The organism is Ectothiorhodospira shaposhnikovii, from assembly GCF_016584105.1.
In the GTDB taxonomy this organism is placed as follows: domain Bacteria; phylum Pseudomonadota; class Gammaproteobacteria; order Ectothiorhodospirales; family Ectothiorhodospiraceae; genus Ectothiorhodospira; species Ectothiorhodospira shaposhnikovii.
The window spans coordinates 1-43385 of record NZ_NRSM01000029.1 but is presented as its reverse complement, the minus strand read 5'-3'; the positions used below and the strand labels follow the sequence as shown (position 1 = coordinate 43385).

53 protein-coding genes and 4 tRNA genes are annotated in these 43385 nt (G+C 61.4%); 5 read left to right on the top strand and 52 right to left on the bottom strand.

All coding sequences use genetic code 11. From position 1 onward, the window contains the following. Nucleotides 1-318: 318 nt before the first annotated feature. The 47 genes from CKO35_RS14335 to CKO35_RS14105 all read right to left on the bottom strand — a co-directional run bounded on the left by CKO35_RS14335 (nt 319) and on the right by CKO35_RS14105 (nt 33949). Entirely contained in the window at nt 319-1212 is an 894-nt protein-coding gene (locus CKO35_RS14335) for a prenyltransferase (RefSeq protein ID WP_200176800.1), read from the bottom strand. A 93-nt stretch (nt 1213-1305) separates the two neighbouring features. Next, complete coding sequence (locus CKO35_RS14330) at nt 1306-2064, bottom strand: SAM hydrolase/SAM-dependent halogenase family protein (protein WP_207143796.1); 759 nt, start codon at nt 2062-2064, stop codon at nt 1306-1308. A gap of 87 nt (nt 2065-2151) precedes the next feature. Further along, the gene (rplQ, locus tag CKO35_RS14325; RefSeq protein ID WP_200176799.1) at nt 2152-2538 is read right to left on the bottom strand and encodes a 50S ribosomal protein L17; all 387 of its coding nucleotides are present in this window, start codon (nt 2536-2538) and stop codon (nt 2152-2154) included. Between the two features lie 41 nt (nt 2539-2579). Further along, a complete protein-coding gene (locus tag CKO35_RS14320; RefSeq protein ID WP_200176798.1) occupies nt 2580-3584 on the bottom strand; it encodes a DNA-directed RNA polymerase subunit alpha in 1005 nt (334 codons plus the stop codon). Nucleotides 3585-3602: 18 nt separating this feature from the next. After that, the gene (rpsD, locus tag CKO35_RS14315; RefSeq protein ID WP_008933185.1) at nt 3603-4223 is read right to left on the bottom strand and encodes a 30S ribosomal protein S4; all 621 of its coding nucleotides are present in this window, start codon (nt 4221-4223) and stop codon (nt 3603-3605) included. A 15-nt stretch (nt 4224-4238) separates the two neighbouring features. Continuing rightward, nucleotides 4239-4628: a 30S ribosomal protein S11 gene (gene rpsK / locus CKO35_RS14310; protein WP_008933184.1), complete on the bottom strand. Its 390-nt coding sequence runs from the start codon at nt 4626-4628 to the stop codon at nt 4239-4241. 24 nt (nt 4629-4652) lie between these two features. Then, complete coding sequence (gene rpsM, locus CKO35_RS14305; RefSeq protein WP_008933183.1) at nt 4653-5009, bottom strand: 30S ribosomal protein S13; 357 nt, start codon at nt 5007-5009, stop codon at nt 4653-4655. Between the two features lie 67 nt (nt 5010-5076). Continuing rightward, complete coding sequence (gene rpmJ, locus CKO35_RS14300; RefSeq protein ID WP_008933182.1) at nt 5077-5190, bottom strand: 50S ribosomal protein L36; 114 nt, start codon at nt 5188-5190, stop codon at nt 5077-5079. A gap of 24 nt (nt 5191-5214) precedes the next feature. Then, nucleotides 5215-6570, bottom strand: coding sequence for a preprotein translocase subunit SecY (secY, locus tag CKO35_RS14295; RefSeq protein ID WP_200176797.1), 1356 nt, complete (start codon nt 6568-6570; stop codon nt 5215-5217). Then, nucleotides 6571-7002, bottom strand: a complete 432-nt coding sequence (gene rplO / locus CKO35_RS14290) for a 50S ribosomal protein L15 (protein WP_200176796.1) — start codon at nt 7000-7002, stop codon at nt 6571-6573. A 1-nt stretch (nt 7003) separates the two neighbouring features. Next, nucleotides 7004-7192 (bottom strand): 50S ribosomal protein L30, encoded by a 189-nt coding sequence (rpmD, locus tag CKO35_RS14285; RefSeq protein WP_008933179.1) that lies wholly within the window; start codon nt 7190-7192, stop codon nt 7004-7006. Nucleotides 7193-7194: 2 nt separating this feature from the next. Then, on the bottom strand, nt 7195-7698 hold the full coding sequence (gene rpsE / locus CKO35_RS14280) for a 30S ribosomal protein S5 (RefSeq protein ID WP_200176795.1): 504 nt from the start codon (nt 7696-7698) through the stop codon (nt 7195-7197). Between the two features lie 13 nt (nt 7699-7711). After that, on the bottom strand, nt 7712-8065 hold the full coding sequence (gene rplR / locus CKO35_RS14275) for a 50S ribosomal protein L18 (RefSeq protein ID WP_008933177.1): 354 nt from the start codon (nt 8063-8065) through the stop codon (nt 7712-7714). Between the two features lie 14 nt (nt 8066-8079). Further along, entirely contained in the window at nt 8080-8613 is a 534-nt protein-coding gene (gene rplF / locus CKO35_RS14270; protein ID WP_200176794.1) for a 50S ribosomal protein L6, read from the bottom strand. Between the two features lie 13 nt (nt 8614-8626). Continuing rightward, nucleotides 8627-9022 carry a 30S ribosomal protein S8 gene (rpsH, locus tag CKO35_RS14265; RefSeq protein WP_200176793.1) on the bottom strand — a complete coding sequence of 132 codons (396 nt, stop codon included), beginning with the start codon at nt 9020-9022 and terminating at the stop codon, nt 8627-8629. Between the two features lie 16 nt (nt 9023-9038). Next, a complete protein-coding gene (gene rpsN / locus CKO35_RS14260) occupies nt 9039-9344 on the bottom strand; it encodes a 30S ribosomal protein S14 (RefSeq protein ID WP_200176792.1) in 306 nt (101 codons plus the stop codon). A 15-nt stretch (nt 9345-9359) separates the two neighbouring features. Next, nucleotides 9360-9899, bottom strand: a complete 540-nt coding sequence (gene rplE, locus CKO35_RS14255; RefSeq protein ID WP_200176791.1) for a 50S ribosomal protein L5 — start codon at nt 9897-9899, stop codon at nt 9360-9362. A gap of 10 nt (nt 9900-9909) precedes the next feature. Next, nucleotides 9910-10230, bottom strand: coding sequence for a 50S ribosomal protein L24 (gene rplX, locus CKO35_RS14250; RefSeq protein ID WP_008933172.1), 321 nt, complete (start codon nt 10228-10230; stop codon nt 9910-9912). Nucleotides 10231-10247: 17 nt separating this feature from the next. Further along, complete coding sequence (gene rplN / locus CKO35_RS14245) at nt 10248-10616, bottom strand: 50S ribosomal protein L14 (protein WP_200176790.1); 369 nt, start codon at nt 10614-10616, stop codon at nt 10248-10250. Nucleotides 10617-10656: 40 nt separating this feature from the next. Beyond that, a complete protein-coding gene (rpsQ, locus tag CKO35_RS14240) occupies nt 10657-10923 on the bottom strand; it encodes a 30S ribosomal protein S17 (protein ID WP_008933170.1) in 267 nt (88 codons plus the stop codon). A gap of 4 nt (nt 10924-10927) precedes the next feature. Continuing rightward, nucleotides 10928-11125, bottom strand: a complete 198-nt coding sequence (gene rpmC, locus CKO35_RS14235) for a 50S ribosomal protein L29 (protein ID WP_200176789.1) — start codon at nt 11123-11125, stop codon at nt 10928-10930. Next, entirely contained in the window at nt 11125-11538 is a 414-nt protein-coding gene (gene rplP, locus CKO35_RS14230) for a 50S ribosomal protein L16 (RefSeq protein ID WP_200176788.1), read from the bottom strand. The genes rpmC and rplP overlap by 1 nt, the downstream gene beginning before the upstream one ends. An 11-nt stretch (nt 11539-11549) precedes the next feature. Then, complete coding sequence (gene rpsC, locus CKO35_RS14225) at nt 11550-12236, bottom strand: 30S ribosomal protein S3 (protein WP_008933167.1); 687 nt, start codon at nt 12234-12236, stop codon at nt 11550-11552. Nucleotides 12237-12251: 15 nt separating this feature from the next. After that, complete coding sequence (gene rplV, locus CKO35_RS14220; RefSeq protein WP_207143794.1) at nt 12252-12584, bottom strand: 50S ribosomal protein L22; 333 nt, start codon at nt 12582-12584, stop codon at nt 12252-12254. Between the two features lie 9 nt (nt 12585-12593). Continuing rightward, the gene (gene rpsS, locus CKO35_RS14215; RefSeq protein ID WP_008933165.1) at nt 12594-12866 is read right to left on the bottom strand and encodes a 30S ribosomal protein S19; all 273 of its coding nucleotides are present in this window, start codon (nt 12864-12866) and stop codon (nt 12594-12596) included. A gap of 14 nt (nt 12867-12880) precedes the next feature. Then, a complete protein-coding gene (rplB, locus tag CKO35_RS14210; protein WP_008933164.1) occupies nt 12881-13705 on the bottom strand; it encodes a 50S ribosomal protein L2 in 825 nt (274 codons plus the stop codon). 18 nt (nt 13706-13723) lie between these two features. Beyond that, nucleotides 13724-14020: a 50S ribosomal protein L23 gene (gene rplW, locus CKO35_RS14205; protein WP_200176787.1), complete on the bottom strand. Its 297-nt coding sequence runs from the start codon at nt 14018-14020 to the stop codon at nt 13724-13726. After that, complete coding sequence (gene rplD, locus CKO35_RS14200) at nt 14017-14622, bottom strand: 50S ribosomal protein L4 (protein ID WP_200176786.1); 606 nt, start codon at nt 14620-14622, stop codon at nt 14017-14019. The genes rplW and rplD overlap by 4 nt, the downstream gene beginning before the upstream one ends. Nucleotides 14623-14627: 5 nt before the next feature. Next, a complete protein-coding gene (rplC, locus tag CKO35_RS14195) occupies nt 14628-15272 on the bottom strand; it encodes a 50S ribosomal protein L3 (protein WP_008933161.1) in 645 nt (214 codons plus the stop codon). A gap of 132 nt (nt 15273-15404) precedes the next feature. After that, the gene (gene rpsJ, locus CKO35_RS14190; RefSeq protein ID WP_008933160.1) at nt 15405-15719 is read right to left on the bottom strand and encodes a 30S ribosomal protein S10; all 315 of its coding nucleotides are present in this window, start codon (nt 15717-15719) and stop codon (nt 15405-15407) included. A 5-nt stretch (nt 15720-15724) separates the two neighbouring features. After that, nucleotides 15725-16915 (bottom strand): elongation factor Tu, encoded by a 1191-nt coding sequence (tuf, locus tag CKO35_RS14185; protein WP_200176785.1) that lies wholly within the window; start codon nt 16913-16915, stop codon nt 15725-15727. A 54-nt stretch (nt 16916-16969) separates the two neighbouring features. Next, entirely contained in the window at nt 16970-19069 is a 2100-nt protein-coding gene (fusA, locus tag CKO35_RS14180) for an elongation factor G (RefSeq protein ID WP_200176784.1), read from the bottom strand. 42 nt (nt 19070-19111) lie between these two features. Further along, the gene (gene rpsG / locus CKO35_RS14175) at nt 19112-19579 is read right to left on the bottom strand and encodes a 30S ribosomal protein S7 (RefSeq protein ID WP_090202982.1); all 468 of its coding nucleotides are present in this window, start codon (nt 19577-19579) and stop codon (nt 19112-19114) included. Between the two features lie 20 nt (nt 19580-19599). Continuing rightward, complete coding sequence (rpsL, locus tag CKO35_RS14170; RefSeq protein ID WP_008933192.1) at nt 19600-19977, bottom strand: 30S ribosomal protein S12; 378 nt, start codon at nt 19975-19977, stop codon at nt 19600-19602. 132 nt (nt 19978-20109) lie between these two features. Further along, nucleotides 20110-24336: a DNA-directed RNA polymerase subunit beta' gene (gene rpoC, locus CKO35_RS14165; protein ID WP_200176783.1), complete on the bottom strand. Its 4227-nt coding sequence runs from the start codon at nt 24334-24336 to the stop codon at nt 20110-20112. 87 nt (nt 24337-24423) lie between these two features. Further along, complete coding sequence (rpoB, locus tag CKO35_RS14160) at nt 24424-28506, bottom strand: DNA-directed RNA polymerase subunit beta (RefSeq protein ID WP_200176782.1); 4083 nt, start codon at nt 28504-28506, stop codon at nt 24424-24426. 141 nt (nt 28507-28647) lie between these two features. Further along, the gene (gene rplL, locus CKO35_RS14155) at nt 28648-29025 is read right to left on the bottom strand and encodes a 50S ribosomal protein L7/L12 (RefSeq protein ID WP_008933195.1); all 378 of its coding nucleotides are present in this window, start codon (nt 29023-29025) and stop codon (nt 28648-28650) included. A 48-nt stretch (nt 29026-29073) separates the two neighbouring features. Beyond that, entirely contained in the window at nt 29074-29598 is a 525-nt protein-coding gene (rplJ, locus tag CKO35_RS14150; protein WP_200176802.1) for a 50S ribosomal protein L10, read from the bottom strand. A 285-nt stretch (nt 29599-29883) separates the two neighbouring features. After that, nucleotides 29884-30579: a 50S ribosomal protein L1 gene (gene rplA, locus CKO35_RS14145; RefSeq protein WP_200176781.1), complete on the bottom strand. Its 696-nt coding sequence runs from the start codon at nt 30577-30579 to the stop codon at nt 29884-29886. A 1-nt stretch (nt 30580) separates the two neighbouring features. Further along, on the bottom strand, nt 30581-31012 hold the full coding sequence (gene rplK, locus CKO35_RS14140; RefSeq protein WP_200176780.1) for a 50S ribosomal protein L11: 432 nt from the start codon (nt 31010-31012) through the stop codon (nt 30581-30583). Nucleotides 31013-31119: 107 nt separating this feature from the next. Continuing rightward, nucleotides 31120-31653: a transcription termination/antitermination protein NusG gene (gene nusG / locus CKO35_RS14135; protein ID WP_200176779.1), complete on the bottom strand. Its 534-nt coding sequence runs from the start codon at nt 31651-31653 to the stop codon at nt 31120-31122. A 17-nt stretch (nt 31654-31670) separates the two neighbouring features. Beyond that, on the bottom strand, nt 31671-32039 hold the full coding sequence (gene secE, locus CKO35_RS14130; RefSeq protein ID WP_200176778.1) for a preprotein translocase subunit SecE: 369 nt from the start codon (nt 32037-32039) through the stop codon (nt 31671-31673). A gap of 45 nt (nt 32040-32084) precedes the next feature. Continuing rightward, nucleotides 32085-32160 (bottom strand) — tRNA-Trp (locus tag CKO35_RS14125). Between the two features lie 130 nt (nt 32161-32290). Continuing rightward, nucleotides 32291-33481 carry an elongation factor Tu gene (gene tuf, locus CKO35_RS14120; protein ID WP_200176777.1) on the bottom strand — a complete coding sequence of 397 codons (1191 nt, stop codon included), beginning with the start codon at nt 33479-33481 and terminating at the stop codon, nt 32291-32293. Between the two features lie 46 nt (nt 33482-33527). Next, nucleotides 33528-33603: transfer RNA gene (locus CKO35_RS14115), tRNA-Thr, on the bottom strand. A gap of 21 nt (nt 33604-33624) precedes the next feature. After that, nucleotides 33625-33698, bottom strand: a tRNA-Gly gene (locus CKO35_RS14110). Nucleotides 33699-33864: 166 nt separating this feature from the next. After that, nucleotides 33865-33949 (bottom strand) — tRNA-Tyr (locus CKO35_RS14105). A gap of 319 nt (nt 33950-34268) precedes the next feature. Between CKO35_RS14105 and CKO35_RS14100 the strand changes: the two genes are divergently transcribed. Continuing rightward, the gene (locus tag CKO35_RS14100) at nt 34269-35606 is read left to right on the top strand and encodes a UDP-glucose dehydrogenase family protein (RefSeq protein WP_200176776.1); all 1338 of its coding nucleotides are present in this window, start codon (nt 34269-34271) and stop codon (nt 35604-35606) included. Nucleotides 35607-35754: 148 nt separating this feature from the next. Continuing rightward, complete coding sequence (gene galE, locus CKO35_RS14095; protein WP_200176775.1) at nt 35755-36738, top strand: UDP-glucose 4-epimerase GalE; 984 nt, start codon at nt 35755-35757, stop codon at nt 36736-36738. Between the two features lie 30 nt (nt 36739-36768). Here galE and CKO35_RS14090 read toward each other — a convergent pair whose 3' ends face one another. The 4 genes from CKO35_RS14090 to CKO35_RS14075 are packed head-to-tail and all read right to left on the bottom strand — an operon-like array spanning nt 36769 to nt 39809. Further along, nucleotides 36769-37857 (bottom strand): nucleotidyltransferase domain-containing protein, encoded by a 1089-nt coding sequence (locus CKO35_RS14090; RefSeq protein WP_200176774.1) that lies wholly within the window; start codon nt 37855-37857, stop codon nt 36769-36771. Then, nucleotides 37844-38746, bottom strand: coding sequence for an HprK-related kinase A (locus CKO35_RS14085; RefSeq protein WP_200176773.1), 903 nt, complete (start codon nt 38744-38746; stop codon nt 37844-37846). Before CKO35_RS14085 ends, CKO35_RS14090 begins: the two co-directional genes overlap by 14 nt. A 23-nt stretch (nt 38747-38769) precedes the next feature. Next, complete coding sequence (locus CKO35_RS14080; RefSeq protein WP_200176772.1) at nt 38770-39027, bottom strand: HPr-rel-A system PqqD family peptide chaperone; 258 nt, start codon at nt 39025-39027, stop codon at nt 38770-38772. 53 nt (nt 39028-39080) lie between these two features. After that, complete coding sequence (locus tag CKO35_RS14075; RefSeq protein WP_200176771.1) at nt 39081-39809, bottom strand: hypothetical protein; 729 nt, start codon at nt 39807-39809, stop codon at nt 39081-39083. Between the two features lie 341 nt (nt 39810-40150). Between CKO35_RS14075 and CKO35_RS14070 the strand changes: the two genes are divergently transcribed. Both CKO35_RS14070 and CKO35_RS14065 read left to right on the top strand, forming a co-directional pair. Further along, nucleotides 40151-40372: a hypothetical protein gene (locus tag CKO35_RS14070; RefSeq protein ID WP_207143791.1), complete on the top strand. Its 222-nt coding sequence runs from the start codon at nt 40151-40153 to the stop codon at nt 40370-40372. Between the two features lie 112 nt (nt 40373-40484). Further along, nucleotides 40485-40685 (top strand): hypothetical protein, encoded by a 201-nt coding sequence (locus tag CKO35_RS14065; RefSeq protein WP_200176769.1) that lies wholly within the window; start codon nt 40485-40487, stop codon nt 40683-40685. A gap of 187 nt (nt 40686-40872) precedes the next feature. On the opposite strand, the gene CKO35_RS14060 is transcribed toward CKO35_RS14065, so the two are convergent. Continuing rightward, the gene (locus CKO35_RS14060; RefSeq protein WP_200176768.1) at nt 40873-41604 is read right to left on the bottom strand and encodes a S1C family serine protease; all 732 of its coding nucleotides are present in this window, start codon (nt 41602-41604) and stop codon (nt 40873-40875) included. A 155-nt stretch (nt 41605-41759) separates the two neighbouring features. Here CKO35_RS14060 and CKO35_RS14055 point away from each other — a divergent pair, with 155 nt between their 5' ends. Further along, nucleotides 41760-43367: an acyl-CoA ligase (AMP-forming), exosortase A system-associated gene (locus CKO35_RS14055; RefSeq protein WP_200176801.1), complete on the top strand. Its 1608-nt coding sequence runs from the start codon at nt 41760-41762 to the stop codon at nt 43365-43367. Nucleotides 43368-43385 lie beyond the last annotated feature (18 nt).

Genomic DNA, 43385 nt, shown 5'->3' with positions numbered 1-43385 from the left:
GAAGAGGACAATTCTGAAGATCTCGAAACCGTTTGTCAACTCCCCGATCTCTTAATCTTGCCAACCGCGTTTCGGTTCAGACCGTCTCGCCGTTGGAGAGCGCGCATTATAGGCCCCTCAGTTTTCCCGTCAACTCCCTTTTTGAATCTTTTTTGAAATTTCTTGAAAAGACAAATACTTTCAATCACTTAAAATCACAACCAACAGCAGACAAACCCTGGCACACTCTTCCCTTCCCCCCTCTCCCGCAAGGAGAGCGTTTTTTGCTGCCTCCACAATTTCGTGGAGAGCGACTGTTCTCGCCTCTCCGACAAGCCGCTAGAGCACGACATCCAGCACGAAGGCACACAGAAACAGCAGGGCAAATACCGCAAACAGCCTTCCGGTCAACGGAGGCAAATCGCCGCGGTCCGCTTGCCGGTCGATGACCTTCATCAACGGCACAAAAGCCAGAGGCAACGAAAAAAGAAGCTGCCACACCCAGGGTAGCAAACCTGCCAGCCACAACCCCAGGCTCACCAAGTAAGCACCTACCAACATGGCCACATAGAGGTACCGCCCGGCGTCGAGCCCGATTCTCACCGTCAATGTCCCCAGACCATGGCGGCGATCTTCTTCATGATCCCGAATCTCGTTCGCCAACAGCAGCAAGGATGTAAGCAGACTGAACGGGATACTTACCGCCAACATGGACAGACTCAGCGGCGCCCCCATGGCCATGGCCGACCCGCCCACCAACAGGACACCCATGAACCAGAACACCAGCACCACACCAAGCCCCCGGCGCTTGTAGTGGATAGGCTCTGCGGAATAGAAATAACCACCCAGCAAGCCCAGAACAATAATCACCAGCAAAGGCCATCCCTGCATCAGAACAAGCCCCAACCCGATCAACACCGAAAAGCCAAAGAACATCAATCCCAGGGCGTGGTAGCGCCGAACATGACGGATAGCCTCGGCCCACTCCTGTCGCGCTTCCCCTTCACCGGCCTGGAACCGGGATTCCAGCACCGGCAGGTCGGCATGATCATTGATCAGGTTCACCGCCGCCTGAATGAGCACCCCGGCCCCGATGATCAGCAGCGCCAGCCAGAGATTGCCGTATCCCTGCTGCAGTGCCAGCACCGTGCCTAGACCACAGGCGGCAATTGCCACGGTGTAGGAAAAGGGCCGGATAGCTCGTCTGAATCGATACGCGCCCGCAGGCTTCATGAATCTCTCCCGGAAATGACCAAACGGGTCAGGATATATGCCTTCCAGGGCAAGACGAAAGCACGCCCGCCCCCACCTGCGGGCAGAATAGCCTCATCCCGCGCACCCAACGGGGCTGCCGACTTCAAGCCCCAGTCGCTCGGCGGCGCTACCCTGATTCACGGCAATCTCCACCAGACCGATGGAATTGCGGTACCAGAACGGGACTCCCGGACCCACCTCCCCAAAGACCCGCCGATAGGGAATATGCTCATCCGCCAGGTTGAGCACCACCGCATCACTCAGCGAATTAGCAGGAATCCCGGTCATTGCATTGCCATAGGCATCCACATAGATCACCTCCCATAAGGCGGCGGGCCAGTCCCAGCCTTGCAACGCATCCGGCTGGACCGGATCACCCGGAACGGATTCCCCATTGGCCAGCATGGCCGCCACCGGCGCAAACAGATCCCGGCCATGAAAACTTTGGGAAAGGAACGGAGGCTCCCAGCGGAGTACCCGTGCCTCCATCGCACCCTGGCTACAGGCCGCCGGCAGCAGCAAGCCGTTGTCGGGCCCAACAAACCAGTGCGCGCCGGCACGCAGCATCAGGGGGCGGCGGGCCGTCCCCACCCCTGGATCCACCACGCACAGAAACACGCACCCCGGCGGAAAAGGCGCCAACAGTGCCTGCAGCAGATAGGCGGCGGCCCGGGGGCGAAAGGCCGGCGCATCGCTCTGCAGGTGAATCACCCGGGAAAGCGGCGCCCGATGAGCCAGCACTGCCTCCATCTGCCCCAGATAGGGCCCCTCCCTGCCAAAATCGGTAAAGGTCACGATCACGAAACCGCCCTCCCTTTCAGAGTCATGCATGGCATCCGACACCACACGGACACGAAAAAGCCGGCACAAGGCCGGCTTTTTCAAAACAGCATGAACAGCAGATGATGCCGAAAAAGATTACTCGGCGGCCTCTGCAGCCGCAAGCTCCGGACGGTCCACCAGCTCCACGTAGGCCATCGGTGCGTTGTCTCCCTTACGGAAACCACACTTCAGGATACGCAGGTACCCACCCGGACGCGCCTGGTAGCGGGGCCCCAGTTCATTGAACAGCTTGCCCACGATCTCGTCGTCCCGCAGACGTGCAAAGGCGAGACGGCGGGTATGGACGCTATCTTCCTTTGCCAGAGTGATCAAGGGCTCAGCCACCCGGCGCAGTTCCTTCGCCTTGGGCAGCGTCGTCTTGATCGCTTCGTGGCGGAACAGCGACAGCGCCAGGCTCTGCATGGTGGCCTTGCGGTGTGAACTGTTGCGATTAAGTTGCCTACCCGAGTGACGGTGACGCATGGCTTATATTCCTTAAGTCAAAATCTGCGAGACGACCGGGGTTAACCGGCGCTCTTCTTTTCGTGTTCTTTAAGGCCCGGCGGCGGCCAATTCTCAAGACGCATGCCCATGGACAGGCCATGAGATGCCAGCACGTCCTTGATCTCGGTCAGGGACTTCTTGCCCAGGTTCGGGGTCTTGAGCAACTCCACTTCGGTTCTCTGAATCAGATCACCGATGTAGTAGATGTTCTCCGCCTTCAGGCAGTTGGCCGAACGCACCGTCAGCTCCAGGTCATCCACCGGCCGCAGCAGGATCGGATCGATGTCCATGGACTTGCTTTCCTGGGTCACGGTCTCGTCACCCCGCAGTTCCACGAATGCCATCAACTGACTCTGCAGGATGGTGGCCGCCTGACGAATGGCGTCGTCCGGTGACACAGTGCCGTTGGTCTCCAGTTCGATGACCAGGCGATCCATGTCGGTGCGCTGTTCCACACGGGCACTTTCCACGTTGTAGGCCACACGACGGATCGGGCTGAAGCTGGCATCCAGCATCAGGCGACCGATCGGGCGATCCTCGCCATCGGCCTGACGACGGGCGGACACCGGCTGATAGCCGCGACCCTTGCCCACCTTCAGGGTCATGTTCAGCTCACCACTCTTGGTGAGATGCGCAATGACATGCTCCGGATTCACCACTTCCACGTCATGATCCAGGGCGATGTCACCCGCCGTGACCACACCCGGCCCCTTCTTCTTCAGGACCAGGGTGGCTTCGTCCCGGGCAGTCATGCGCAGTGCGATACCCTTCAGGTTCAGCAGGACATCGACGACATCCTCCTGAACCCCTTCGAGGGTGGTGTACTCATGCAACACACCTTCGATCTCTGCCTCCACCACGGCGGCGCCGGGGATGGAGGACAGCAGAATACGGCGAAGTGCATTGCCGAGCGTATGACCGAAACCCCGCTCAAGCGGCTCCAGCACCACCTTGGACACATTGTCCGTGATGGACTGGACCTCGATATGCCGAGGCTTGAGGAGTTCGTTGACCTTGGTCTGCATCAAAGACCTCGTAACTGATTACTTGGAGTAGAGCTCGACCACCAGGGATTCGTTGATATCCGCCGGCAGGTCGCTGCGCTCAGGAGCGTTCTTGAACACGCCTTCCATTTTCTTGGTGTCCACGTCCACCCACTCGGGGAAGCCGAACTGCTCGGCCAGCGCCAGGGAATCCTGGATGCGGACCTGCTTGCGGGACTTCTCGCGAATGGAGATCACGTCCGTGGGCTTGACCTGATAGGAAGGGATGTTCACGGTGCGACCGTTCACCTGGATGGCCTTGTGGCTCACCAGCTGACGGGCTTCCGCGCGGGTGCTGCCGAAACCCATCCGGTACACCACATTGTCCAGCCGGCATTCCAGCAGACGAAGCAGATTGTCACCGGTGGAGCCCTTCAGGCGGCTCGCTTCCTTATAGTAGTTGCGGAACTGACGCTCCAGCACTCCATAGATACGGCGCAGCTTCTGCTTTTCACGCAGCTGCACACCGTAGTCGGACAGGCGGGTACGGCGATCGCCGTGCTGCCCGGGAGCCTTGTCCAGCTTGCACTTGGAATCCAGTGCGCGGACGCGGCTCTTCAGGGACAAGTCGGTGCCTTCGCGGCGACTCAGCTTGCACTTGGGACCAATATAACGTGCCATGGTGCTCCTCCGGGACTATACGCGCCGCTTCTTCGGCGGACGGCAACCATTGTGGGGAATCGGCGTGATGTCGCTGATGTTCGTGATCTTGAAGCCCACGTTATTCAGGGCGCGAACCGCCGACTCCCGCCCCGGGCCAGGACCCTTGACGAGCACTTCCAGATTCTTGAGACCATATTCCTGAGCAGCCGTACCGGCACGCTCGGCAGCCACCTGGGCGGCGAACGGCGTGCTCTTGCGGGAGCCGCGGAACCCGGAACCACCGGCCGTGGCCCAGGACAGGGTATTGCCCTGGCGGTCGGTGATCGTCACGATCGTGTTGTTGAAGGACGCATAGACATGCGCCACACCGTCGGAGACGGACTTCTTGACCTTCTTACGGGTCCGGGTGGGGGCCTGTGCCATACCTGTTTCCTGTAATCCTGATAATTACTTGCGGATGGGGCGACGCGGTCCCTTGCGGGTGCGCGCATTCGTGCGGGTACGCTGACCGCGCAGAGGCAGGCCGCGACGGTGGCGCAAGCCCCGGTAGCAACCCAGATCCATCAAGCGCTTGATGTTCATGGAAGTCTCACGACGAAGATCACCCTCGACCGTAAAACGACCCACTTCCGTACGCACCTTCTCCACTTCGTCTTCGGAGAGTTCGCGGATCTTGATGTCCGGACGAATCCCAGCTGCCTCACAGATCTTCTGGGCACGGGTTTTGCCAACACCGTAGATTGCCTGAAGGGCAATCACGGCATGTTTGTGGTCCGGAATATTGACACCTGCTACACGAGCCATCCAGCTATCTCCAAGCACCGGCGGAAAAGCCGGGTATTCTAACCAGTGAACGCCGCCGAATCAACGGTTAACCCTGCCGCTGTTTGTGACGGGGATCCGAGCAGATCACACGCACCACGCCATTGCGGCGAATGATCTTGCAGTTGCGGCAAATCTTTTTTACAGACGCACGTACTTTCATCTCAATTTCCTCTAGCTGGGCCTGCTATCGCAGCATGCCCGACTTGCCATAGCCTTTCAGGTTGGCCTTGCGCATCAATCCCTCGTACTGATGGGACACCAGGTGCGCCTGCAACTGCGCCATAAAATCCATCACCACGATCACGATGATCAGCAGGGACGCACCACCGAAGTAGAAGGGCACGTTCCAGTACAGGATCAGGAACTCGGGCATCAGACACACTGCGGTGATGTAGATGGCACCCACCGCCGTCAGACGGGTCATGACACTATCAATGTACCGCTCGGTCTGGGCCCCCGGCCGGATACCTGGAATGAAGGCACCTGACTTTTTCAGGTTTTCCGCCGTCTCCCGGGCATTGAACACCAACGCCGTATAGAAGAAGCAGAAAAACACGATCGCCGCACCATAGAGCATCACGTAGAGCGGCTGTCCAGGGCCCAGGGCCGTCGACAGATCCCGCAACCAGGTCATGCCCTCTGCCTGCCCGAACCAGGTTCCCAGAGTTGCGGGGAACAGGATGATACTGGAGGCGAAAATGGCCGGAATCACACCCGCCATGTTCAGCTTCAGGGGCAGATGACTGCTCTGGCCACCGAAGACCTTGCGCCCTACCTGGCGCTTGGCATAGTTGACCGTAATGCGGCGCTGACCACGTTCCACGAAGACGATGAAACCGATCACCGCCATGCCCATGGTCATGAGCAGGATCACGAAGGCCGGGGACAGCTCACCGGTGCTGGCCAATTCCAGGGTGCCGCCCAGGGCGCCCGGCAGACCAGCAACGATACCGGCGAAGATGATGATGGAGATGCCGTTGCCGATACCGCGCTCTGTCACCTGCTCGCCCAGCCACATCAGGAACACCGTGCCGGTCACCAGGGAAACCACCGTGGTGAAGATAAAGCCGACACCCGGATTCACCGCCACCGTGGTGTCGCCGATCACCTGTTGATTCAGGGCAATGGCGATACCGATACTCTGGAACAGGGCCAGAAACACCGTACCGTAGCGAGTGTACTGGGTGATCTTGCGCCTGCCCGGCTCCCCTTCCTTCTTGATCTGCTGCAGGGCCGGCACCGTTGCAGCCAGAAGCTGCATGATGATGGCCGCCGAGATGTACGGCATCACCCCGAGGGCAAACAGACTCAGACGCTCAAGGGCACCCCCCGCGAACATGTTGAACATGTCCAGGATGGTTCCCGACTGAGCGTCGTAGAACTGCGCCATTGCAATGGGATCGATCCCCGGCACCGGGATAAAGGTTCCGATGCGGTAGACCACCAACGCCATCAGCACAAACAAAAGGCGCTGGCGAAGTTCAGTGAACCTCCCCAGCCCGCCCAATGTTGCGCCCCCTGCTGTATTGGAAGCGGCCACTTAGTCCTCGATCTGCCCGCCGGCGGCCTCAATGGCAGCCCGCGCGCCCTTGGTTACGGCCACGCCCTTGAGGCTCACGGCCTTATCAATGGAACCCGAAGCAATCACCTTGGCCTTGACGGTCTGTTCCGGCACGATGCCGGCAGCCTTCAGGGCGGCCAGATCGATCACGCCTTCCAGACCGGCCAGCTCGTGCAGACGCACCTCGGCACTGCCGGCGCTGGTACGGGAACGGAAACCCACCTTGGGCAGGCGGCGCTGCAGGGGCATCTGACCGCCCTCGAAGCCCACCTTGTGGTAACCGCCGGCGCGGGACTTCTGACCCTTGTGACCACGGCCACCGGTCTTGCCCAGACCGGAACCGATACCACGGCCAAGACGCTTGGCGTCGGGGCGGCTACCCGGTGCGGGACTCAGATTGTTCAGTCTCATCTCAAACCTCCTCAACCTTCAGGAGATAGGATACCTTGTTGATCATCCCCCGATTTTCCGGCGTATCCTTGACGACCACCGGATTGTGGATACGACGGATGCCGAGGCCGCGCAGGCAGGCCTGGTGGCTCTTCAGCCGCCCATGCTTGCTGCGGATCAGCGTCACCTTGAGTTCGTTCGCGGCTGCCATGATTACCCCACGATCTCTTCGAGTTTCTTGCCACGCTTGGCGGCGATGAGCTTCGGATCATGCACGGCGGTCAGGCCGTTCAGGGTCGCACGCACCACATTGATGGGGTTGCGCGAGCCAATGCACTTGGCCAGCACGTTACGCACTCCCGCCACTTCGAAGACGGCGCGCATGGCACCACCGGCAATGATACCGGTACCTTCGGAAGCCGGCTGCATGAAGACCTTCGCGGCACCGTGACGGGAACTCACGGAGTAATGCAGCGTGCCATCGTTCAGGGGGACGGAGCGCATGTTCTTGCGCGCGGATTCCATCGCCTTCTGGATAGCCAGGGGCACTTCACGGGCCTTGCCATAGCCAAAGCCGACCTTGCCGTTGCCGTCACCGACCACGGTCAGGGCAGTAAAACGAAACTGGCGTCCACCCTTGACCACCTTGGCCACGCGGTTGACGGAGATGAGCTTCTCCTGAAGGCCGTCGTTCTCGCTCGCATTCACACTTGCCATTGCATCACCCTTGTCAGAATTCCAGGCCACCTTCGCGGGCGGCATCGGCCAGCGCCTTCACACGGCCGTGATACTTGAACCCCGAGCGGTCGAACGCCACCTTCTTGATACCCTTGGCGACCGCACGCTCGGCAATCAGACGGCCCACGGCGGCAGCCGCTTCGATGTTGCCGGTGGACTTCAGGCCACCGCGCACATCGGCTTCCACGGTGGAGGCGCAGGTCAGCACCTCGGAACCGGAGGGCGCGATGATCTGCGCATACACATGCCGCGGCGTGCGGTGCACGCAGAGACGATGGGCACCGAGTTCACGGATCTTGTACCGGGCCCGCTTGGAGCGCCGGAGTCGAGCTTCTTTCTTATCCATTGCGGTCACCTAGCCTACTTCTTCTTCGCTTCCTTGCGGATGATCTGTTCATTCGCATACCGGATACCCTTGCCCTTATAGGGCTCCGGCGGACGGTAGCGGCGAATCTCGGAGGCAACCTGCCCCACCTGCTGCTTGTCGACACCCTTTACCAGGATTTCGGTCTGGCTGGGGGTCTCGATGCTGATGCCTTCCGGCACCGGATATTCCACCGGGTGGGACAGACCGAGTGTCAGGTTCAGCTTGTTACCCTGCGCCTGGGCACGATAGCCCACGCCCACGAGTTCCAGCTTGCGCTGGAAACCTTCGCTCACACCCACCACCATGTTGTTCACAACGGCGCGCATTGTACCCGCCATAGCGTTGTGACGGGTATCATTATTGGCGGGCTTGAAGGTAAGCACACCTTCTTCCTGGGCAATCTCAACGTTCGGGTTGGCCGGGAAAGCAATGTTTCCCTTCGGCCCCTTCACGGAGATCGACTCACTGCTGATAGACACATCGACGCCCTTGGGCAGTGCGATGGGGTTTTTCGCTACTCGGGACATGGCTTCAATCCGATTAGGAGACGATGCAAAGTACTTCGCCGCCCTGACCCTGGGCGCGGGCCTGGCGATCCGTCATCACACCCTTGGAGGTGGAGACGATGGCGACACCCAGTCCGCCGATCACCTTGGGCAGTTCATCCTTGTTGCGGTAGATCCGCAGACCAGGCCGGCTGACGCGACGGATGGTCTCGATGACCGGGCGGCCCTGGAAGTACTTCAGCTTCACCGTCATGACGGGTTTCTTGTCCTGCTCGCTCACCACCACATCGGCGACGTAGCCTTCGTCCTTGAGGACGTTGGCGATGGCCACCTTCAGCTTGGAAGACGGCAGGCTGATTTCGGTCTTGGCAGCGCGCTGGCCATTGCGGATGCGGGTCAGCAGATCTGCCACGGGATCGGTCATGCTCATATCAGGTGTTTCCCTCTTACCAGCTCGACTTGACCAGGCCGGGGACATCCCCGCGCATGGCCGCCTCGCGCAGCTTGTTGCGACCCAGGCCAAATTTCCGATAGTACCCATGGGGACGACCGGTCAGGTGGCAGCGATTGCGCTGACGCACAGGACTGGAATCACGGGGCAGCCTCTGCAGCTTCATCACTGCAGCCATGCGGTCCTCGTGGCTCGCCTCCGGGTTCTGGATGAGCGCCTTCAGCTCTGCGCGCTTCGCCGAGTACTGCTTAACCAACTGGGCGCGCTTGAGTTCGCGCTGCATCATGGAAGTTTTGGCCATAGCTCTATAAACCTCTTATTGCTTGAACGGGAAGCGGAACGCTTCCAGCAGCGCCCGGCCTTCCTCGTCGGTCTTGGCCGTGGTGGTGATGGTGATGTCCATGCCACGCAGGGCGTCGATCTTGTCGTAGTCCACTTCAGGGAAGATGATCTGTTCCCGAATGCCCATATTGAAGTTGCCGCGACCGTCGAAGGACTTGCCGGAGATACCACGGAAGTCACGCACACGGGGCAGAGCCACGTTCACCAGACGATCAAGGAATTCGTACATCCGCTCCCGGCGCAGGGTCACCTTGCAGCCAATGGGGTAGTCATCACGGATCTTGAAGCCGGCGATGGACTTGCGGGCACGGGTCACCACAGGCTTCTGACCAGCGATGGCGGTCATGTCGCCCAGGGCGTGCTCGATGATCTTCTTGTCGGCCACCGCCTCACCCAGACCCATGTTCAGGGTGATCTTGGTGATGCGCGGAACCTCCATGACGTTGGAATAGTTGAAGCGCTCCATGAGCTGCTTCACCACCGTCTCCTGATAAAATGCTTTCAGCCTGGCCATCTGATCCACCTTAAGACGCGTCGACGACTTCGTTGTTGGACTTGTAGACGCGCACCTTGCGGCCGTCCTCCAGAGTCCTGAACCCGACGCGGTCGCCCTTGCCGGACGCAGGGTTGTACAGCATCACGTTGGAGATATGCAAGGGCATCTCCTTGTCGATGATGCCGCCACTCACGCCCGCGTAGGGGTTGGGCTTCTGGTGCTTCTTCACCATGTTAATGTTCTGGACCAGCACCCGATCATTTTCGAGCACTTTCAGAACGGTACCGCGGCGGCCCTTGTCTTTGCCGGCGATGACTACCACGTCATCACCCTGTCGAATTCTGCGCATCGTCTCTTACCTCAGCCTTACAGGACTTCCGGCGCCAGTGAAATGATCTTCATGAACCGCTCGCCGCGCAGTTCGCGGGTCACGGGTCCGAAGATACGGGTGCCGATGGGCTGGAGCTGGTTGTTGAGCAGAACGGCCGCGTTGCGGTCAAAGCGCACCACCGAACCATCCGGACGACGCACGCCCTTGGCCGTCCGCACCACTACGGCGTTATACACCTCGCCCTTCTTCACCTTGCCACGGGGAATGGCGTCCTTGACGCTCACCTTGATGATGTCACCCACGCTGGCATAGCGGCGATGAGAGCCGCCGAGCACCTTGATGCACTGGACCCGGCGCGCCCCGCTGTTGTCCGCTGCATCCAAAACCGTCTGCATCTGAATCATGTTCTGATCTCACTTCCTATCGGTGGTCACTTGCACCGGCTTACTCAGGCGCGCGCTCAACGACCTTAAGCAGACGGAACGTCTTGGTCCGGGACATGGGACGGCACTCCTTCACCAGGACCTTGTCGCCCATCCGGGAATCATTGTTCTCGTCGTGCACATGGAGCTTCGTGGAGCGACGCATGTACTTACCGTACAGCGGATGCTTGACCCGGCGCTCGATGAGCACGGTACGGGTCTTGTCCATCTTGTCGCTCACCACACGGCCGGTGATCGCACGCTGTTCTTTCTGTTCCTGTTCGCTCATGACTTCACTCGCCTGCCATCGAACGCTGATTCAGCACGGTCTTGATGCGGGCAATGTCCTTGCGGATCTTGCCGAAGCGGTCAGGACGCGGCGACTGGCCGGTGCCCTTCTGCATGCGCATTTTGAACTGCTCGCGATAGAGTTCCAGCAGTTCGCCCCGCAGCTCGTCGCTGCCCTTTTCACGTACTTCGCTTACCTTCATCACATCACCTGCCGAGTCACAAATGCGGTCTTGATGGGCAGCTTGGCGGCGGCCAGACGGAAGGCCTCGCGTGCCACTTCCTCACTGACGCCTTCCATCTCGTAGAGCACGCGACCGGGCTGAATCTTGCACACCCAGTATTCCACGTTGCCCTTACCCTTACCCATGCGCACTTCAACGGGCTTCTTGGTGACCGGCACATCCGGGAACACCCGGATCCAGATCTTGCCGCCACGCTTGATGTGACGGGTCATGGCACGACGGGCCGCCTCGATCTGGCGCGCCGTGATCCGGCCCCGATCCATGGACTTCAGGGCGTATTCACCGAAACTGACCTTTTCGCCAGAGGTGGCGAGACCGCGGTTCTTGCCCTTGAACTGCTTGCGGAATTTGGTCCTCTTGGGCTGCAGCATCTTTCAACTCCTCAGTTAACCGCGGCCTTGCCATCCTGGGGAGCGTCCGTCTTGCTATCGAAGTCGAACACCTCACCCTTGAACACCCACACCTTGACGCCGATGATGCCGTACGTGGTGCGAGCTTCGGCAAACCCATAATCAATGTCAGCGCGCAACGTATGCAGCGGCACGCGGCCTTCCCGGTACCACTCGCTGCGGGCGATTTCCGCACCGTTCAAGCGACCGGACACATGAACCTTCACACCCAGCGCACCCAGACGCATCGCGTTGCCCACGGCGCGCTTCATGGCGCGGCGGAACATAATGCGGCGCTCCAGCTGCTGGGCGATCCCTTCGGCGACCAACTGCGCATCGGTCTCCGGCTTGCGGATCTCTTCAATGTTGATCTTGACGTTGGGGACAGCCAGACCCAGTCGACCCGCCACTTCCTTGCGCAGGGACTCGATGTCTTCGCCCTTCTTGCCGATGACGATACCCGGACGCGCCGTGTGGATCGTGATGAACGCCTGGCGCGCAGGCCTGGCGATCTGGATCCGGCTGACAGAGGCCTGGGCCAGTTTCTGCTTCAGGAACTGACGAATTTCCAGGTCCTTGTGCAGGTTATCCGCATAATCCCGTCCGTCGGCGTACCAGGTTGACGCCCAGTCGGCGGAGATCCCAAGGCGGAAGCCGATCGGATTTACTTTCTGACCCATCTCAGACCCCTAACTTTACTCAGCGCTCACGGCCACAGTGATATGGCTCGTGCGTTTCGTGATCCGGTTGGCACGGCCTTTCGCCCGTGCCGCGATGCGCTTGAGAACCGGCCCCTGGTCCACGCAAATGCGTGATACCTTGAGCTCGTCCACATCAGCGCCGTCATTGTGTTCTGCGTTGGCAATGGCCGACTCAAGAACCTTCTTCACCAGGTGAGCACCCTTCTTGGGGCTAAAGCTCAGCACCTGGAGAGCCCGCTCGACGGGCAGCCCCCGAATCTGATCCGCCACCAGGCGGCATTTCTGCGGCGATATACGCGCAAATCGCAGTTGAGCCATGGTTTCCATGATGATCCTCTACCTAGCCTTCTTGTCGGCCACATGACCCTTGAAGGTGCGCGTTGCCGCGAACTCCCCGAGCTTGTGACCCACCATATTCTCACTGACCAGCACGGGCACGTGCTGCCGGCCGTTATGCACGGCGATGGTCAAGCCCACCATTTGCGGAATGACCATCGACCGGCGGGACCAGGTCTTGACCGGACGCCGGTCATTGTTGGCGGCGGCGGTTTCGACCTTCTTCAGCAGATGATGATCGACAAAAGGACCTTTCTTGAGCGAACGCGGCACTGACCTATCCCCTCTTACTTCGCTTTGCGACGGCGAACAATCATGTTGTCCGTACGCTTGTTCTTGCGGGTCTTGTAACCCTTGGTCGGCACACCCCACGGGGTGACCGGATGCAGACCGAAGTTCCGGCCCTCACCACCACCATGGGGGTGGTCCACCGGGTTCATGGCCGTACCGCGAACGGTGGGACGGATACCCAGCCAACGCTTCGCACCGGCCTTGCCGAACTTGCGCAGACTGTGTTCCTGGTTACCCACTTCACCGATGGTGGCGCGGCAGTCGGCATGCACCTTGCGCATCTCGCCGGAGCGCAGACGCAGGGTCGCATACTGACCTTCACGGGCCACCAACTGGACGCCGGCGCCGGCACTGCGAGCCAGCTGGGCACCCTTGCCGGGACGCATCTCGATGCAGTGCACCACGGTGCCCAGCGGAATGTTCCGCAGAGGCAGCGCGCTGCCCGGCTTGATCGGGGCATGGACGCCGGAGACGATCGGGTCGCCCGCCTTGACGCCGCGGGGCGCAATGATATACCGCCGCTCGCCGTCTGCATACAGGACCAACGCAAGATGCGCGGTGCGGTTCGGATCGTATTCCAGGCGTTCAACCTTGCCCGGGATACCATCCTTGTTCCGCTTGAAGTCCACGATGCGGTAGTGCTGCTTATGTCCGCCGCCCACGTGCCGCACAGTCACGCGGCCCTGGTTGTTACGACCACCCGACCGGCGCTTCTTTTCCAGCAGAGGACCGAAGGGCTCGCCCTTGTGCAGATCGGGCGTCACCACCCGGACCACAAAACGACGGCCCGCGGAGGTGGGTTTCGACTTGACGATCGCCATCTCGCGTTACCTTTCCGATTACTCGTTGCCGGCCAATTGAATATCGTGACCTGCTTCCAGAGTCACGTAGGCCTTTTTCCAATGCTTGCGGCGTCCGGCGTGGACACCCATGCGCTTGCGCTTACCCTGCTGGTTCAGCATGCGCACGGAGTTGACCTTGACATCGAACAAGGACTCAACCGCCTTCTTTACCTCGACGCGGGTCGCGTCGACGGCTACTTTGAACACGTGCTGATTGTTCAGCTCTGCCAGCATGGTGCCCTTTTCGGACACATGCGGGGCCACCAGGACCTTGAGCAGTCTTTCCTCGTTCATGACAGCCACCCTTCAACTTGCTTCAGCGCCGGCACGGTGATGATCACCTTGTCGAAACCCACCAGAGCCACCGGATTCAGATCCACCACTTCGCACACACCCACGCGGAGCAGGTTGCGGGCAGACAGATAGAGATTGATATCCGCCTCGCTGGTGACAATCAGGGCACCCTCGAGGTTCATGCCGTCCAGCTTGGCCTTCAGGTCACGGGTCTTGGGAGCGTCAACACTGAACGCATCCACCACCACCAGACGATCCTGACGAACCAGCTCGGAGAAGATGCTGGCCATGGCGGCGCGATACATCTTCTTGTTCAGCTTCTGGGAATAATCCCGGGGACGTGCTGCAAAGGTCACACCACCCCCACGCCACAGTGGGCTGCGAATGGTACCGGCGCGGGCACGACCACTCCCCTTCTGACGCCAGGGCTTGGCACCGCCGCCACGCACATCACTGCGGCTCTTCTGCGCCTTGGTACCGGCACGACCGCCTGCCATGTAGGCAACCACGGCCTGGTGCACCAGGGCCTCGTTAAAATCCCGACCGAACGCGCGATCAGAGACCTCGACGTCCTGCTGGGTGTCTTGAACCTGAAGCTTCATGAGATTCAACCTTTCGCCTTGACAGCGGGACGCACCAGCACGTCACCACCGGTGGAACCCGGCACCGCACCATGAATCAGGAGCAGATTGCGCTCGACATCAACCCGGACCACTTCCAGGTTCTGCACGGTGCAGCGCTCATTCCCCATCTGGCCGGCCATCTTCTTACCCTTGAATACGCGACCCGGGGTCTGGTTTTGACCGATCGAGCCCGGCGCCCGATGAGAGCGCGAGTTACCGTGAGTGGCATCCTGCATACTGAAATTGTGACGCTTGATGACACCCTGGAAGCCTTTACCCTTGCTGGTCCCGGTGACATCCACCTTCTGACCCGCGGAAAAGACTTCCACATTAAGGCTGGCACCCGCTTCGATGCCTTCACCTTCTCCGTCCTCGAGACGGAACTCCCAAAGCCCGCGACCGGCTTCCACACCGGCCTTGGCCAGGTGGCCCGCCTGGGGCTTGGAAACACGACTTGCCTTGCGGCTGCCCACCGCGACCTGCACGGCCCGATAACCATCCCGGTCGCTGGTCTTAACCTGCGCCACCCGGTTAGGCTCAACCTCGATGACAGACACCGGCAGGGAGACTCCGTCTTCAGTGAAGACACGAGTCATGCCCACCTTGCGACCGACCAGTCCGATTGCCATGACACTACCTCTTGCTTCCGCCCCGAAAAGGAGCGCCGAAGAAATTATTCTGCGTTCTGAAAATCACGGCCCGGCACAAGTTACCCTGCACCGGGCCATGGAAAGCCAACAATTATGCCACAACTATTGCGGCTAGTTAAGCTTTATTTGCACATCCACGCCAGCGGCCAGATCCAGCTTCATCAGGGCGTCCACGGTCTTGTCCGTGGGGTCCATGATGTCCATCAGGCGCTTGTGGGTACGGATCTCGTACTGATCACGGGCGTCCTTGTTGACGTGCGGAGAAATCAGCACGGTAAAGCTTTCCATCTTGGTCGGCAGCGGGATCGGGCCCTTCACACGGGCACCGGTACGCTTCGCGGTTTCCACGATCTCACTGGCGGAACGATCGATCAGACGATGATCGAAGGCCTTGAGGCGAATACGGATTCTCTGCTTGGCTGCCATGATGCTTACTCGATGATCTTGGAAACGACACCGGCGCCGACGGTACGGCCACCTTCACGGATCGCGAAGCGCAGACCGTCTTCCATCGCGATCGGCGCGATCAGGGACACGGTCATCTTCACGTTGTCACCCGGCATCACCATCTCGATGCCTTCCGGCAGATCGCAGGAACCGGTCACGTCCGTGGTACGGAAGTAGAACTGCGGACGGTAGCCGTTGAAGAACGGGGTGTGACGACCACCCTCTTCCTTCGACAGCACGTACACTTCCGCTTCAAACTTGGTGTGCGGGGTGATGGAGCCGCTCTTGCACAGCACCTGGCCACGCTCCACTTCGTCACGCTTGGTGCCGCGCAGCAGCACGCCCACGTTGTCACCCGCCTGACCCTGATCCAGCAGCTTGCGGAACATTTCCACGCCGGTCACGGTGGTCTTGATGGTGTCGCGGATACCCACGATGGAGACTTCGTCACCCACCTTCACGATGCCGCGCTCGATACGACCGGTCACCACAGTACCACGACCGGAGATGGAGAACACGTCTTCCACCGGCATCAGGAATGCACCGTCGATGGCACGCTCCGGCTCCGGAATGTACTCGTCCAGGGCCGCAATCAGCTTGTCGATGGCCGGCATGCCGATATCGGAGGTGTCGCCTTCCAGCGCCTTGAGCGCGGAACCCACGATGATCGGGGTGTCGTCGCCAGGGAAGTCGTAGCTCGACAGCAGGTCGCGCACTTCCATTTCCACCAGCTCCAGCAGCTCGGCGTCGTCCACCATGTCGGCCTTGTTCAGGAACACGACGATGTAGGGCACACCCACCTGACGGGCCAGCAGGATGTGCTCGCGGGTCTGGGGCATCGGGCCGTCGGCCGCGGACACCACCAGGATCGCGCCGTCCATCTGCGCCGCACCGGTGATCATGTTCTTCACATAGTCGGCGTGGCCGGGGCAGTCAACGTGGGCATAGTGACGGTTGTCGGACTCATACTCCACGTGCGCGGTGGCAATGGTGATACCGCGAGCGCGCTCTTCCGGGGCGTTGTCGATCTGGTCGTAGGCACGGGCCTCACCACCAAACTTCTTCGCCTGAACCACCGTCAGCGCCGCCGTCAGCGTGGTCTTGCCATGGTCGACGTGACCGATCGTGCCCACGTTCACGTGCGGCTTCTTACGCTCAAACTTTTCCTTCGACACCTTAGTATTACCCCTTCAATATTCGAATCTGGTGACGTCCGATCAGGCCGATCTTCAGGACGACTTCTTGATGACCGCTTCAGCCACGCTGGCCGGCGCTTCCGCGTACTTGGCAAATTCCATGGAGTACACGGCGCGACCCTGAGTGGCGGAACGCAGGTCGGTGGAGTAACCGAACATCTCGGCCAGCGGCACTTCGGCGCGAACGATCTTGCCCGCCGGGGCATCGTCCATACCCTGCACCAGACCGCGACGACGGTTCAGGTCACCCATCACGTCGCCCATGTATTCTTCCGGCGTCACCACTTCCACCTTCATGATGGGCTCCAGCAGAACGGCACCCGCCTTGGCGGCGCCTTCCTTGAAGCCGATGGAACCGGCGATCTTGAATGCGGCTTCCGAGGAGTCCACGTCGTGGTAGGAACCGTCGAACAGGGTGACCTTCACGTCCACCACCGGGAAGCCGGCGATGACACCGTTCTTGATCTGTTCCTGCACGCCCTTGTCCACGGCGGGGATGTATTCCTTGGGCACCACACCGCCGACAATACCGTTGACGAACTCATAACCGGCACCGGCCTCCAGAGGCTCGATGCGCAGCCAGACGTGACCGTACTGACCACGACCACCGGACTGGCGCACGAACTTGCCTTCCTGCTCCACCGTCTTGCGGATGGTTTCGCGGTAAGCCACCTGGGGCTTGCCCACGTTGGCCTCCACCTTGAACTCGCGACGCATGCGGTCGACGATGATGTCCAGGTGCAGCTCGCCCATGCCGGAGATAATGGTCTGGCCGGACTCCTCGTCGGTACGCACCTGGAAGGAAGGATCTTCCTGGGCCAGCTTTGACAGGGCCACACCCATCTTTTCCTGGTCACCCTTGGTCTTGGGCTCCACGGCCACGGAGATCACCGGCTCGGGGAACTCCATGCGTTCCAGGGTAATGATGTTGTTCAGATCGCACAGGGTATCGCCGGTGCCGACATCCTTCAGGCCCACCGCAGCAGCGATGTCGCCGGCGCGCACTTCCTTGATCTCTTCGCGGGAGTTGGCGTGCATCTGCACGATACGGCCGACGCGCTCCTTCTTGCCCTTGACCGGGTTGTAGACGCTGTCACCGGACTGCACCACACCGGAATAGACGCGGAAGAAGGTCAGCGTACCGACAAACGGGTCGGTGGCGATCTTGAACGCCAGCGCGGCAAAAGGCTCATCATCGGTGGAATGACGCACGCCTTCGCTTTCGGCCGCATCATCCAGGATACCCTTGATGGCCAGCACGTCGGTGGGGGCCGGCATGAACTCGATCACCGCGTCCAGCATGCGCTGCACACCCTTGTTCTTGAAGGCGGTACCGCACAGGGCGGGAATGACTTCGTTACGCAGGGTACGGGCACGCAGGCCCTGCTTGATCTCATCGATGCTCAGCTCGCCGCCTTCCAGGTACTTCTCCATCAGCTCCTCGGAGCCCTCGGCTGCAGCCTCCACCATGTGATCGCGCCATTCCTGGCAGAGATCCACCAGCTCGGCGGGGATTTCTTTTGCCTCGAAGGTCATACCCTGAGAAGCGTCATCCCAGTAGATGGCCTTCATGGTCAGCAGATCCACCACACCAATAAAGGTATCTTCGGCACCGATGGGCATCACGATAGGCACGGGATTGGCGGCCAAGCGATCGCGGATCTGCCCGATCACGCGCAGGAAGTTGGCGCCGGGGCGGTCCATCTTATTGACAAACGCCATCCGCGGGACCTGATACTTGTTGGCCTGGCGCCACACGGTCTCGGACTGAGGCTCAACGCCACCCACGGCGCAGAACACGGCACAGGCACCGTCCAGCACGCGCAGGGAACGCTCCACCTCAATGGTGAAGTCCACGTGTCCGGGCGTATCGATGATATTGATGCGATGCTCGGGGAACTGCTTGTCCATGCCGGACCAGAAGCAGGTGGTCGCAGCAGAAGTGATGGTGATGCCGCGCTCCTGCTCCTGCTCCATCCAGTCCATGGTGGCAGCGCCGTCATGCACCTCACCGAGCTTGTGGGAGACGCCGGTATAGAACAGGATACGCTCCGTCGTGGTCGTCTTGCCGGCGTCGATGTGCGCCATGATACCGATATTCCGGTAGCGCTCGATGGGTGTTTTGCGTGCCACTTGTATTACCTCGAAAAGTCTTGTTTCTGACCGCCGGTTGCCTTACCAGCGGTAATGCGAGAAGGCCTTGTTGGCATCCGCCATGCGATGGGTGTCTTCACGCTTCTTCACGGCGGCACCCTTGCTTTCAGCGGCATCCATCAGCTCGCCTGCCAGCTTCAGGGCCATGGACTTCTCGCCGCGCTTGCGGGAGGCGTCCACGATCCAGCGCATGGCCAGCGCATTCTGACGCACGGCGCGCACCTCTACAGGCACCTGATAGGTGGCACCACCCACGCGACGGGACTTCACCTCGACGCGGGGACGTACGTTTTCCAGGGCCTGCTCCAGCACCTGGATACCGTCGCCCTTCTTGGATTCAATCTGGGTCAGGGCGCCGTACAGCACGCGCTCCGCAACGGACTTCTTGCCATCGCGCATCACGGTATTGATGAATTTGGCGAGCAGCTCACTCCCGTACTTGGGATCGGGAAGGATGGTGCGCTTGGGAGCTTCAGATCTTCTGGACATGGTCTTATCTCAACGAGCCCTTAGGCCTTCTTGGGACGCTTGGCGCCGTACTTGGAGCGAGCCTGCTTACGGTTCTGTACACCCTGGGTATCCAGGCTGCCACGAACCGTGTGATAGCGCACACCCGGCAAATCCTTGACACGACCACCACGAATGAGCACCACCGAGTGTTCCTGAAGGTTGTGACCTTCACCACCGATGTAGCTGGAGACCTCGTAACCGTTCGTCAGGCGCACACGAGCGACCTTACGCAGCGCGGAGTTCGGCTTCTTCGGCGTGGTGGTATAGACACGTGTACACACGCCACGCTTCTGCGGGCAGGCCTCCAGGGCCGGCACGTTGCTCTTTTCCGTCGGGCGCTTGCGCGGCTTGCGCACTAACTGGTTAATTGTTGCCATGAAAGCGTTTCTCCTAGCCCAAAAACAACGACAGGCCGGACCTACCGGCCTGTCGAGGGTGCGATATGTTAGGCAGAGGGCCCGTCAGTGTCAAGACATGACGGCCCTTCTCACCACCAAAAGACTGCTGCATCATTCCTCGGCGGCCGCGGCGCCATCCGAATCCCCGTTGGATTCGGGTGTCACCGGGGCCTGGGACGGAGCGGAAGCCGCTTCCGGCACGGCCAGGGTCAACCCCTCGCTGTGTCGGCGACGACGGCGCTCCTTGTGGTACGCCAGCCCGGAACCCGCCGGGATCAGGCGACCCACGATCACGTTCTCCTTCAGGCCGCGCAGGTCGTCCCGGGCACCGCGCACGGCGGACTCGGTGAGCACCCTCGTGGTTTCCTGGAAGGAAGCCGCTGAGATGAAGGATTCCGTGACCAGCGAGGCCTTGGTGATGCCCAGCAGCACCCGATCATACAGGGGATGCTGCTTGTCCGGTCCCAGCATGTCCATCTCTTCCACCACCCGGGCACGATCCACCTGCTCCCCGTTGAGGAAGCGGCTGTCTCCCGGATAGGTGATTTCCACCTTGCGCAGCATCTGGCGAATGATCACCTCGATGTGCTTGTCGTTGATCTTCACGCCCTGCAGACGATAAACGTCCTGGATCTCCTTGACCATGTATTCGGCCAGGGCAGTGACGCCCAGCAACCGCAGGATGTCATGGGGGTTGGGTTCGCCGTCGGCGATCACTTCCCCGCGCTCCACATGCTCACCTTCGAACACGTTCACCTGGCGCCACTTGGGAATCAGTTCCTCGTGGGTCTCGCCGCTCTTGTCATCGGTGATGATCAGACGCTGCTTGCCCTTGGTGTCCTTGCCGAAGCTGACCGTACCGGAACGCTCAGCCAGGATGGCGGGTTCCTTCGGCTTTCTGGCCTCGAACAGATCGGCCACCCGAGGCAAACCACCGGTGATGTCACGGGTCTTGGAAGACTCCTGCGGGATACGGGCGATAACGTCACCCACTTCCACCGTGGCACCGTCCTCCAGGTTCACGATCGCGCCGCTCTGCAGCACGTAGTTAGCCGGAATCTCGGTCCCCGCCAGGCACAGGTCCTGACCATTGGGCCCCACCAGCTTCACCATGGGGCGCATGTCCTTGCCGATGGATCCACGGGACTTGGGATCGATGACCACGGTGGAGGTCAAGCCGGTGATGTCGTCCACCTGCTTGTTCACCGTCACGCCGTCGTGGAAGTCCTGGGTACGAATGGTACCGGCCACCTCGGTGATGATCGGGTGGGTGTGGGGATCCCAGGTCGCCACTTCCTTGCCAGCTTCCACGGCTTCGCCATCGGCCACCAGAATGACCGCACCATAAGGCAGCTTGTAGCGCTCGCGCTCACGGCCGGCTTCGTCGATGACGCCGATTTCACCGGAACGGGAAACCGCCACCAGGTTGCCGTGCTTGTTGGTCACCGTCTTGATGTTGTGCAGACGGATGGAGCCCTTGCCCTTGACGGAAATGCTGCTGGCAGCCGCGGTACGGCTGGCGGCACCCCCGATGTGGAAGGTACGCATGGTGAGCTGGGTCCCCGGCTCACCGATGGACTGGGCGGCGATGACGCCCACCGCCTCACCGATGTTCACCCGGTGACCACGGGCCAGGTCACGACCGTAGCACTTGGCACAGATGCCGTGACGGGTCTGGCAGGTGATGGCGGAACGCACCACCACTTCGTCCACGCCGGCGGCTTCCATGGCGTCCACGGCGTCCTCATCCAGCAGGGTACCGCGGGGCATGATCAGGTCGCCGGCCAGTGAAAGCACATCTTCCGCCAGCACACGACCCAGCACCCGCTCACGCAGCGGCTCCACCACGTCACCACCTTCGATGATGGGCTTCATGATGATGCCCTGGTCGGTACCGCAGTCCTGCTCGGTCACCACCAGGTCCTGGGCCACGTCCACCAGACGCCGGGTCAGGTAACCGGAGTTGGCGGTCTTGAGCGCCGTATCCGCCAGACCCTTACGGGCGCCGTGGGTGGAAATGAAGTACTGCAACACGTTCAGACCTTCACGGAAGTTCGCCGTGATGGGGGTCTCGATGATGGAGCCGTCCGGCTTGGCCATCAGGCCGCGCATCCCCGCCAGCTGACGGATCTGGGCGGCGGAACCACGGGCCCCTGAGTCGGCCATCATGAAGATGGAGTTGAAGGAAGGCTGCTTGACGAGCTTGCCTTCGGCATCTTCCACCTCGTCCTTGCCCAGCTTCTCCATCATGGCCTTGGCCACCTGGTCGTTGGTATGGGACCAGATGTCCACCACCTTGTTGTAGCGTTCGCCCTTGGTCACCAGACCCGAGGAATACTGCTCCTCGATGTCCTTCACCTGGGTCTCGGCCGCCGCCAGGATGCCCATCTTCTCGTCCGGGATCACCATGTCGTTGATACCGAAGGAGACGCCACCCCGGGTGGAGTATTTGAAGCCGGTGTACATCAGCTGGTCGGCGAAGATCACCGTCTCCTTCAGACCCACCCGACGATAGCAGTGGTTGATCAGCCCGGAGATGGCCTTCTTGGTCAGATCTCGGTTGACGATTTCGAACGGCAGGCCGGGGGGCAGGATGCGGGACAGCAGGGCACGACCCACCGTGGTCTGGTAGCGGGTCAGGGTTTCCGAATGCTCGCCTTCCTCGCTCACCACCACTTCGCGGATACGCACCTGCACGCGGGCATGCAGTTCCACCACGCCGTTCTCGTAGGCGCGGTGTACCTCGTCCACGTCACTGAACATCATGCCCTCGCCCCGGGCATTGATGCGCTCGCGGGACATGTAGTACAGGCCCAGCACGATGTCCTGGGACGGCACGATGATGGGCTCGCCGTTGGCCGGGGACAGGATGTTGTTGGTGGACATCATCAGGGCGCGGGCTTCCAGCTGCGCCTCCAGGGACAGGGGCACATGCACCGCCATCTGGTCGCCGTCGAAGTCCGCGTTGAACGCGGCACAGACCAGCGGATGCAGCTGAATGGCCTTGCCTTCGATGAGCACCGGCTCAAAGGCCTGGATACCCAGACGATGCAGGGTCGGTGCCCGGTTGAGCATCACCGGATGCTCGCGGATCACCTCTTCGAGGATATCCCAGACCTCCGGCCCTTCCCTTTCCACCAGCTTCTTGGCTGCCTTGATGGTGGTGGCCAGGCCACGGCGATGCAGCTTGCCGAAGATGAAGGGCTTGAACAGTTCCAGGGCCATCTTCTTGGGCAGACCGCACTGGTGCAGGCGCAGGGTCGGACCCACCACGATCACGGAACGACCGGAGTAGTCCACGCGCTTGCCCAGCAGGTTCTGACGGAAGCGACCCTGCTTACCCTTGATCATGTCGGCCAGGGACTTGAGCGGGCGCTTGTTGGTGCCGGTGATGGCACGGCCGCGACGGCCGTTGTCCAGCAGGGCATCCACCGCCTCCTGCAGCATGCGCTTTTCGTTGCGCACGATGATATCCGGGGCATTGAGCTCCAGCAGGCGCTTGAGACGGTTGTTGCGGTTGATGACCCGGCGATACAGATCGTTCAGGTCGGAGGTGGCGAAGCGACCGCCGTCCAGGGGCACCAGGGGACGCAGATCCGGCGGCAGCACCGGCAGCACCGTGAGAATCATCCACTCGGGCTTGTTGCCGGATTCCAGGAAGGACTCGATCAGCTTCAGGCGCTTGGCCAGACGCTTGATCTTGGTGTCGGAGCTGGTCTCGCGCACCTCCGTGCGCAGGCGGTTGGCCTCCTGCTGCAGATCGATGGAGCGCAGCAGCTCGAACACGGCCTCGGCGCCCATGCGGGCATCGAACTCATCACCATGCTCCTCGATGGCGTCCAGGTATTGCTCGTCGCTCAGCAGCTGGCCCCGCTCCAGGGTGGTCATGCCCGGATCCACCACCACGAAGGCTTCAAAATACAGCACCCGCTCGATATCGCGCAGGGTCATGTCCAGCAGCAGGCCAATGCGGGACGGCAGGCTCTTGAGGAACCAGATATGGGCCACCGGACTGGCCAGTTCGATATGCCCCATGCGCTCGCGGCGCACCTTGGTCTGGGTCACTTCCACGCCGCACTTTTCGCACACCACGCCGCGGTGCTTGAGGCGCTTGTACTTGCCGCAAAGGCACTCGTAGTCCTTGATGGGACCAAAGATCTTGGCGCAGAACAGGCCATCCCGTTCCGGCTTGAAGGTACGGTAGTTGATGGTTTCCGGCTTCTTGACCTCGCCGAATGACCAGGACCGGATCATTTCAGGGGACGCCAGCGCGATCCGGATGGCATCAAATTCTTCCACCTGGCCTTGCTGCTTGAGTAGATTGAGAAGATCTTTCATCGATTCACCTCGATTGAGTCGGAGCGGACACGTCCTGATTGCCCGACGGGGCGGACGGAAGGTCCGCCCCCGTCATGTGGTCCTGGCTCAGTCCTGCTCCAGTTCGATATTGATGGCCAGCGAACGGATTTCCTTCATGAGTACGTTGAAGGACTCGGGAATATTCGCTTCCATCCGGTGATCGCCGTCGACGATGTTCTTGTACATCTTGTTGCGGCCCTGTACGTCATCCGACTTCACGGTCAACATTTCCTGCAGTGTATAGGCGGCGCCATAGGCCTCCAGGGCCCAGACTTCCATCTCCCCGAAGCGCTGGCCACCGAACTGGGCCTTGCCACCCAGCGGCTGCTGGGTGACCAGGCTGTACGGACCGGTGGAACGGGCGTGCATCTTGTCGTCCACCAGATGGTTCAGCTTCAGCATGTGCATGTAGCCCACGGTCACCGGACGATCGAAGGTCTCGCCGGTCCGACCGTCGCAGAGGAAGGTCTGGCCGGTTTCCGGCAGATCCGCCAGCTTGAGCATGTGCTTGATCTCATGCTCTTCGGCACCGTCGAACACCGGAGTGGCCATGGGCACACCGCGACGCAGGCGCCTGGCCAACTCGATGACTTCCTCGTCGGCGAGCTGGGACAGGTCTTCCTTGATGTTCTTGGGATCATGGTTGTAGACCTGATCCAGGAACCGGCGCAGCTCGTCCACCTGGGCCTTGGCATCAATCATGCGGCCGATCTTCTGGCCCAGGCCCTTGGCGGCCCACCCCAGGTGGGTCTCCAGCACCTGCCCCACGTTCATGCGCGACGGCACACCCAGGGGATTGAGCACGATATCCACGGGAGAGCCATCCTCCAGGTAAGGCATGTCTTCCATCGGTACGATCATGGAGACCACGCCCTTGTTACCGTGGCGGCCGGCCATCTTGTCACCGGGCTGCATGCGACGCTTCACGGCCAGGTAGACCTTGACCATCTTCAACACACCCGGGGCCAGATCGTCACCGGCGGTGAGCTTGGCCTTCTGCTCCTTGAAGCGCTTCTCGAAGGCGTCATGCTGCAGCTTGAGCTGATCCTGCATCAGTTCCAGCTGTTCGTTGACTTCCTCGCTGCGCATGCGGATCTCGAACCACTTCTCCCGCGGCAGTTCGCTCAGGTAGGTGCGGGTCACCTTGGCGCCGTCCTTCAGGCCGCCGGGGCCACCGGCCGCCAGCTTGCCGGAGAGCAGCTTCTCCACGCGATCGTAAATGTCGTCCTCGTAGATGCGCAGCTGGTCCTTGAGGTCCTTGCGCACCGACTCCAGGGCCATTTCCTCGATCTGCAGGGCTCGCTTGTCCTTCTCCACGCCGTCGCGGGTGAAGACACGCACGTCGATCACGGTACCCTCGATACCGGAGGAAACGCGCAGACTGGTGTCCTTCACGTCCGAGGCCTTCTCACCGAAGATGGCGCGCAGCAGCTTCTCTTCCGGGGTCAGCTGGGTTTCGCCCTTGGGCGTGACCTTGCCCACCAGGATGTCACCCGGCTTCACCTCGGCACCCACGTAAACGATACCCGACTCATCCAGCTTGGACAGCAGGCCCTCGGATACGTTGGGAATGTCGGCACTGATCTCCTCCGGCCCCAGCTTGGTGTCCCGGGCCACGCAGGTGAGCTCCTCGATGTGGATCGAGGTGAAGCGGTCTTCCTGCACCACCCGCTCGGAGATGAGGATGGAGTCCTCGAAGTTGTAGCCATTCCAGGGCATGAAGGCCACCAGCATGTTCTGGCCCAGGGCCAGTTCGCCCAGATCCGTCGAGGAACCGTCGGCGATGACATCACCGCGGGCAATGACGTCACCGACACGGACCAGCGGACGCTGGTTGATGCAGGTGTTCTGGTTGGAGCGGGTGTACTTGATGAAGTTGTAGATATCCACACCGGGTTCGCCGGCTTCGGTCTCGTCATCGTTGACACGCACCACCACGCGGGCCGCGTCCACGGAATCCACCACCCCGCCGCGACGGGCCACGATGGAGGAACCGGAGTCGATGGCCACGGTACGCTCGATGCCGGTGCCCACCACCGGGGTCTCGGCACGCAGACAGGGCACCGCCTGACGCTGCATGTTGGAACCCATGAGGGCGCGGTTGGCGTCGTCATGCTCCAGGAACGGAATCAGCGCCGCCGCCACGGAGACGATCTGCTTGGGCGAGATGTCCATGCACTGGATCTTGTCCGGGGTGGACATGGTGAATTCGTTCTGGAATCGGCAGGACACCAGTTCATCCACCAGGTTGCCGGACTCGTCCAGGGTGGCGTTCGCCTGGGCGATGACGTAGTTGCCTTCCTCGATGGCCGACAGATACAGGATCTCCTCGGTCACCTTGCCGTCCACCACCCGGCGGTACGGGGTTTCCAGGAAACCGTAGCGGTTGGTGCGAGCGTACACGGCCAGGGAGTTGATCAGACCGATGTTCGGACCTTCCGGGGTCTCGATGGGGCAGACGCGACCATAGTGGGTGGGATGCACGTCACGGACTTCGAAGCCCGCCCGCTCGCGGGTCAGACCGCCGGGACCCAGGGCGGAGATACGCCGCTTGTGGGTAACCTCCGACAGCGGGTTGTTCTGGTCCATGAACTGGGACAGCTGGCTGGAGCCGAAGAACTCCTTCACCGCCGCCGCCACCGGCTTGGCGTTGATCAGTTCCTGGGGCATCAGGCCTTCGCTCTCGGCCACGCTCAGGCGTTCCTTCACGGCCCGCTCCACGCGCACCAGACCGACGCGGAAGACGTTTTCCGCCATCTCGCCCACGCTGCGTACGCGACGGTTGCCCAGGTGGTCGATGTCGTCCACATGGCCGTTGCCGTTACGGATGTCGATCAGGACCTTGATCACGTCCAGGATGTCGTTGTTGTCCAGCACACCGGGACCGGTTTCTTCCTCGCGACCCACGCGGCGGTTGAACTTCATGCGCCCCACGGTGGAGAGGTCATACCGGTCTTCGGTGAAAAACAGATTCTGGAACAGGTTCTCTGCGGCATCCTTGGTCGGCGGCTCGCCCGGACGCATCATCCGGTAGATCTCCACCTGGGCCTCCAGCTGGGAGCGCGTGGTGTCGATGCGCAGGGTGCTGGAGATATAGGGCCCGTGATCCAGATCGTTGGTGTACAGGGTACGGAAGCTCCTGGCACCGGAGCGACGGATCTTCTCCAGCGTGTCGGGCGTGAGTTCGTCGTTGGCATTGGCCACCAGTTCGCCGCTGTCTTCATCGGCGATGGTGTGGGCCAGGATCTTGCCCACCAGGAATTCGGCCGGCACTTCCAGGGACTTCAGCTCGGCCTGCTCCATCTGGCGCACATGACGGGCGGTGATGCGGCGTCCGGACTCCACCAGCAGCTGGTCGCCCACATAGATGTCAAAGGCCGCCGTTTCGCCACGCAGGCGTTCCGGAACCAGTTCCATCTCGAAACCTTCTTTCAGGATCTTGACCGTGTTGGTCTCGAAGAAGGTTTCCAGGATCTCTTCTTCCTCCATGCCCAAGGCACGGAGCAGCACCGTCGCGGGCAGCTTGCGGCGACGGTCGATACGCACAAAGATGGCGTCCTTCGGATCAAACTCGAAGTCAAGCCAGGAGCCGCGGTAGGGAATCACGCGGGCATTGAACAGCAGCTTGCCGGAGCTGTGGGTCTTGCCCTTATCGTGATCGAAGAACACGCCGGGGGACCGGTGCAGCTGAGACACGATCACGCGCTCGGTGCCGTTGATCACGAACGTACCGTTCTCGGTCATAAGGGGCAGTTCCCCCATGTAGACTTCCTGTTCCTTGATGTCCTTGACCACACGGGAGCCCGCCGGGGCTTCCTTGTCGTAGATCACCAGGCGCAGCAGCACACGCAGCGGGGCGGCATAGGTCATCCCCCGCAACTGACATTCCTTCACATCAAATACGGGATCACCCAAGCGGTAGCTGACGTATTCCAGTTCCACGGACCCGGAATAACTCACGATCGGGAACACCGACTTGAAGGCGGCGTGCAGGCCTACCTCGTCGCGGCCCTGGCGGGGCTCGCTCATCTGCAGGAACTGACGGTAGGAATCAATCTGCGTGGCCAGCAGATAGGGGACATCGAGGATCTGGGGCCGTTTGCCGAAATCCTTGCGGATGCGCTTCTTCTCGGTGTAGCTATAAGCCATTGTGATTCCTCACACTAGAATCGACACGCCACCCTTGTGTGCGGGGTGAAGTGGAGCAAGCAGCAAGAGGCCGGCGGTGTATCACCGCCAGCCCCCGGGTGTCACGCGACCAGGTCGCGAAACAAAGACCAGACCAACGCCTTACTTGAGTTCGACGCTGGCGCCGGCTTCTTCCAGTTCCTTCTTGATCTTTTCGGCTTCGTCCTTGTTCACGCCTTCCTTCACGGTGGCGGGAGCGGATTCGACCATGTCCTTGGCTTCCTTCAGACCCAGACCGGTCAGACCGCGGATGACCTTGATCACGTTGACCTTGTTGGCGCCGAAGCTGGTCATGACGACGTCGAACTCGTCCTTGACCTCGGCAGCAGCTTCACCACCAGCGGCAGCCACGGGGGCGGCGGCCACGGCGGCAGCGGCGCTCACGCCGAACTTCTCTTCCATCGCGGAAATCAGATCAACGATTTCCAGGACGGTCATGTTGGAAATGGTTTCCAGGATTTCTTCTTTCGAAACAGCCATGGTTAACTCCTAAGAGGGTGTGATACCCGATTCGGTTCAAAAATGTACTCAGGCAGCCGCCTGTTTCTGGTCGCGAATGGCGGCCACAGTGCGAACGAACTTGCCCGGGACTTCGTTGAGGGTGCGCGCGAACTTGTCGAGCGGCGCCTTCATGACAGCCATGAGCAGGCTGATGGCCTGGTCGCGGGTCGGCATGCTGGCCAGACGATCCAGTTCGCCCGGACCCAGCAGCTGTCCACCCACGGACACCATCTTGCACTCCAGCTTCGCGTGGCTCTTGGCAAAGTCCTTGACCAGTCTTGCAGCGGCACCCGGATCTTCCTGGGAGAAGGCCAGGACCAGGGGTCCGACCATGCCTTCCTGCATGCACTGGAAATCGGTCCCCTCGACCGCACGACGGGCAAGGGAGTTCTTCACCACCCGCAGGTAGACGCCGGACTCACGCGCCAGTTTGCGCAGCTCGGTCATCTCGCCCACGGAGAGCCCGCGATATTCAGCCGCAACGGCTGAATGAGCGCTGGCGGCCACCGCAGCGACCTCAGAGACAATCGCCTTCTTGTCTTCGAGATTCAGTGCCACGGATATACCTCCTGTTTGACGTCAAGGGCTTGCGCCGATGACGCTGAGTGATAAAGCCGGGGGGCAACAAACCCCTCGACTACCTTTACGGCGTACCCTCAGCAGGAAGAACCTGAATCGGGAGACACCGTCTGCGCAGGCGGACCTGATGCTTCCATTAAGTCCCGACAACCGGGACGCCTGCGGTCTTGGACGGATACCGGCTTGCGCCGGCAGTCCCACCCAAACTAAAACACTTACACACCCCTCTCCCGCCAGCGGGAGAGGGGCTTGATGCCATTACAGCGCCAGCGAACCCTGATCCACCGGAACGCCGGGGCCCATGGTGGTGGAAACGGTCACCCGCTTCATGTACACACCCTTGGCGGCGGACGGCTTGGCCTTCATCAGGTCACCCAGCAACGCCATCAGGTTTTCTTCCAGCGCCTTGGGCTCAAAGCTCACGTTGCCGATGGTGCAGTGGATGATTCCGCCCTTGTCGGTGCGATAGCGCACCTGACCGGCCTTGGCATTCCTCACCGCGCCGGCCACGTCGGCGGCCACCGTACCCACCTTGGGATTCGGCATCAGACCGCGGGGACCCAGGATCTGGCCCAGCTGACCCACCACGCGCATGGCGTCGGGGCTGGCGATCACCACGTCAAAGTTCAGATTGCCGGCCTTCACCTCGGCGGCCAGATCATCCATGCCCACGACGTCGGCGCCGGCCTCGCGGGCGGCATCGGCATTGGCACCCTGGGTGAACACGGCCACGCGCACGGTCTTGCCGGTGCCGTTGGGCAGCACGGTGGAACCACGCACCACCTGGTCGGACTTACGCGGGTCCACACCCAGATTCACGGCCACGTCCACGGATTCACTGAACTTGGCGGAAGCCGTGTCCTTCAGCAGTTGAAGGGCCTCGGACACCGGATACATCTTGCCCGGCTCGACCTTCTCGCGGATCGCCCGCATGCGCTTGCTCAGCTTTGCCATCTCACACGCCCTCCACGTCAAGACCCATACTGCGCGCACTGCCGGCGATGGAACGCACGGCGGCATCCAGATCCGCGGCGGTCAGGTCGGGCATCTTGGTACGGGCGACTTCTTCCACCTGCTCGCGGGTCACCTTGCCCACCTTGACGGTATTGGGGGTGGCGGAGCCCTTGGGCACACCAGCGGCCTTGCGCAGCAGCACGGAAGCCGGCGGGGTCTTGGTGATGAAGGTGAAAGAACGGTCGGAATAGACAGTGATCACCACGGGAATCGGCAGGCCCGGCTCCAGATTCTGGGTCTGGGCATTGAAGGCCTTGCAGAATTCCATGATGTTCACACCGCGCTGACCCAGCGCGGGGCCGACGGGGGGACTGGGATTGGCCTTACCGGCGGCCACCTGAAGCTTGATGTAAGCTTCGATTTTCTTAGCCATGACATGAACTCCTGAGTATGGGTACTAGCGCCTTGCGGCTCCCCTGAGGAAAAGCGGCAGGACCCGGGCACCCCGGGTCCTGCCGCGATTCGATGCTTCCAGCAGACCTAGACCTTCTCGACCTGATGGAACTCCAGCTCCACGGGCGTGGAGCGGCCAAAAATCTGCACAGCCACCAGCAGGCGGTTCTTGTCGTAGTTCACCTCTTCGACGACGGCATTGAAGTCGTTGAAGGGGCCATCGGTCACCCGGACCACCTCGCCGGGCTCGAACAAGACCTTGGGACGCGGTTTCTCCGCGCCTTCCTGCATGCGCTGCAGAATGACATCCGCTTCTTTGTCGGAAATGGGCGTGGGACGATCAGCATTGGCGCCAATGAAACCCAGCACCTTGGGCACGCTCTTCACGAGGTGCCAGGTATCTTCGTCCATTTCCATCTGAACCAGGACGTAGCCGGGGAAGAATTTGCGCTCGCTCTTGCGCTTCTGCCCGTCGCGCATCTCCACCACTTCCTCGGTGGGCACGAGGATGTCCCCGAACTTGTCCTGCATGTCAAAACGGGCAACGCGCTCCTTGAGGGAGCGCTTCACCTGATTCTCGAAACCGGAATATGCATGCACGACATACCAACGCAGGGCCATCTTGACTTCCTAATTGCTCAGCGGATGAATTCGCGAATCGACCACCCCAACAGCATGTCGATCAGCCACAACATGATCGCCACAAGGATGGTCACAGCCAGGACGACCAGAGAAGTCTGCAGGGTCTCGACCCGGGTGGGCCAGACCATCTTGCGCACTTCCGTGCGTGAATCCTGGAGGAAACCCGCCAGCGCCCGGCCTTTGGCAGTGGTGAACACGATACCCACCGCCACCCCGCTGATTGCCAGCAGACCCAGGACGCGGAGGAGCGTCGACCCGTCCGAGAACCAATAAAAGCCGACGACGCCCGCCACCAGCAGCCCAACGGCTGCCAGCAGCTTGACGGTATCGAAACCGGCACCTTCTACTTCCGCTTTACCTGCCATGGGATAGAACTTGACCCGGTTGCAATCGCAACTGCCTGCGAGAGATGGCAGGCCAGGAGGGACTCGAACCCCCAACCTGCGGTTTTGGAGACCGCTGCTCTGCCAATTGAGCTACTGGCCTGTAACAACCGATACAAGCGAATCGCCTTTCGATTTAAACCCGGCGCCCGATTTCGGGCGCCGGACTCAAGCCGATGCAGCCAGACGATTGTATCGCCTCGGCGGATGATTCCGCCAGCACTTCTTACTGCTTACTCGATAATCTTGGCGACCACGCCAGCGCCGACGGTACGGCCACCTTCACGGATCGCGAAGCGCAGACCGTCTTCCATCGCGATCGGCGCGATCAGGGACACGGTCATCTTCACGTTGTCACCCGGCATCACCATCTCGATGCCTTCCGGCAGATCGCAGGAACCGGTCACGTCCGTGGTACGGAAGTAGAACTGCGGACGGTAGCCGTTGAAGAACGGGGTGTGACGACCACCCTCTTCCTTCGACAGCACGTACACTTCCGCTTCAAACTTGGTGTGCGGGGTGATGGAGCCGCTCTTGCACAGCACCTGGCCACGCTCCACTTCGTCACGCTTGGTGCCGCGCAGCAGCACGCCCACGTTGTCACCCGCCTGCCCCTGATCCAGCAGCTTGCGGAACATTTCCACGCCGGTCACGGTGGTCTTGATGGTGTCGCGGATACCCACGATGGAGACTTCGTCACCCACCTTCACGATGCCGCGCTCGATACGACCGGTCACCACAGTACCACGACCGGAGATGGAGAACACGTCTTCCACCGGCATCAGGAATGCACCGTCGATGGCACGCTCCGGCTCCGGAATATACTCGTCCAGGGCCGCAATCAGCTTGTCGATGGCCGGCATGCCGATATCGGAGGTGTCGCCTTCCAGCGCCTTGAGCGCGGAACCCACGATGATCGGGGTGTCGTCGCCAGGGAAGTCGTAGCTCGACAGCAGGTCGCGCACTTCCATTTCCACCAGCTCCAGCAGCTCGGCGTCGTCCACCATGTCGGCCTTGTTCAGGAACACGACGATGTAGGGCACACCCACCTGACGGGCCAGCAGGATGTGCTCGCGAGTCTGGGGCATCGGGCCGTCGGCCGCGGACACCACCAGGATCGCGCCGTCCATCTGCGCCGCACCGGTGATCATGTTCTTCACATAGTCGGCGTGGCCGGGGCAGTCAACGTGGGCATAGTGACGGTTGTCGGACTCATACTCCACGTGCGCGGTGGCAATGGTGATACCGCGAGCGCGCTCTTCCGGGGCGTTGTCGATCTGGTCGTAGGCACGGGCCTCACCACCAAACTTCTTCGCCTGAACCACCGTCAGCGCCGCCGTCAGCGTGGTCTTGCCATGGTCGACGTGACCAATGGTGCCCACGTTCACGTGCGGCTTCTTACGCTCGAATTTTTCCTTCGACATGGTCTAGCACCCCGGTTGAAGTTCTTGCTTTACAAAAAATATACGTTGGAGCCCATAACCGGACTTGAACCGGTGACCTCTTCCTTACCAAGGAAGTGCTCTACCGACTGAGCTATATGGGCCGGACTCTATAACTATGCTGTTGGAGCGGGTGATGGGAATCGAACCCACATCATCAGCTTGGAAGGCTGAGGTTCTACCATTGAACTACACCCGCGGAACCCCGCACTGCCGGTAGCGCCACTCAGTCGCCTTGCCGGCACCCGCCCGCTACAAACCCGAAAGACGGGACGCCAAGTAAAACACATCACCTTCCCTGACTCAGGAAGGAAACCCGGCGCCACCTCATACTGCAAAACCAGTGAACGCCGGGACCAGGAATCTGGTGGAGGGGGAAGGATTCGAACCTTCGAAGGCTGAGCCAGCAGATTTACAGTCTGCCCCCTTTGACCGCTCGGGAACCCCTCCAGGGGTGAAAGCCGGTGATTATTCGCATGAGCGGCCCCACTGTCAAGCACTAATTTCAATTAAGGCAAAATTCCCGGCCGCTCACATCGGACCACGCAATGGATTCGTCATTCCCGCGAAAGCGGGAATCCAGTCGTGGGTTGAGCGCCCATGGACTCCCGCTTTCGCGGGAGCGACGCAGTGAGCCTTTCGCGGGAATGAGGTGAATGTCTCGGGGAATCGGCGCAGGAAGGGGAGCGTTTCCTTAATGAAGTCATCACAGGCCTTTGCTACGATGCCCGATTGACTCAAAGATCCACATCAGGGGAATCGCACGATCATGAAGGTCACCATATACGGCTCCGGCTACGTAGGACTGGTCACGGGCGCCTGCCTGGCGGAAGTGGGCAACCATGTCCTGTGCGTGGACATCGACCCCGACAAGATCGAACGCCTCAAGCGCGGCGAGATCCCCATCTACGAGCCCGGCCTGGATGATCTTGTAGCCGAAAACGCCGCCGCCGGGCGCCTCGCTTTCACCCTGGACCCGACGGAAGGGGTCAGGCACGGGCTGTTTCAGTTCATCGCGGTTGGCACCCCACCCGACGAAGACGGTTCAGCCGACCTGAGCCACGTACTGGCCGTGGCCCGCGCCATCGCCGACAACATGAGCGAGTACCGCATCGTGGTGAACAAGTCCACCGTCCCCGTGGGCACCGCCGACAAGGTCAAGGCGGCCATCACCGACACCCTGGCCCAGCGTGGTTCCCAGGTGGACTTCGATGTGGTCTCCAACCCGGAATTCCTCAAGGAAGGGGCTGCCATCGACGACTTCATGAAGCCTGACCGCATCATCGTCGGCACCGACAACCCGCGCACCGCCGAACTCATGCGTGCCCTCTATGCCCCCTTCAACCGCAATCATGATCGGGTCATGGCCATGGACATCCGCTCGGCGGAACTGACCAAATACGCCGCCAACGCCATGCTGGCCACCAAGATCAGCTTCATGAACGAACTGGCCAACCTGGCGGAAAAACTGGGCGCCGACATCGAGCATGTGCGCCAGGGCATCGGCTCCGACCCGCGCATCGGCTACCACTTCATCTATCCCGGTTGCGGCTACGGCGGTTCCTGCTTCCCCAAGGACGTGAAGGCCCTGGAACGCACCGCCCGCCAGGTGGGTTTCAAGGCCCAGCTGCTGGCCGCCGTGGAGGACGTGAATGAGCGCCAGAAAGAACGTCTGTTCGACAAAATCCGCACCCACTTCGACGGCGACCTCAAGGGCCGCACCATCGCCCTGTGGGGCCTTTCCTTCAAACCCAACACGGATGACATGCGCGAGGCCTCCAGCCGCACCCTGATGGAAGCACTGTGGGATGCCGGCGTCCACGTCCGCGCCCACGACCCGGTGGCCATGGAGGAATGCGCTCGCATCTACGGTGAGCGCCCGGACCTGGCCCTGTGCGAAGACCATGAGGAGGCCCTGACAGGCGCCGATGCACTGGCCATCGTCACCGAATGGAACGTCTTTCGCAGCCCGGACTTCGATTTGATCCGCAGGCAGCTCAAGACCCCGACCATCTTTGACGGTCGCAACCTCTACGAGCCACGGCACCTGGAAGACATGGGGTTTGCCTATTACGCCATCGGCCGGGGCCGGTCCATCCAGGCCTGATGACCCCTTTCGCGGCCAGGGGTCGCTCCCACGCAAGACGAGCAAGCCCAGTGGGAGCCGGCCTCGCCGGCGAGTGGCAACACATCAACAGGCACAAAACCCTTCGCGGCCAGGAGCCGCTCCCACATGAAGGATCACAGGGATTGCCATGTCAAACAGCCCCATTCTCGTCACCGGCGGCGCCGGCTATATCGGCAGCCACACCGCCCTGATGCTGGCCGAGGCCGGTGAACGCGTCATCGTCCTGGACAACCTCTCCACCGGCTTCGCGGACGCCGTCAACCAGGACACACTGATCATCGGCGACATCGGCGACAAGCCCCTGGTCAGTCGCATCCTGCACGAGCATGACATCGACACTGTCATGCACTTCGCCGCCCACACCATCGTCCCGGAATCCGTCGCCGATCCGCTCAAGTACTACGGCAACAACACCTGCGGCACCCGCACCCTGCTGGAATGCTGCGCCCGGGCCGGCGTCAAGCATTTTGTCTTCTCCTCCACCGCCGCCGTCTACGGCATCCCCCACGACGGCATCGCCCGGGAAGACAGCCCTACCGCCCCCATCAACCCCTACGGCACCTCCAAGCTCATGAGCGAATGGATGCTCAGGGATCTCTCCGCCGCCGGCGAAATGCGCCATGTCATCCTGCGCTACTTCAATGTCGCCGGCTCCGACCCGCAAGGTCGCATCGGCCAGTCCACCGCAAAGGCCACCCTGCTGGTCAAGGTGGCCTGCGAAGCCGCCGTGGGCAAGCGCGCCCATGTCTCCATCTTCGGTACCGACTACCCTACCCCCGACGGTACCGGCGTGCGCGACTACATCCACGTCAGCGATCTGGCGGCCGCCCACCTCAAGGCCCTGGAACACCTCCGCGCCGGAGGCGAATCGGACACCTTCAATGTGGGCTACGGCCACGGCCTGAGCGTCAGGGAAGTGCTGGATGCGGTGGAGCGCCTGAACGGCAAGCCGCTGGACATCCGGGAAGAACCGCGCCGCCCCGGCGACCCGCCCAGCCTGGTGGCCGCGGCGGACCGAATCCGCGCCACATTGGGCTGGACCCCGCGACACGACGACCTGGCGTTCATCGTTCGCACCTCGCTGGAGTGGGAACGGGCGCCGCGCTACTAGGAAGAAACAGGCCCGGCGATGAACCGGGCTTCAGGACTGCCGAACAAAGGCCTTCCTGCCCAGATGCATCACCAGCAAATGAGGGGGCATTTTCTGCCAGTGCCCCCGAATGATCAGCAGCCACTCACTCAAACGCCGAGGGACACCCCGATCCAGGGTGTCCGAAGGGGACAGGGACATCCTCAACCCCCAGTCCAGCACCGCCCCCCCGAACCCCACCGGATAACGGCGCCGCGCCAGATCCAGCACATCTCCCGGGACAGGCGTACCCACCAGACGATCCAGGTAATGCAGCGCCATGAACAGGGGACGCTCCAGCCCGATCTCGGCCGCCCGCAGCAGCAGGCGCCGCCAGTCCTCGTCGCCCGAAAAACCCCGGATCATCCCGTCCAGATCCAACAGATCCCGGAGCCCGCCGGCCATCTCGCCCTCGGAAAAGAACAGATGCGTCGCGCTGTGCAGCACCCGGTCCTCCGGCGCCAGCACCCTGAAGAAACAGCCGTCGAGGGTCATCGCGGCATCCATCAGCAAGTCCGGACGGGTCTTCAGACGGGCCGTGGGCGGCAGGATCGAATGATGGACGTCAAGGGTCGTGCCGCGACGGATATGCTGCATCGGCGGCAATTCATGCATCCACTCACGGTAATAACGCTGATCGTAGTCATCATGATGGCTGTTCACCCAGCCCTTGAGCATCAGCGCCGCCTCCACCCGAGGCAACGCCTCCGGCGCCACCATGATGTCGATATCACCAAACAGGCGCCCTCCGGCAAACGCCAGACCGGCCACATGGTAGGCCGCGCCCTTGAGCAGAATGACCGGCACATCCAGCCCGGACAGCGCCTCCTCGATACAGGACAGCTCCCACCCCAGCTCCTCTGCCTGGGTATTCACCCGGGCAATGGCCCATTCCAGATGCTGACGAGGACCGATGGGCACGGACGCCAGTAATCCGCACGCCTCAAGCCCCACCGCCAACCGGCCAAGTAATCGACTCAGGCGGGCCTGCCTGATCAATACGTCCCACTGGCCGGGAGAAAGGGTCCCCAGGGATACGGGATCCAGCACCCCGGACACGAGCAGCCCCCTTGCCGAACCACGCGCGTCAGGCAGCGGCATGGATGTCCTCCACCAGCCGCATACCCTCATCCAGACTACCGTAGCCGATTTCGTGGCACCCGCAACGCTCCACAAGATCCGCCAACGCTTCAAAACCTTGCCGACGCAGGGCTGAAAAATTGAAGGCGCTCTCCATCAGCAGTGCAAACGCGGCACCCTGCCCCACCCCGCGATGCACGGGCCGGGCACCACGGGTGAATTTCGGAAAGATCACCGCCACCGGGGCGGCCGGACGCCGCACGGCCAGCACGCTCTCCCGGGGCGGGCGCATGAGCGCCACCGAACCCTTCACGGTGTCCCGCACCGTCCCACTGAACGCATCCTCCCCCGTCAGCCTCTTGACCAGGTCGATGGAGTCATTCTTCAGACTGATCGGGCGCGCCAACCCTTCGATGCTGAGTGCATCCAGGGCCAGCGGCGCCAGCTCATCCGACAGCAACCGCCAACCGTGATGCACCAACCCTGCCACCAGGGTGCTCTTGCCGGAACCCGGCGGCGCGGGAATCAACAGAGCCTTGCCGTCCTTTTCCACCACGGCGGCATGCAGAATCAGGCAATCCTTCACGGCGTCATGCACGCACCAGTTAAGCCCCCATTCCAGCAACGGAAAGGCCTGCGCATGGGGCAAGGGGAAGAAAGACGAACTGCCGTCCACATGGAATTCAAGCTGCCTGCCGAACCATCGCCGCAGATTACGGGGCGGCCTCACCTCCACATGGAAGTCGGCGAACCCTTCCAGGCTCACCGGGTGATGCCGATACATCCGATGGACTTCATCGGCCAGGTGTTCAACGGGGGAACTCAGGCGAAAGGAAAAGCGCCCGAAATGGATAATGGCACCGGCACCGGCTACCAGCGCTCTGAAGTCACGGGCGGGGATGGCACCCACCTCAACCAACGGGAGGGAGGCCTCTATGCCGTCCGCTCCACCAACTGCATCCCCTCCAGGGTGGACATGACCTGATACAACGCTTCCTGGGTTTTGCATTGGAGATCTTCGGATCCGGAAGTTTCGGTGTCGGGGGCGCAAGACCGCAACAATGCCATGAAATCGCCGCGCCCGGCCGCCAGATGCTCCAGCACCTCACCGTGAAAACGGGACAGCACAAAGACATCACCCGAACCCTGGTGAAAAACGGCCACGCCATCATCCAGGGTTCGAACGATCACGCCTGCAGGATGCAATTGCCAAGCGATACCGTCTGTGTGATCAATCTCCAAGGTCAATCCGGAGAGCTGTCCGAGACGTCGAAAAACTCGTCGGCATCATCAATCCAGACAGTCCTTTCGTAGGTTGATTCGAGATATTCCTTCACGCGGGCCTTATCCCAGGATACCCCGGGCCTGACCATATACACGCCCGCCCCATCAAGCTCATGCCACATCGATACCACATGACGTGGACTTAAAGGATACGTGCCTGGCCATGTCGTGGCATTCATATAAGCTGCCACAAATGCACGAGCAAGATTATCCGGATCACGAAACGACTGCTTCTTGTGCTGATGCCTGGATACAACATCGCCGAGCGTCAAGGCACTGATCCTTAAATCCGCATCACGAACATCCTCCACAACCTGAAAATGATTTGCGGAGACGAACACATCGGTGAACAGTCTGCCCAACTCAGAGGAAGACGCCCCCTGAACCTTAGCGGCATTCCCCCAATATCCGGGTGATTTCCCACAGAGCAAGTTTTCCCGATCCCCCTTGCGACCACTGGCCTTCAGCGAATCAAACCCGGAGGGCGTATCGGCGACACAGGCCCACGCCCCCAAGGCCGGCCTGTTGACCAAGGCGAAGAGGACAGAGGTTGAGCCGGCAGCCAGAGCAAATCGTCTCCGACTGGACTGTACCCCCTGAGAGCATGAGATTCCCGAAACCTCGCCGTCAGAAGGAAGCAAAGTGCGGGAACGCTCATCACCAGTGTTGGGCATGTTTTTGTCAGCCATCACAACCAGCCTCGCAATAGGTAGGAATTCATGGCAGCAAGGCAAACAAGACGCTTCAGCCGGAAGCTACCGGGAAGGAGCAATCCCCCTCTCACTCGGACCGGCAGCATTCAGAACAACGACAACTGCGCAAGCTTACCAGAAACCTGTCCGGGCGCAGCCAGGATATGGCGTCAACCCCTGCAACAAAATTAAGCAAAAATAAAGCCAACCCGATCAAGCCCCGGAATCGCGGGGATATTGTGTGCAATGTAACGTGACAACACTCACAAAATCAACCTGACTTTGTAAACCAAGCCGACATATGAATTGACGATAAACAACCGACAACACCAGCGTCCATGATCATGCCTACTCAAATCATAGCGGCTGACAACGACATCATCATCGGCCGTGGCGAAAAAGCATTCACTTACATCCGGCATGTAAAAAAAACCGACAAAACAGCAACACCTCACACCTACGATACCCTGCCAACCGAAATGCCTGTTTCAACTCATGTCGTACCATTGAAAACAACCCACCGGGGTCAATGCAAATCAGACTCCATGATGGCCACATGAGAGCAGCAAAACCCGCTTGATGCGGAAGCCCCGTCGAACCGCAAAATGCCGGCTGCTTGCTAGACTCTGGAGATGAAACCACCGCACCAACTCAACCCAACAGGACCGGAACATGGAAAAAATCCTGGACTTTGCCGGCACCCTCATTGCCCTGCTGGGCATTGCCACCTGTCTTGCCAGCACCGGGACCTGGCTGATGGGTGATTACTACCTTCTCGGACTGGAGTTGATCGTCATTCTCACCGGCGGCATCGGCCTGCTGGTGACCGCCATTCTGTTCAAGGTGCAGGTGCTGGTCATGCGATCGTTCTAAACCCACCCCGTCGCTCCCGAGCCTGCCTCATCACGTTAGCGCCTACCCCGTCACTCCCGCGAAAGCGGGAGCCCAGGACGGATGCTCCAACCGCGACTGGATTCCCGCTTTCGCGGGAATGACGTGGAAGAATCAGATGGGTCCCGACATGGATACCTGGATGCCCTCCGGCACCGGAATGCCCCATTCAAGGCGTCAGATCCACCTGCCGCAACAGATCCCGGATGTAATTCCCGGGGATGGCATAGCTGATACCGCTGGGCCGATCCAGCGCCCGCTCCCGCCCCTCCTTCACAAACACCATGTTCAACACCCCCACCACCTCGCCGGTCGCGGGCCGGTACAGGGGGCTGCCGCTGTTGCCGGGGTAGGCCGTGGCATCCAGCTGAAACACCGCATAGGGATCACGCAGACGCCGGATCACCCGGGGGTCCAGCTGCTGGGTGGAATGCATGGGCATGGCAACCGGCGTGATGGCGGAAACAATCCCCACATGAGTGGCCGGCACCAGCCCCAGCATGGCGCCGATGGGAAAGCCGGTAAGCGCCACCGTCTCGCCTTCCCGCAGGCGGTCGGAGTTGCCCAGGCGCAATGTGGGCAGAGGCGCCCCCTCGATCTTCAACAACACCAGATCCCGTAACGGATCGGAAGCCACTCGCTCCGCCCGGCGCATCTCGCCGGAATCTCCGGACCCGGGGACGAAGACCGCCAGATGCTCCCGATTGGCTGTATCAATGGTCAAGGGAATCACATGGTCATTGGTGATCACATGGCGCCCGTCAGCCACCGCAAATCCCGTCCCCAGCAGATTTGCCCGGGGCGAGCCGGTAGGCTGAAAGGTGCCCACCCCCACCACGGAGGGCTTGATCCGGGCGATGGTATCGGCCAGCTCCGATGCCGCCGCCGACAGAGACATCATTAGCAGGAGGGCCAGGATCCACCCACCAAGAGGTCGAGAACGCGGGGATGAGCGATGATTCGTCGACAGGTTTTTCACAGCGGCCGCTCCATGATTGCGCTTGGCTTTGATTATAGACCTCCTGCAGAATGCCTGAAAAACAGCGCGAGGCCCCCATGGACAGCACCTACCTCCTGCACCATCTTCCCTTCGCCGCCGGCGAACGAACCCCGGAAGCCCCCGCCCTCACCCATGGTGACACCACCCGGACCTACGGGCACACCACCCAGGCCATCCGGGACTTTGCCGCCGCACTGGCCTCCATCGGCCTCACACGCGGCGAACGGGTGGCCGTCTACCTGGAAAAACGCCTGGAAACCGTCACCGGCATCTTCGGCACCAGCGCGGCGGGGGGCGTCTTCGTGCCGGTGAACCCGATTCTCAAGCCCGACCAGGTGGCCTACATCCTGCGCAACTGCAACGTGCGCATCCTGATCACCTCTCCCGCCCGCCTCGGCGGCCTGCTGGAAGCCTTGGCGGACTGCCACGACCTGCGCCACATCATCCTGACCGAAGCCCCCGACAGCATGCCCGACCTGCCCGGCATCGCCCTCCATGGCTGGCCCGAACCGGGCGGCCATGCCGACTACCGGGAGCCGCGCATCATCGACACCGACATGGCCGCCATCCTCTACACTTCCGGCAGCACCGGCGGCCCGAAGGGGGTGGTCCTGTCCCATCGCAACATAGTCATGGGCGCCAGAAGCGTGGCCCAATACCTGGAAAACCACTCCGACGACACCCTGCTGGCCGCCCTGCCCCTGTCCTTCGACGCGGGATTTTCCCAGCTCACCACCGCCTTCCATGCCGGCGCCCGAGTGGTCCTGCTCAACTATCTGCTGCCCCGGGACATACTCAAGGCTCTGGTCCGGGAACGGGTGACCGGCCTGACCGCCGTACCGCCCCTGTGGATTCAGCTCACCCAGCAGGACTGGCCCGAGGGCATCGACGAACACCTGCGCTACATCGCCAACACCGGCGGGCGCATGCCCCTGGCCACCCTGCGTCGACTGCGGGATACCCTGCCCCGCACACGACCCTATTTAATGTATGGCCTCACCGAAGCCTTCCGCGCCACCTACCTGCCGCCGGAAGAGGTGGATCGACGCCCCGACTCCATCGGCAAGGCCATCCCCAATGCCGAAGTCCTGGTCCTGCGGGAAGACGGCAGCCCTTGCGCCCCCAACGAACCGGGAGAACTGGTCCAACGGGGCGCCCTGGTGGCCCAGGGCTACTGGAACGATCCGGACAAGACCGCCCGCCACTTCAGGCCCCTGCCCGCCCTGGCCCCGGGCCGCGAGCCCGGTCTGGTCCTGCCCGAGATCGCCGTCTTCTCCGGCGACACGGTGCGATACGACGAAGACGGCTACCTCTACTTCATCGGCCGTCGGGACGAGATGATCAAGACCTCGGGCTACCGGGTCAGTCCCACGGAAGTGGAAGAAATCCTCTACGCCACCCGGCTGGTAGGCGAATGCGTGGCCTTCGGCATCCCCGACGACACCCTGGGCCAGATCATCGCCGTCATCGCCACGCCGCCGACGGCGGACGCGCCCCTGGACGTAAACGCCCTGCTGGCCCAATGCAAGGCCCGCATGCCCGCCTACATGGTCCCGGCCCGCATCCACGCCCATGACGGCCCCCTCCCCCGCAACCCCAACGGCAAGCTGGACCGCAAGGCGCTGGCCGGCGCATGGTCTACGAAGGCATCGGACAACAGATGAACAAACCCGCCCCCACCC

What these genes read in the sequence shown, in the direction of transcription:
- CKO35_RS14335 (WP_200176800.1), bottom strand. Translation starts at nt 1,212, where the DNA reads ATGAAGCCTGCGGGCGCGTATCGATTCAGACGAGCTATCCGGCCCTTT.
- CKO35_RS14330 (WP_207143796.1), bottom strand. Translation starts at nt 2,064, where the DNA reads ATGCATGACTCTGAAAGGGAGGGCGGTTTCGTGATCGTGACCTTTACC.
- rplQ (WP_200176799.1), bottom strand. Translation starts at nt 2,538, where the DNA reads ATGCGTCACCGTCACTCGGGTAGGCAACTTAATCGCAACAGTTCACAC.
- CKO35_RS14320 (WP_200176798.1), bottom strand. Translation starts at nt 3,584, where the DNA reads ATGCAGACCAAGGTCAACGAACTCCTCAAGCCTCGGCATATCGAGGTC.
- rpsD (WP_008933185.1), bottom strand. Translation starts at nt 4,223, where the DNA reads ATGGCACGTTATATTGGTCCCAAGTGCAAGCTGAGTCGCCGCGAAGGC.
- rpsK (WP_008933184.1), bottom strand. Translation starts at nt 4,628, where the DNA reads ATGGCACAGGCCCCCACCCGGACCCGTAAGAAGGTCAAGAAGTCCGTC.
- rpsM (WP_008933183.1), bottom strand. Translation starts at nt 5,009, where the DNA reads ATGGCTCGTGTAGCAGGTGTCAATATTCCGGACCACAAACATGCCGTG.
- rpmJ (WP_008933182.1), bottom strand. Translation starts at nt 5,190, where the DNA reads ATGAAAGTACGTGCGTCTGTAAAAAAGATTTGCCGCAACTGCAAGATC.
- rplO (WP_200176796.1), bottom strand. Translation starts at nt 7,002, where the DNA reads ATGAGACTGAACAATCTGAGTCCCGCACCGGGTAGCCGCCCCGACGCC.
- rpmD (WP_008933179.1), bottom strand. Translation starts at nt 7,192, where the DNA reads ATGGCAGCCGCGAACGAACTCAAGGTGACGCTGATCCGCAGCAAGCAT.
- rpsE (WP_200176795.1), bottom strand. Translation starts at nt 7,698, where the DNA reads ATGGCAAGTGTGAATGCGAGCGAGAACGACGGCCTTCAGGAGAAGCTC.
- rplR (WP_008933177.1), bottom strand. Translation starts at nt 8,065, where the DNA reads ATGGATAAGAAAGAAGCTCGACTCCGGCGCTCCAAGCGGGCCCGGTAC.
- rplF (WP_200176794.1), bottom strand. Translation starts at nt 8,613, where the DNA reads ATGTCCCGAGTAGCGAAAAACCCCATCGCACTGCCCAAGGGCGTCGAT.
- rpsH (WP_200176793.1), bottom strand. Translation starts at nt 9,022, where the DNA reads ATGAGCATGACCGATCCCGTGGCAGATCTGCTGACCCGCATCCGCAAT.
- rpsN (WP_200176792.1), bottom strand. Translation starts at nt 9,344, where the DNA reads ATGGCCAAAACTTCCATGATGCAGCGCGAACTCAAGCGCGCCCAGTTG.
- rplE (WP_200176791.1), bottom strand. Translation starts at nt 9,899, where the DNA reads ATGGCCAGGCTGAAAGCATTTTATCAGGAGACGGTGGTGAAGCAGCTC.
- rplX (WP_008933172.1), bottom strand. Translation starts at nt 10,230, where the DNA reads ATGCGCAGAATTCGACAGGGTGATGACGTGGTAGTCATCGCCGGCAAA.
- rplN (WP_200176790.1), bottom strand. Translation starts at nt 10,616, where the DNA reads ATGATTCAGATGCAGACGGTTTTGGATGCAGCGGACAACAGCGGGGCG.
- rpsQ (WP_008933170.1), bottom strand. Translation starts at nt 10,923, where the DNA reads ATGAGCGAACAGGAACAGAAAGAACAGCGTGCGATCACCGGCCGTGTG.
- rpmC (WP_200176789.1), bottom strand. Translation starts at nt 11,125, where the DNA reads ATGAAGGTAAGCGAAGTACGTGAAAAGGGCAGCGACGAGCTGCGGGGC.
- rplP (WP_200176788.1), bottom strand. Translation starts at nt 11,538, where the DNA reads ATGCTGCAGCCCAAGAGGACCAAATTCCGCAAGCAGTTCAAGGGCAAG.
- rpsC (WP_008933167.1), bottom strand. Translation starts at nt 12,236, where the DNA reads ATGGGTCAGAAAGTAAATCCGATCGGCTTCCGCCTTGGGATCTCCGCC.
- rplV (WP_207143794.1), bottom strand. Translation starts at nt 12,584, where the DNA reads ATGGAAACCATGGCTCAACTGCGATTTGCGCGTATATCGCCGCAGAAA.
- rplB (WP_008933164.1), bottom strand. Translation starts at nt 13,705, where the DNA reads ATGGCGATCGTCAAGTCGAAACCCACCTCCGCGGGCCGTCGTTTTGTG.
- rplW (WP_200176787.1), bottom strand. Translation starts at nt 14,020, where the DNA reads ATGAACGAGGAAAGACTGCTCAAGGTCCTGGTGGCCCCGCATGTGTCC.
- rplD (WP_200176786.1), bottom strand. Translation starts at nt 14,622, where the DNA reads ATGAAGCTTCAGGTTCAAGACACCCAGCAGGACGTCGAGGTCTCTGAT.
- rplC (WP_008933161.1), bottom strand. Translation starts at nt 15,272, where the DNA reads ATGGCAATCGGACTGGTCGGTCGCAAGGTGGGCATGACTCGTGTCTTC.
- rpsJ (WP_008933160.1), bottom strand. Translation starts at nt 15,719, where the DNA reads ATGGCAGCCAAGCAGAGAATCCGTATTCGCCTCAAGGCCTTCGATCAT.
- rpsG (WP_090202982.1), bottom strand. Translation starts at nt 19,579, where the DNA reads ATGTCCAGAAGATCTGAAGCTCCCAAGCGCACCATCCTTCCCGATCCC.
- rpsL (WP_008933192.1), bottom strand. Translation starts at nt 19,977, where the DNA reads ATGGCAACAATTAACCAGTTAGTGCGCAAGCCGCGCAAGCGCCCGACG.
- rpoC (WP_200176783.1), bottom strand. Translation starts at nt 24,336, where the DNA reads ATGAAAGATCTTCTCAATCTACTCAAGCAGCAAGGCCAGGTGGAAGAA.
- rpoB (WP_200176782.1), bottom strand. Translation starts at nt 28,506, where the DNA reads ATGGCTTATAGCTACACCGAGAAGAAGCGCATCCGCAAGGATTTCGGC.
- rplL (WP_008933195.1), bottom strand. Translation starts at nt 29,025, where the DNA reads ATGGCTGTTTCGAAAGAAGAAATCCTGGAAACCATTTCCAACATGACC.
- rplA (WP_200176781.1), bottom strand. Translation starts at nt 30,579, where the DNA reads ATGGCAAAGCTGAGCAAGCGCATGCGGGCGATCCGCGAGAAGGTCGAG.
- rplK (WP_200176780.1), bottom strand. Translation starts at nt 31,012, where the DNA reads ATGGCTAAGAAAATCGAAGCTTACATCAAGCTTCAGGTGGCCGCCGGT.
- nusG (WP_200176779.1), bottom strand. Translation starts at nt 31,653, where the DNA reads ATGGCCCTGCGTTGGTATGTCGTGCATGCATATTCCGGTTTCGAGAAT.
- secE (WP_200176778.1), bottom strand. Translation starts at nt 32,039, where the DNA reads ATGGCAGGTAAAGCGGAAGTAGAAGGTGCCGGTTTCGATACCGTCAAG.
- tuf (WP_200176777.1), bottom strand. Translation starts at nt 33,481, where the DNA reads ATGTCGAAGGAAAAATTCGAGCGTAAGAAGCCGCACGTGAACGTGGGC.
- CKO35_RS14100 (WP_200176776.1), top strand. Translation starts at nt 34,269, where the DNA reads ATGAAGGTCACCATATACGGCTCCGGCTACGTAGGACTGGTCACGGGC.
- galE (WP_200176775.1), top strand. Translation starts at nt 35,755, where the DNA reads ATGTCAAACAGCCCCATTCTCGTCACCGGCGGCGCCGGCTATATCGGC.
- CKO35_RS14090 (WP_200176774.1), bottom strand. Translation starts at nt 37,857, where the DNA reads ATGCCGCTGCCTGACGCGCGTGGTTCGGCAAGGGGGCTGCTCGTGTCC.
- CKO35_RS14075 (WP_200176771.1), bottom strand. Translation starts at nt 39,809, where the DNA reads ATGGCTGACAAAAACATGCCCAACACTGGTGATGAGCGTTCCCGCACT.
- CKO35_RS14070 (WP_207143791.1), top strand. Translation starts at nt 40,151, where the DNA reads ATGATCATGCCTACTCAAATCATAGCGGCTGACAACGACATCATCATC.
- CKO35_RS14065 (WP_200176769.1), top strand. Translation starts at nt 40,485, where the DNA reads ATGGAAAAAATCCTGGACTTTGCCGGCACCCTCATTGCCCTGCTGGGC.
- CKO35_RS14060 (WP_200176768.1), bottom strand. Translation starts at nt 41,604, where the DNA reads ATGATGTCTCTGTCGGCGGCGGCATCGGAGCTGGCCGATACCATCGCC.
- CKO35_RS14055 (WP_200176801.1), top strand. Translation starts at nt 41,760, where the DNA reads ATGGACAGCACCTACCTCCTGCACCATCTTCCCTTCGCCGCCGGCGAA.